The 57,671-nt window shown below is 66.6% G+C and carries 49 protein-coding genes and 1 pseudogene (2 of these 50 running past the window's edge); 15 read left to right on the forward strand and 35 right to left on the reverse strand.

What is annotated here, in order from left to right:
• The 20 genes from astA to ACTJLC_RS06850 all read right to left on the reverse strand — a co-directional run.
• On the reverse strand, nt 1-920 hold the 5' portion of the coding sequence (gene astA, locus ACTJLC_RS06755; RefSeq protein ID WP_073430057.1) for an arginine N-succinyltransferase. 118 nt of this gene lie to the left of the window's left edge; 920 of the gene's 1,038 nt are visible here — the first part of the coding sequence; its start codon is at nt 918-920; the stop codon falls past the left edge of the window.
• Nucleotides 917-1,972, reverse strand: coding sequence for an arginine/ornithine succinyltransferase subunit alpha (gene aruF / locus ACTJLC_RS06760; RefSeq protein WP_073430112.1), 1,056 nt, complete (start codon nt 1,970-1,972; stop codon nt 917-919). Before aruF ends, astA begins: the two co-directional genes overlap by 4 nt.
• Before the next feature lie 37 nt (nt 1,973-2,009).
• Nucleotides 2,010-3,245 carry an aspartate aminotransferase family protein gene (locus tag ACTJLC_RS06765; protein ID WP_073430058.1) on the reverse strand — a complete coding sequence of 412 codons (1,236 nt, stop codon included), beginning with the start codon at nt 3,243-3,245 and terminating at the stop codon, nt 2,010-2,012.
• Nucleotides 3,246-3,457: 212 nt separating this feature from the next.
• Entirely contained in the window at nt 3,458-4,498 is a 1,041-nt protein-coding gene (locus ACTJLC_RS06770) for a GlxA family transcriptional regulator (RefSeq protein WP_073430059.1), read from the reverse strand.
• Nucleotides 4,499-4,530: 32 nt separating this feature from the next.
• On the reverse strand, nt 4,531-5,322 hold the full coding sequence (locus ACTJLC_RS06775) for an ABC transporter ATP-binding protein (RefSeq protein ID WP_073430113.1): 792 nt from the start codon (nt 5,320-5,322) through the stop codon (nt 4,531-4,533).
• 79 nt (nt 5,323-5,401) lie between these two features.
• Nucleotides 5,402-6,115, reverse strand: coding sequence for an ABC transporter permease (locus ACTJLC_RS06780; protein ID WP_073430060.1), 714 nt, complete (start codon nt 6,113-6,115; stop codon nt 5,402-5,404).
• A 6-nt stretch (nt 6,116-6,121) separates the two neighbouring features.
• A complete protein-coding gene (locus ACTJLC_RS06785) occupies nt 6,122-6,811 on the reverse strand; it encodes an ABC transporter permease (protein ID WP_073430114.1) in 690 nt (229 codons plus the stop codon).
• Nucleotides 6,812-7,247: 436 nt separating this feature from the next.
• Nucleotides 7,248-8,201: a patatin-like phospholipase family protein gene (locus ACTJLC_RS06790; RefSeq protein ID WP_073430061.1), complete on the reverse strand. Its 954-nt coding sequence runs from the start codon at nt 8,199-8,201 to the stop codon at nt 7,248-7,250.
• A 36-nt stretch (nt 8,202-8,237) separates the two neighbouring features.
• A complete protein-coding gene (bamE, locus tag ACTJLC_RS06795; protein ID WP_073430062.1) occupies nt 8,238-8,789 on the reverse strand; it encodes an outer membrane protein assembly factor BamE domain-containing protein in 552 nt (183 codons plus the stop codon).
• 529 nt (nt 8,790-9,318) lie between these two features.
• Nucleotides 9,319-10,509 carry an acyl-CoA dehydrogenase family protein gene (locus ACTJLC_RS06800; protein WP_073430063.1) on the reverse strand — a complete coding sequence of 397 codons (1,191 nt, stop codon included), beginning with the start codon at nt 10,507-10,509 and terminating at the stop codon, nt 9,319-9,321.
• A gap of 85 nt (nt 10,510-10,594) precedes the next feature.
• Nucleotides 10,595-11,488, reverse strand: a complete 894-nt coding sequence (locus ACTJLC_RS06805; RefSeq protein ID WP_073430115.1) for an ABC transporter substrate-binding protein — start codon at nt 11,486-11,488, stop codon at nt 10,595-10,597.
• Between the two features lie 385 nt (nt 11,489-11,873).
• On the reverse strand, nt 11,874-13,481 hold the full coding sequence (locus ACTJLC_RS06810) for a rhodanese-related sulfurtransferase (RefSeq protein WP_440843333.1): 1,608 nt from the start codon (nt 13,479-13,481) through the stop codon (nt 11,874-11,876).
• Nucleotides 13,478-14,086: a cysteine dioxygenase gene (locus tag ACTJLC_RS06815; RefSeq protein WP_440843335.1), complete on the reverse strand. Its 609-nt coding sequence runs from the start codon at nt 14,084-14,086 to the stop codon at nt 13,478-13,480. Before ACTJLC_RS06815 ends, ACTJLC_RS06810 begins: the two co-directional genes overlap by 4 nt.
• A gap of 46 nt (nt 14,087-14,132) precedes the next feature.
• Nucleotides 14,133-15,206: an ABC transporter substrate-binding protein gene (locus ACTJLC_RS06820; RefSeq protein WP_440843337.1), complete on the reverse strand. Its 1,074-nt coding sequence runs from the start codon at nt 15,204-15,206 to the stop codon at nt 14,133-14,135.
• 13 nt (nt 15,207-15,219) lie between these two features.
• Entirely contained in the window at nt 15,220-16,047 is an 828-nt protein-coding gene (locus ACTJLC_RS06825; RefSeq protein WP_073430067.1) for a class II aldolase/adducin family protein, read from the reverse strand.
• Between the two features lie 11 nt (nt 16,048-16,058).
• Nucleotides 16,059-17,138 (reverse strand): LLM class flavin-dependent oxidoreductase, encoded by a 1,080-nt coding sequence (locus ACTJLC_RS06830; RefSeq protein ID WP_310122939.1) that lies wholly within the window; start codon nt 17,136-17,138, stop codon nt 16,059-16,061.
• A gap of 440 nt (nt 17,139-17,578) precedes the next feature.
• Complete coding sequence (locus ACTJLC_RS06835) at nt 17,579-19,066, reverse strand: glycosyltransferase family 9 protein (RefSeq protein WP_440843340.1); 1,488 nt, start codon at nt 19,064-19,066, stop codon at nt 17,579-17,581.
• A gap of 54 nt (nt 19,067-19,120) precedes the next feature.
• Complete coding sequence (gene aroC, locus ACTJLC_RS06840; RefSeq protein WP_440843342.1) at nt 19,121-20,221, reverse strand: chorismate synthase; 1,101 nt, start codon at nt 20,219-20,221, stop codon at nt 19,121-19,123.
• Between the two features lie 124 nt (nt 20,222-20,345).
• Nucleotides 20,346-22,283, reverse strand: coding sequence for an MFS transporter (locus ACTJLC_RS06845; RefSeq protein ID WP_440843344.1), 1,938 nt, complete (start codon nt 22,281-22,283; stop codon nt 20,346-20,348).
• Nucleotides 22,284-22,425: 142 nt separating this feature from the next.
• Entirely contained in the window at nt 22,426-22,887 is a 462-nt protein-coding gene (locus ACTJLC_RS06850) for a CBS domain-containing protein (protein ID WP_073430072.1), read from the reverse strand.
• A 239-nt stretch (nt 22,888-23,126) separates the two neighbouring features.
• Between ACTJLC_RS06850 and ACTJLC_RS06855 the strand changes: the two genes are divergently transcribed.
• The 3 genes from ACTJLC_RS06855 to ACTJLC_RS06865 all read left to right on the forward strand — a co-directional run bounded on the left by ACTJLC_RS06855 (nt 23,127) and on the right by ACTJLC_RS06865 (nt 25,919).
• Complete coding sequence (locus ACTJLC_RS06855) at nt 23,127-24,557, forward strand: O-acetylhomoserine aminocarboxypropyltransferase (protein ID WP_440843346.1); 1,431 nt, start codon at nt 23,127-23,129, stop codon at nt 24,555-24,557.
• Complete coding sequence (locus ACTJLC_RS06860) at nt 24,554-25,387, forward strand: alpha/beta fold hydrolase (protein WP_440843348.1); 834 nt, start codon at nt 24,554-24,556, stop codon at nt 25,385-25,387. Before ACTJLC_RS06855 ends, ACTJLC_RS06860 begins: the two co-directional genes overlap by 4 nt.
• A gap of 211 nt (nt 25,388-25,598) precedes the next feature.
• Nucleotides 25,599-25,919, forward strand: coding sequence for an Mpo1-like protein (locus tag ACTJLC_RS06865; protein WP_083084023.1), 321 nt, complete (start codon nt 25,599-25,601; stop codon nt 25,917-25,919).
• Nucleotides 25,920-25,953: 34 nt separating this feature from the next.
• Here the strand turns inward: ACTJLC_RS06865 and ACTJLC_RS06870 are convergent, their stop codons facing one another.
• Nucleotides 25,954-27,267 carry a YihY family inner membrane protein gene (locus ACTJLC_RS06870; RefSeq protein WP_193615253.1) on the reverse strand — a complete coding sequence of 438 codons (1,314 nt, stop codon included), beginning with the start codon at nt 27,265-27,267 and terminating at the stop codon, nt 25,954-25,956.
• Between the two features lie 119 nt (nt 27,268-27,386).
• Here ACTJLC_RS06870 and wrbA point away from each other — a divergent pair, with 119 nt between their 5' ends.
• The 5 genes and pseudogenes from wrbA to ACTJLC_RS06895 all read left to right on the forward strand — a co-directional run bounded on the left by wrbA (nt 27,387) and on the right by ACTJLC_RS06895 (nt 32,065).
• The gene (gene wrbA / locus ACTJLC_RS06875) at nt 27,387-27,989 is read left to right on the forward strand and encodes an NAD(P)H:quinone oxidoreductase (protein ID WP_073430076.1); all 603 of its coding nucleotides are present in this window, start codon (nt 27,387-27,389) and stop codon (nt 27,987-27,989) included.
• A gap of 230 nt (nt 27,990-28,219) precedes the next feature.
• Nucleotides 28,220-28,663: pseudogene (locus ACTJLC_RS06880) on the forward strand (DUF2069 domain-containing protein); the annotation flags it as partial.
• A 307-nt stretch (nt 28,664-28,970) separates the two neighbouring features.
• Complete coding sequence (locus ACTJLC_RS06885) at nt 28,971-30,389, forward strand: FAD-binding oxidoreductase (protein WP_440843351.1); 1,419 nt, start codon at nt 28,971-28,973, stop codon at nt 30,387-30,389.
• Between the two features lie 74 nt (nt 30,390-30,463).
• Nucleotides 30,464-31,270 carry a metallophosphoesterase gene (locus ACTJLC_RS06890; RefSeq protein WP_073430078.1) on the forward strand — a complete coding sequence of 269 codons (807 nt, stop codon included), beginning with the start codon at nt 30,464-30,466 and terminating at the stop codon, nt 31,268-31,270.
• A 72-nt stretch (nt 31,271-31,342) separates the two neighbouring features.
• Nucleotides 31,343-32,065: an SOS response-associated peptidase gene (locus tag ACTJLC_RS06895; protein WP_073430079.1), complete on the forward strand. Its 723-nt coding sequence runs from the start codon at nt 31,343-31,345 to the stop codon at nt 32,063-32,065.
• 74 nt (nt 32,066-32,139) lie between these two features.
• On the opposite strand, the gene ACTJLC_RS06900 is transcribed toward ACTJLC_RS06895, so the two are convergent.
• Both ACTJLC_RS06900 and ACTJLC_RS06905 read right to left on the reverse strand, forming a co-directional pair.
• On the reverse strand, nt 32,140-32,298 hold the full coding sequence (locus ACTJLC_RS06900) for a hypothetical protein (protein WP_167363289.1): 159 nt from the start codon (nt 32,296-32,298) through the stop codon (nt 32,140-32,142).
• Between the two features lie 186 nt (nt 32,299-32,484).
• On the reverse strand, nt 32,485-33,423 hold the full coding sequence (locus ACTJLC_RS06905; RefSeq protein ID WP_073430081.1) for a LysR family transcriptional regulator: 939 nt from the start codon (nt 33,421-33,423) through the stop codon (nt 32,485-32,487).
• Nucleotides 33,424-33,578: 155 nt separating this feature from the next.
• Here ACTJLC_RS06905 and ACTJLC_RS06910 point away from each other — a divergent pair, with 155 nt between their 5' ends.
• Genes ACTJLC_RS06910 through ACTJLC_RS06925 form a run of 4 tightly spaced genes read left to right on the forward strand, consistent with a single transcriptional unit; the run spans nt 33,579 to nt 38,649 of the window.
• Nucleotides 33,579-35,363 carry an efflux transporter outer membrane subunit gene (locus tag ACTJLC_RS06910; protein ID WP_073430082.1) on the forward strand — a complete coding sequence of 595 codons (1,785 nt, stop codon included), beginning with the start codon at nt 33,579-33,581 and terminating at the stop codon, nt 35,361-35,363.
• Nucleotides 35,364-35,371: 8 nt separating this feature from the next.
• A complete protein-coding gene (locus ACTJLC_RS06915; protein WP_073430083.1) occupies nt 35,372-37,585 on the forward strand; it encodes an FUSC family protein in 2,214 nt (737 codons plus the stop codon).
• Complete coding sequence (locus ACTJLC_RS06920; RefSeq protein ID WP_073430084.1) at nt 37,575-37,775, forward strand: DUF1656 domain-containing protein; 201 nt, start codon at nt 37,575-37,577, stop codon at nt 37,773-37,775. The genes ACTJLC_RS06915 and ACTJLC_RS06920 overlap by 11 nt, the downstream gene beginning before the upstream one ends.
• Before the next feature lie 13 nt (nt 37,776-37,788).
• A complete protein-coding gene (locus tag ACTJLC_RS06925) occupies nt 37,789-38,649 on the forward strand; it encodes an efflux RND transporter periplasmic adaptor subunit (RefSeq protein ID WP_073430085.1) in 861 nt (286 codons plus the stop codon).
• 41 nt (nt 38,650-38,690) lie between these two features.
• On the opposite strand, the gene ACTJLC_RS06930 is transcribed toward ACTJLC_RS06925, so the two are convergent.
• Nucleotides 38,691-39,584, reverse strand: coding sequence for a LysR family transcriptional regulator ArgP (locus ACTJLC_RS06930; RefSeq protein WP_073430086.1), 894 nt, complete (start codon nt 39,582-39,584; stop codon nt 38,691-38,693).
• A gap of 97 nt (nt 39,585-39,681) precedes the next feature.
• Between ACTJLC_RS06930 and ACTJLC_RS06935 the strand changes: the two genes are divergently transcribed.
• Entirely contained in the window at nt 39,682-40,308 is a 627-nt protein-coding gene (locus tag ACTJLC_RS06935; RefSeq protein ID WP_073430087.1) for a LysE/ArgO family amino acid transporter, read from the forward strand.
• A gap of 39 nt (nt 40,309-40,347) precedes the next feature.
• On the opposite strand, the gene ACTJLC_RS06940 is transcribed toward ACTJLC_RS06935, so the two are convergent.
• The 5 genes from ACTJLC_RS06940 to wecB all read right to left on the reverse strand — a co-directional run bounded on the left by ACTJLC_RS06940 (nt 40,348) and on the right by wecB (nt 50,292).
• The gene (locus ACTJLC_RS06940) at nt 40,348-41,262 is read right to left on the reverse strand and encodes a hypothetical protein (protein WP_073430117.1); all 915 of its coding nucleotides are present in this window, start codon (nt 41,260-41,262) and stop codon (nt 40,348-40,350) included.
• 111 nt (nt 41,263-41,373) lie between these two features.
• Nucleotides 41,374-44,091 (reverse strand): NfrA family protein, encoded by a 2,718-nt coding sequence (locus ACTJLC_RS06945; protein WP_440843357.1) that lies wholly within the window; start codon nt 44,089-44,091, stop codon nt 41,374-41,376.
• A 272-nt stretch (nt 44,092-44,363) separates the two neighbouring features.
• Entirely contained in the window at nt 44,364-46,556 is a 2,193-nt protein-coding gene (locus tag ACTJLC_RS06950) for a glycosyl transferase family protein (RefSeq protein ID WP_073430088.1), read from the reverse strand.
• On the reverse strand, nt 46,553-48,736 hold the full coding sequence (locus ACTJLC_RS06955; RefSeq protein ID WP_440843413.1) for a cellulose synthase: 2,184 nt from the start codon (nt 48,734-48,736) through the stop codon (nt 46,553-46,555). The genes ACTJLC_RS06950 and ACTJLC_RS06955 overlap by 4 nt, the downstream gene beginning before the upstream one ends.
• Before the next feature lie 359 nt (nt 48,737-49,095).
• The gene (wecB, locus tag ACTJLC_RS06960; protein ID WP_073430089.1) at nt 49,096-50,292 is read right to left on the reverse strand and encodes a non-hydrolyzing UDP-N-acetylglucosamine 2-epimerase; all 1,197 of its coding nucleotides are present in this window, start codon (nt 50,290-50,292) and stop codon (nt 49,096-49,098) included.
• Nucleotides 50,293-50,562: 270 nt separating this feature from the next.
• On the opposite strand from wecB, the gene ACTJLC_RS06965 reads away from it, so the two are divergent.
• Nucleotides 50,563-50,724 (forward strand): DUF1328 domain-containing protein, encoded by a 162-nt coding sequence (locus ACTJLC_RS06965; RefSeq protein WP_073430090.1) that lies wholly within the window; start codon nt 50,563-50,565, stop codon nt 50,722-50,724.
• A 252-nt stretch (nt 50,725-50,976) separates the two neighbouring features.
• On the opposite strand, the gene rfbC is transcribed toward ACTJLC_RS06965, so the two are convergent.
• Both rfbC and ACTJLC_RS06975 read right to left on the reverse strand, forming a co-directional pair.
• Nucleotides 50,977-51,528 (reverse strand): dTDP-4-dehydrorhamnose 3,5-epimerase, encoded by a 552-nt coding sequence (gene rfbC / locus ACTJLC_RS06970; protein WP_073430091.1) that lies wholly within the window; start codon nt 51,526-51,528, stop codon nt 50,977-50,979.
• A gap of 129 nt (nt 51,529-51,657) precedes the next feature.
• Nucleotides 51,658-52,644 (reverse strand): GlxA family transcriptional regulator, encoded by a 987-nt coding sequence (locus ACTJLC_RS06975; protein ID WP_073430092.1) that lies wholly within the window; start codon nt 52,642-52,644, stop codon nt 51,658-51,660.
• Nucleotides 52,645-52,940: 296 nt separating this feature from the next.
• Here ACTJLC_RS06975 and ACTJLC_RS06980 point away from each other — a divergent pair, with 296 nt between their 5' ends.
• Nucleotides 52,941-53,240: a hypothetical protein gene (locus ACTJLC_RS06980; protein ID WP_143031945.1), complete on the forward strand. Its 300-nt coding sequence runs from the start codon at nt 52,941-52,943 to the stop codon at nt 53,238-53,240.
• 60 nt (nt 53,241-53,300) lie between these two features.
• Here the strand turns inward: ACTJLC_RS06980 and ACTJLC_RS06985 are convergent, their stop codons facing one another.
• The 4 genes in view from ACTJLC_RS06985 to ACTJLC_RS07000 are tightly spaced (at most 4 nt apart) and all read right to left on the reverse strand, a layout consistent with a single transcriptional unit that may run on beyond the window.
• Complete coding sequence (locus tag ACTJLC_RS06985; protein WP_073430093.1) at nt 53,301-56,507, reverse strand: multidrug efflux RND transporter permease subunit; 3,207 nt, start codon at nt 56,505-56,507, stop codon at nt 53,301-53,303.
• On the reverse strand, nt 56,508-57,071 hold the full coding sequence (locus ACTJLC_RS06990) for a GNAT family N-acetyltransferase (RefSeq protein ID WP_073430094.1): 564 nt from the start codon (nt 57,069-57,071) through the stop codon (nt 56,508-56,510). It abuts the gene before it with no gap.
• A 4-nt stretch (nt 57,072-57,075) separates the two neighbouring features.
• Nucleotides 57,076-57,666, reverse strand: coding sequence for a GNAT family N-acetyltransferase (locus ACTJLC_RS06995; protein ID WP_073430095.1), 591 nt, complete (start codon nt 57,664-57,666; stop codon nt 57,076-57,078).
• Between the two features lie 4 nt (nt 57,667-57,670).
• Nucleotide 57,671, reverse strand: a 1-nt sliver of a protein-coding gene (locus ACTJLC_RS07000) for a TldD/PmbA family protein (protein ID WP_073430096.1). Its footprint extends 1,361 nt past the window's final position; only 1 of the gene's 1,362 nt is visible here; the start codon falls outside the window, past its right edge; the stop codon is cut by the window's right edge — 1 of its three bases falls inside, at nt 57,671.

Consider the following 57,671-nt stretch of genomic DNA (forward strand, 5'->3'; position numbering starts at 1 on the left):
GCGCCCACGCGAAAATCGCCCAGCGACGTATTCGATACCAGCGAACGCGGCGCATCCTGCGGCGCGCCCGCCGGCACGTCGGCGATCTCGACCGGCACCACCACGCTCTCGCGCACGGTGCGCAAGTCGGAGATGTGGCATTCGAGCACCGGGCCCGCGTCGAAGATATCGACGTGGTTTTCGTAGCGCAGCCCTTCCGATTCGAGCATGCGGCGCGCCGGAATCGTGTCGCTGTGCGTGAGGCCGACGCATTGCTGCGCTTCCTCCGGCAGCAGTTCCACGTACACCGGATAGCGCGGCATCAGTTCCGCGAGAAACGCCTTGCGGCCGTGCGAACTCAGGTAGTCCGCCGCGTTGAAATCGATCTGGTAGAAATGCGAGCCGACCGCGCGCCAGAACGGCGACGTGCCCTGCTCGTCGAAATGGCCGCGCAACTCCGCGCATAGACGCTGCGGAAAGCGTTCGCGAAACTGCGCGAGAAACATGAAGCGCGAGCGCGACAGCAAGCCGCCGACGCCGCTCGTGCGATAACGCGGGCTCAGGAACAGCGAGCACACTTCGGCGTAACCCGTGAGGTCGTGCGAGATGTTGAGCGCGCGCATGCGCGTCCAGATGCCGAGGTCCTGGCTCGCGTGCACCACGGTACTCACGCGATAGTTGTAGAACGGCTGCTGCAGACCCACCGCCGTTTCGATTCCGCAGACGCCGGCCACGTCGCCCGTATCGGTGTCTTCCATCACGAAGAAGTAGCCCGCCTCGTGCGGCGCGGCTTTGTCTTCCATCGTGCGGCGCGCGCGTTCGATGCGCGCGACAAGCGCCTCGCGATCCGGCTTGAACGTGGTGAGGCCCGGGCCGGTTTCCTGCGCGAGACGCATGAGCGCGTCCACATCGCCTCGTTGCACAACGCGAACGACGATCATCGTGCGTCTCCCGATTCTTGCTGATGCGGCTGGTGCAGCGGCACACAGCGCACGGTATCGCCCTCTTCGACGCCGAGCGCCGCGCGCGCCGCGTGAGACAACGACGCGCCGGCTTGCTTGTCCGCGGCGAGGTCGCCGAGTACGCAGCGAAATTCCCCGTCCGCGCCGTTGTGCGCGATCAGATACGTCGCGCCGTCGGGAGCGGCCGCGGCTTCATGGACCACGCGCGTTTCATTGCGCGCCACGCACGCACTGCGATCCACTTGCGCGGTCAGCACCGGGCCCGCATCGAAAATATCGACGTAGCGGTCCGTTTCGAAACCTTCTTCCAGGTGGATCTCGTAGGCGAGCAACGCCTTCGAGTCCGGTTCGCCGAGCACGCGTTGCGCCGCTTCCGGCAACAGCGGCACATAGATCGGATAGGTCGGCATCACTTCGGCGATGAACGTGCGGCTGCGGCCGCCCGATTCGATTTCGATGTCGGCGAAGTCGCGGCCGAAAAACTTGCGGCCCACGGCTTCCCAGAACGGCGAAACGCCCGCGTCGTCGGTGACGCCGAGCAGGAGCGAGAACACCTCGGACGTGAAGCGCTTGCGATTGGCGGCGATGTACATCATGCGCGCCCGCGACATCAGATGCGCGGCCGCGTCGCCGCGCAGCGACGGGTCGATGTAGTAGCCCGCGAGCCGGCTCTTGCCGGTCAGTTCATGCGACATGGTGAGCGCGTGAATCTTGCGGTTCACGTGCAATTCGCGCGACGCATGAATCAGCGCGTCGTTGCGAAACGCGTAGAACGGGTCCGAGTAACCGGCCGCGGCGACGATGCTCGCCGTGCCCATCAGCTTGCCGCTTGCCGAGTCTTCGAGCACGAACAGGTAGAACTCCTCGCCCGGAAAATCGACCTCCGCGCGAAACGAGTCTTCCGACAATGCGACGCGCGCTTCGAGCGCAGCCCGGTCGTGCGGCAGCGAATGCAGCACCGGTTGCGCGGTGCGCGCCATGTGTTCGAGCGCATCGAGATCGGCGAGGCGGCCGGGGCGTACGAAGAGCATCATCGTTCCTGTTGAATGTGACGCATGATGGCGTGGGTTATTTCAACGGCGCTTCGGCCTTCACGCCGACGATTTGCTCGATGGCCTTCGCGAGACGCGCGAAGCCTTCGTTCATGTCGTCGAGCGGCATGATCAGCGACGGCACGAAGCGCAGCACGTCCGGCCCCGCCATCAGCATGATCACGCCGTGCTGGCCCGCCGCGGTGACGAAGTCTTTCGCGCGGCCCCTGAACGCATCGGTCAATTCCGCGCCGATCAGAAGACCCTTGCCGCGCACCTCCTTGAACAAACCGAAGCGCTCGTTGAGTTTCGCGAGGTGAGCCTTCAGTGCATCGCTGCGCGCATGCACGCCTTCGAGCAGCCTGGGATCGCTGACCAGTTCGACCACCTTCTCGGCGATCGCCGAAGCCAGCGGATTGCCGCCATACGTCGTGCCGTGCACGCCGACCTTGAAATGCGCGGCCAGTTCGTTGGTGGTCAGCATCGCGCCGATCGGGAAACCGTTGCCGAGCGCCTTCGCGGTGGTGAGGATGTCGGGCGTGACGCCGGTTTCCTGGTACGCGTAGAAATAGCCGCTGCGGCCCACACCCGTTTGTACCTCGTCAAAAATCAGCAGTGCGCCGTGCTGATCGCAGGCCTCGCGCAGCGCCTTCAGGAACGCCGGATCGGCCGGGATCACGCCGCCCTCGCCCTGGATCGGCTCGACGATCACTGCGCAGGTTTTCGCGCCGATCGCTTTCCTCGCGGCTTCGATATCGTTGTACGGCAAATGGATGATGCCCTCGGGCACCGGGCCGAAGCCTTCCGAATACTTCGGCTGACCGCCGACGCTCACGGTGAAGAACGTGCGGCCATGAAAAGACTGCGTAAACGAGACGATTTCGAATTTATCCGCGCCGTGGCGCTCGAACGCGACGCGGCGCGCCAGCTTCAGCGCGGCTTCGTTCGCTTCGGCGCCCGAGTTGGCGAAGAACGCGCGGTCGGCGAACGTCAGATCTTCCAGACGCCTGGCAAGGCGCAGCACCGGCTCGTTGGTGTAGCCATTGCCGATGTGCCACAGCTTGCCGCCCTGCTCGTGCAGCACTTTCAGCAATTCGGGATGCGCATGACCGAGCGCGGTGACGGCGATGCCGCCGGCGAAGTCGATATAGTCGCGGCCTTGCGTATCCCAGACGCGCGAGCCGAGACCGCGATCCGGCACGAAGGGCGCGGGCGCAAACACCGGCACCATGACTTCGTCGAAGGTCTGTCGTGTCACAGTCAGGTCGTTCATGGCAAATCCTCGTTACAGGTGAGAGGTAATACCGTTAGTGTAGGAAACCGCAGGCGATACGTCTTGCGCATACGCGACGCTTTCTATGAGCTTCCACGCGCCGCACGCGATGCGTCACGCTCGATCGCGTCTTGCGCCGACTTATTGCGGCTCGTTGCGGCTCGTTGCGGCTCATTGCGGCTCATTGCGGCTTACTGCAACCCCATCGCGGCTTATTCCGGCCGCTCGATCAGCGCGCCCGCGCGCGGCTCGCTGGCCGCCACGCCGGTCGCGCCGGTCTGTTTGTCGATCCAGTTGCGACGATCCTCGCGCGGTGTGACACCAAAACGTTCGCGGTACGCATTCGAAAAGTGCGCCGCCGATGAAAACCCGCACGCGAGGCTGATCTGCACGACCGATTTGCTGGTGCGCTGCAATTGCGTGCGCGCTTTCGAAAGCCGCAGCCCCAGGTAGTATTTGGACGGCATCGAGCCGAGATACTGGCGAAACAGGCGCTCCAGTTGCCGCCGCGACACGCCGACGAGTCCCGCGATTTCGTCGGTGGTGAGCGGGTCTTCGATATTCGCTTCCATCAGCAGCAACGCGTCGTTCAAACGCGGATGGCGCTCGCCCGGCGCCGTCACGAACGGAATGCGCTGGCGCTCCTCGCCCGCGCGCAATACGCCGACGCCGAGCGTGTCCGCGATCCGGTCGGCCAGCTCGGGCCCATGATCGCGGCCGATCATCGCCAGCATGAAATCGACCGTGGCCTGGCCGCCCGCGCAGGTGGCGCGATCGCGGTCGATTTCGAAAATCTGTTGCGTGACGATCGAGCGTTCGAACTGCTCGGAGAACTGCTGATAGGTTTCCCAGTTGACGCTCACGCGATAGCCGGACAACTGCCCCGCCATCGCGAGCCACCAGACGCCGTGATGAATGCCGCTCACGAGCGGCGTGCGCTGCCCGACGCGCGACAGGCTCGCCAGAAACAGCCGGTAGTCGGCGAATTGCTGAAACCGTTCGCTGACGACGATCAGCCAGTCGCACGCAATCGCATCGCCGAACGCCGCATCGGCCGGCCAGTGCGCGCCGCCCGACAGCGGCACCGCGCGGCCGTCCCACGAACACACCTGGACGCGGTACAGCGCGCGGCCGTCGATTTCATTGGCGAGATTGAGCGCGTCGACAATCGGCCCGACGCCCGACATCGATACGGGCGGCAACGCGACGATTGCAACCTGCGTGGTGCGAGCCGGATTGGAGGGACGGGCCATCGCTCGATGAAACGCGCAGCGCGAGCCGCGCGTTACTTCAGGCTGCCGGAGAGGAACTGCTTGAGCCGTTCGCTGCGCGGCGTGGTGAGCACCTCGGCGGGCAGGCCCTCTTCCTCGGTGCGGCCTTGATGCAGGAACATCACATGATTCGACACGTTGCGCGCGAAGCCCATTTCATGCGTGACGACGATCATGGTGCGGCCTTCTTCCGCGAGCTTCTGCATGACCTTCAGCACTTCGCCGACCAGTTCGGGGTCGAGCGCGGAGGTGGGCTCGTCGAACAGCATCACGTCGGGGTTCATGGCGAGCGCGCGCGCAATCGCCACGCGCTGCTGCTGACCGCCCGACAGATGCGACGGATACTGCTTTTCCAGACGCGGCGCGAGACCGACCTTCTCGAGATATTCGCGCGCGCGATCTTCGGCCTCGCGACGCGGCAAACCGAGCACATGAATCGGCGCCTCGACGATGTTCTCGATCACGTTCATGTGCGCCCACAGGTTGAAGTGCTGGAACACCATTGCGAGCTTGGTGCGGATGCGTTGCAGTTGCTTGTGATCGGCCACTTCGAGATTGCCGTGGCGGTCGGCCTTGGTCTTGACCGTTTCGCCGTCGACGACGATCTGCCCGGCGTTCGGCCGCTCGAGAAAATTGATGCAGCGCAGGAAGGTGCTCTTGCCCGATCCGCTCGCGCCGATGATGCTGATCACGTCGCCCTTGTTCGCGTTCAGCGAGACGCCCTTGAGCACTTCGTTGTCGCCGTAGCGCTTGTGAATGTCCTGAACGGCGAGCTTGCAAGCTTCGGTTTGAGTCGTGTGGAGCAAGATGCTCTCCCTTGGAAAATACGGATCAATCTTGGTGACGGCGCGCATGCGTCGCGCCGCTCATGCGTACCCGGTTCGCTCAATGCGTGCGCACCGCCAGGTAACCCAGCCAGTGACGCTCGGCGCGGCGGAACAGCGCCACCAGCGCGAACGACACCACGAGGTAGATCAGCGCCGCGAGGCCGAACGCGTCGAACGACTGATAGGTGGCGGAATTCGCGTCGCGCGCCACCTTCAGGATGTCCGGCACCGTGGCCGTGAACGCGACCGTGGTGGCGTGCAGCATCAGGATCACTTCGTTACTGTACAACGGCAGTGCCCGGCGCAGCGCGGACGGTATCACAATACGGCGGTACATCGTGAACCCGCTCATGCCGTAGGCGCGCGCCGCTTCCACCTCGCCATGCGAGGTCGAACGGATCGCGCCGGCGAAAATCTCGGTGGTGTACGCGCAGGTGTTCAGCGCGAAGGCGAGAATCGCGCAGTGAAAACCGCTGCGGAAAAACGCGTCGAGCAGTTGATGCGAGCGCACGAATTCGAGGCTGTACATGCCGGTGTAGATCAGCAGCAATTGCACGTACAGCGGCGTGCCGCGAAACACATAGGTGTAGAGGCGCACGGGCGTGGACAGCCAGCGCTTTTTCGACACCCGCGCCACCGCCAACGGTATCGCCAACACGAAGCCGATACCGACGGACGCCACCAGCAGCCACAGCGTGACCGCGAGGCCCGAGATGCGCTGACCGTCCCAGTACAGGAACGCGCGCCAGAATTGATTGAGGATATCGATCATGGTGGCTCAGAGCTCCGCGTGCCGCACGCCGATCGAATAGCGCTTTTCCAGCCAGATCAGCGCGAGATTCGATACCGTGGTGATCGCCAGATAGATCAGCGCGGCGACCAGGATGAAGAAGAACATGTTGAACGTGCTTTTGCCGGCGTCCTGCGCGGCCTTGACCACGTCCGCGAGACCGATGATCGACACGAGCGCCGTGGCCTTCACCAGCACCTGCCAGTTGTTGCCGATGCCGGGCAGCGCGAAACGCATCATCTGCGGAAACAGGATGCGCGTGAACACGCGCGCGCCGCTCATGCCATAGGCGCTGCCCGCCTCCAGTTGGCCGCGCGGCACCGCGAGAAACGCGCCGCGAAAGGTCTCGGTGAAATACGCGCCGTAGATGAAACCGAGCGTCAGCACGCCGGCCACGAACGGATCGATGTCGAACTGCGGCAGTTCGAGCGCGTCGGTGAGATTGTTGACCGCGATCTGGATGCTATAGAACAGCAGCAGCATCAGCACGAGGTCGGGCACCGAGCGGATCAGCGTCGTATAGCCGGTGGCGAGCGCCCGCAGCGGGCGGTTGAACGAGAGTTTCGCCGCCGCGCCCGCGAGGCCGAGCAGCACGGCGGCCGCCAGCGAGAGGACGGACAGCTCGATCGTCTGGATCGTGCCGGCGAGCAGCACCGGGCCAAAGCCGTAAAGGAACACGCGTGTCTCCATCCAGGTTCGTTGGGATGTCATGGACGACGCCGGCTTGCCTTGGCCGCTCGTCGTAGCATGCCGCGGAGTCTCGCAAGCGAAAATTAAATGCTCAAAGGCGGGCGCGCGGTTTGTTGCGGCGCATCAAGGCGGGCGTTGAGGACGCGGGAGGCTTGCAGCGCTTGGTGCTGCGGGCCGCGGGGATCGGCGGGCCCCCACGCGCCTCGCGCGCGCCGAGGCGATTTAGCAAGTTTCGGGTCGCTTTTTCGATAGATGGGAACGGTTGGATACAGCGCGGAGACTGGCCGAAAAATACCCGTATGGTTCGTAGATGAGTCGCGAAGCCCTTTCGTGACTCATCGATGAACGGCTTCTTGAGGTCGACTTCCCTGCGAACGGCCGACACGACACAACGCTCGCGACCCCGGGCGGTCCGAAAAAAAACCTACTCGAGCCCCAGCCGCGACCGGATCGCCGGCAGCATATGCTCCACGGCCGCGCGTCCCTCTTCGATCGCCGGCGCCGCGCGGTGAAAGTCGAAAATCCCCATGCCGCCCAGCCGCGGCTGAATCAGAATGTCGGCCGGTTCGCCCGCCAGGCGGCTGCGCGTGATCCGCACCTGCATGATGTCGATGCTCTGCGCGATCGAACTCAGCATGGACGGCACGCGCGCGCTCGGCGCGGGCGGCACGCGTACGTCGGTGGTGAAGCGCGCGTCGGCCGGCGCGAGCCAGCGCGGCCACGGCTTGCCGTTGCGGCGCAATGCGACCGGCGGCGGCGCATTCGGATCGATGGCGGGCGTGTCGACCACCGCGCCGCCGAAGTCCCGGCCGTTCAGAATGTCGTTGTTCAGATCGATGGCGATCACGCAGTCCGCCCGCATGCCGCGCGCCACCGAAACCGGCACCGGATTGCTCAGGCCGCCATCCACGAGCCAGACGCCGTTGTGCCACACCGGCGTGAAGATGCCCGGAATCGCAATCGACGCGCGCACCGCGTCCACCACGCTGCCGTCCTGCAACCAGCTTTCGCGGCCCGAATCGAGTTCGGTGGCGACCGCCGCGAACGGCATGTTCAACTGCGCGATCGAGCGGCCGGCGAATTTGTCGGCGAATAGTTGAATCACCTTGCGCCCGCCGAGCAAGCCGCCCGACAGGCGCAGATCGAGCAGCCGCACCACCGTCTGCCACGTGAGGCGCGACACCCACTCCTCGAGCCAGTCCAGGTCGCCGTTCGCGTAGACCGCGCCCACCAGCGCGCCGATCGACGTGCCGCACACCACGTCGGGCTTGATGCCCGCATCGTGCAGCGCGCGAATCGCGCCGATATGCGCCCAGCCGCGCGCGGCGCCGCCCCCCAATACCAGCCCGATGCGGCTGTACCGACGTCGACGTATCATGCTTGCCCCCGTCTTCTGTCCTGCGTCTTTTCTCGTCTATCGACCACGCATCACGTCCGAACGCGATGTGGTGTACACCTTCTGATACTGGTCGAAGTGCACGTTGAAAATGCCTTCTTCCGTCACGCCGCCCTCGCGCCACTTCCAGCTCCACACGGTTTCCGGCTTCAACGGAAACACCGCGACCTCGCCCGGCTTGCCGAGCAGGCGGCGCACTTCGTCCTCGCTCATGCCGATGCGGATCTTCGCGAAGTTGGCGGCGGTCAGCACCTGCGTGATCGCCTGCAATTTGCCGTCGCGGTCGATGTCGACCATGTAGGTGTTCAGCCCTTGCGGGCCACGTGGATATTCGAAGCGTTTTGAACCGTCGGTGTATGTGCGCTCGGTCTCCGGTTTACCCATTTGATCGCGAATCTGCGCCTCGGTCGTGACGCCCGGCGTCATGTTCTTGAGGAGGAGCGCGTCGGGTTTGACGGCGTTGAACAAGTCCTTGAGTTTTTGCACGGCGCGGTCGCTCTGTTGTTGGTCGCAGCCGCTCAGCGCGACGGATCCCGCCAGCATGGCGACGATAAGCAGTTTGAGGCTCACAGCGAGTTTCCTGTAGTGATGCGGGTCGGGCCACGCCCGTCCGCATCTCGTTGTGTAGTGTCTGCTACAGGATAACCGCGCAAGGAAAAAACCGCGAGCGAGAGCCGCGAGCCAGCGCGTGCAGTCGCGCGAGCCGGCTCGACATGAAAGAGGATGAAAGGCGGGATGAAAAGCGCGTGGCCTGAAAAGCAAAAAGGCGACGCTGTGCAAGCGTCGCCAGGTCGGTCGATACGGTCAACCGGAAGTGACAGCGGCCAGGTGGCCGCCTGAGACGAAGCACCGCGGACGACGCGCAGCGGTCAGGTTCCGGACGAAGCGGTGAGAGACCTTGGCCTCTGACCTTGCGCCATCGCCGGAATGAACGGACCGCTGCTGGTTTGGCCGCCCTGGTCCCTCGAAAAGCCTTCCAAGTGCAGCTAATCTAAACGGATTGGACACTTTAGACGAGAGCGCGTTTACACCGAATTGGCAGAGGATTTGCGTTCCGTGACAACCTCGGCCGCGCCGCGAGCGGCAACGCGCGCGTTCCTTATCCGCGCATGAAGGCGGCGAAGCCCGCGCGACCCGCGCCTTGCAGCACCGAATCGTTTTGCGGCGTGTGAATCCGCGCGCACAGCACGTCGCGGTAATGGCGTTCGAGCGGATTGTCGCGGCTCAAGCCCGGATTGCCGCTCGCCTCCACCGCCAGTTGCACAGCCTCGATCGACTGATTCGTCACCGTGTATTTGACCAGCGGCGCTTCGTCGAGCGTCATGTGCCGCGCGTGCGCGGCGGCGTCGAGCACGACGCGGTTGTTGAACAGCAGCGCGTCGATGCGGCCGAGCGTTTGCTCGAATGCGGGCAGGCTCGCGAGCGGCGCGCCGAGATTGCCAGGCTTGCGCTCGACGGCCCAGCGCGCGAACCAGTCGCGCGCGGCCCGCGCGACGCCGTCATAAACGGCCGGCAGCAGCACGCTCATCCACGCCAAACCCAGCGCATCCAACCCGGCGCCCGGCTCGCCTGGCGGATGGACATCCACTGCGTGCGCGGCGGGTACGGACACGCTGTCGAACACCAGTTCGTGACTGCCGGTCGCGCGCATGCCGAGATGGTTCCATTCGCTGCCGACGCGCACGCCGGGCGCATCGCGCGGCACGAGCCAGACGCCGACGCGCGGCGGCGTCTCGTCGCTGCGCGCCCACACCGCGAGCCAGGCGAGGCCGGGACTGCCGGTCGAATACAGCTTGCTGCCGTCGATGATCCAGCCGTCAGCGCCGCGCCTCGCGATCGTCGACGGCAAGCCGCCGCGCGCCGGCGTGCCGAGTTCGGGTTCGACGCGCAGCGAGTTGATCAGCGCGCCGTCGCGCACCGCTTCGCGCGCGACGCGTTCGCGCAGTTCGACCGGCCAATGCGGATTGCCCTGCAAGCGATGATGAAACAGATACTGCATCACCAGCACGAGCGCCGTGGACGGCTCGCCGCGCGCCACCGCGCGCACCACCTTCAACGCGTGCGGCAAGCTCGCGCCCGCGCCGCCGAGCGCAACGGGCACCGTCAGCGAGAGCAGATCGAATTCGTGCAGGCGCGCGAGGTTCGCATGCGGAAATTCGGCCGTGCGATCGTAGTGCGCGGCGCTCGCGGCGAACTCGCTCGCGAGTTGCGCGAGCAATGCGTCGAAGGCATCGCTGTCAAGCGGCGGATGACGGCGGGTCACTGCGGGATCGGCAAGCGGGGCATTCATGCGTGGGCTCTACAAGGTGATGACGGCGGCGGCAAAAGCATCGGAAAGTTCACGGCCTTCATGGCCTTCATGGCCTTCATGGCCTTCACGGCAAGGGAAAGCTGCGATCGAAGCTCGCGCGCACGTCCAGATGCGCGCGGATCACGTTGGCGGCTTCGTAGGTATCGGCGGTGCGCTGCTGCGCGGCGACCACGCTGTCGTCGATCGCCACGGGATGCACCTGGCCGCGTCGATAGACCGTTTTCAATACGTCCGTCGGCAAACCCGTGACGCGCGATTGCATCGCCGCGACTTCGTCGGGATGCGAGAGCGCCCAGCGCTGGCCGATCGCCACACGCTTCAGGAAGTCGGCGAGTTGCGCGCGCTTCTCCGCAATCGCGCGCTCGGTCGCCACCTGATAGCTGAGTCCTTCCGACAGGCCGACGCCGTTGGCGATGATGCGGTCGCGATCGCGCGCTTCGCCGAGCGCGGTGTACGGGTCCCACACGGACCACGCGTCCACGCTGCCGGACGCGAGCGCCGCCTTGGCGTCGGCGGGCGCGAGGAAGACGAAGGTGACGTCGGTCAGCGGCACGTTGGCTCTTTTCAATGCGGCAAGCGCGAGATAGTGGCCGATCGAGCCGCGCGTCGTCGCAATGCGTTTGCCCTTGAGGCTCGCGGCGTCGGTCAACGGCGAATGTTCGCGGACCACGATCGCCAGATCGAGCGGCGTCGAACGGGTGGCCGCGACCGCGCGCACTCGCGCGCCGGCGGCGAGCGCGAACACGAGCGGCGCGTCGCCGAGGCCGCCGACATCGACGGCGCCCGCGTTCAACGCTTCACCGAGCGGCTGCGCGGCGGGGAAATTGAACCACTCGATCTTGTACGGCAGGTCTTTCAGTTGACCGGAAGCTTCGAGAATGCCGCGCGTTTGCAACGACTGGTCGCCCACTTTGAGCACCGGCAGATCAGCCGCATGGGAAGGCGCCGCGCACAGCATCGCGCCGATCGCGAGCGTCGCGACGACGAATGGTTTGGCCAACAGGGATTGCGGGAATCGCGCAACGGATGAGAGCGAAAACGAAGAACGGGAAGTCGTCATAGCGGCGCTTACGTCATGGCATCGAGATGATGGGTCATTGACGATAAGGGACGCGTCCGCATAAGACAAACGCCTTATTCTTCTAAGCAAATACGCGGATTTTTATCGAACGGCGAGGCTCTACGTGAAGCGATTTCGCGCACGCGGCGCAGCGCGGGCGCGCGGCTTGAACCGCGCACCGTGCGTGCCCGCTTCGCCGCTTTCCCGCGCCCTGCCCCGCATCGCTCGCTTCACCCGCCCGGCTCGCGCGAGCATGCGCGAACGAACACCAACACGCGCCAAATCAGACCACATGAAAACCATGCGTGCCGTCGCGGCCGAGTTGCTCGACGAGGCCATACTCCCACTCCAGATAGGCGTTCATCGCTTCGCGCGCGTTATCGGTTCCCTCGTAAGGACGCCGGTAACGGTCGATACGCGGCGACGCCAGCCGCGTCTCACCGCTCTCGACCGGCAAGCCCGCCTCGATCCACGCGCTCGTGCCGCCGCTCAGCACCTGCACCGGTTTGCCGGTCGACGCCGCCAGTTCGGGCGCCGCGAAACGCGCGAGCAGGCTGCTGCCGCAGGTCACCACATAACGTCGCGCGTCGGGCAGCTTGTCGTGCAGGGCCGTCTCGAGCTGGCTGCGAATCACGAACCACGCGCCGGGAATGTGCCGCTTCACATAGTTCGCGCTGGTCGTGAAATCCAGCACGACGGTGCCGGGCGATTGCAGCAGCGTGACCAGTTCGGCCGGCGTGATTTCGTCGACGGCGGGCGGCGTGGGCGCATGGCGAGCCGCGGGCGGCGCCGCGCCTTTTTCGCTGAAGTCCGCGGCGGTCAAACCGTCCACCACGTACACCTCGATGTTCATCTGCGCGAGCCACGACGCGGTCATGTTCGCGCGCACGCCGTCGCTGTCCGCGAGAATCACGCGCGCGCCGCGCACCGGCGCGACCATGTCGGTTTCCTGCACCAACTGGCCGCCCGGCACACTGCGAAAGCCGGGCACGTGGCCCGCTTCGTACTCTTCCGGCGTGCGCACGTCGAAGCGATAGACGGTGCGCACCGCCTCGTCGGCCCAGCGGCGCGCTTCGTCACGCGACGTGCGGCCCACTCGCGCGCGCTCGGCCACCTCGCGCGCGGCGTCGGCGGCGGCCAGCCGAAGCGTGTCGTCGAGCACCGGATCGAAGCGGCGCAAGCTGCCATGCGCGAGCGGCTGACCGGCAAGGGTCCAGCCGATCGTGCCGTTGCGCAGCGCCGCGACCGGATTCGGCACGCCCGCGTTGATCAGCGTCTGCGCGCCGATGATGCTGCGCGTGCGCCCCGCGCAATTGACGATGATCCGCGTGGCCGGGTCCGGCGCGAGCTGCCGCGCGCGCAACGCCAGTTCGGCGCCCGGCACGCTGATGCTGCCGGGAATGTTCATGGTCTGGTACTCGTCAAAGCGGCGCGCGTCCAGCACCACCACGTCGGCTTCGCGATCGAGCAGCGCCTGAACCTCGGGCGCGGTCAGCGACGGCGTGTGACGCTTGCTTTCCACCAGTTCGCCGAAGGCCTTGCTCGGCGCGTTGACGTCCTTGAACAACTCGCCGCCGGCGGCGCGCCAGCCTCGCAAACCGCCTTCGAGCAGCGTGACATCGGTATAACCCAACTCATCCAGACGGCGCGCGGCGCGCTCGGCGAGGCCCTCGCCGTCGTCCAGCACGACGATCGGCACGGCGAGGCGCGGCAAGCGCACGGGCGCGTCCAGTTCGAGGCGCGACAGCGGCAGATTGGCGGCAAACAGCGGATGACCGCGTGCGTGCGGATCTTCCTCGCGCACGTCGACGAGCGCGATTTCCTCGCGTTCGAACAGTGCGCGGCGCACGTCTTCGAATGACCGGGTACGGAACTCTTTAACGAAACTCATGGGATCACGGACTCCTTCGAAACATTCCAGATATTCGGCAGCACGTCGTTCGAGTAGCCGGAGACAAACGCCTTGCGGCCACCGCCGGCGGGATACACCGAGCGCGTCACCGCGCCGATGTTTCCACCGTACACGTGAATGCTGATCGACGTACGGTCACCAAAAGCGTTGCTCACGCGATGGATATCGCCGAGGCGCGGCGACACCGCGTCCACCGTGCCGGCCGCGAGGCGTTTCGCCGCCCCCGTTTCCACCAGCGCGCCGTCCGCGGCGATGCGGTATGCCTGCGCAATTTCCGCGCCACGCAGCACGCCGATCAAACCCCATACGGTGTGATCGTGGACCGGCGTCGACTGCCCCGGCCCCCACACGAAACTGACGACCGAAAAACGCTGCCGCGCATCCGCGTGCAACAGGTACTGCCGATAGCGCTCGGGATCGGGTTGCGCGAACGCGTCGGGCAGCCAGTCGTCGTGTGCGATCAGTTCACGCAGCGCGGCGCCGCCGGCTTCGAGCAGATGCGCTTCGGGCGCCGCTTCGTCGACGAGCGACGCAATCCGGCCGACGAACGCGCGCAAGCGGTCGGGCCTCGAAATTCGGGTCATCGGTGGTTAGAAAGAATAGGTCAGAAGATAAGGCGCGGCGAACTATTCACGCACCGCGAGCGAGCGCCGCATTGAAAGTGTCGGTCCACATCGGTGCAACATCGACATGCCGCTCGATCACGGCGGCGCGCGCGAACGTGTCGGCCACCTGCTGTTCGCTCGCGATGTCCGCCGCCGTGACGCCGGTGACGCGGCGCGCCTGGCTCTGGTTGCGGTACAACGAGAGGATCGCCGCTTCCGGCACGCGCAATTCGGCGGACAGGACTTTGGCATACGCGTCCTGATGCCGGGCGAACCACTGGCACGCACGCTGCAGCCGCACCAGCAGATCCGCGGACGCCGCCCGCCGCGGCGGATCGGCAAGCGCCGCCGGATGCCCGTAATACAGGTAGTTGCCGGACAGGTAGCCGTTGGCGTTTTTCAGCACGCGCGCGCCCGCTTGCGAGATCGCGAGCGGCACGTTGTAGCCGTAGATCGCCCAGGCGTCGAGCGAACCGGCGTTGAAGGCCGCGAAGCCGTCGCGCGGCGCGAGCGAGGCCGCCTGGATATCGTTGAACGACAGCCCCGCTTCCTCGAGCATGCGCAGCAGGTAGTAATGCGTGGTGGTCGCGCGCAGATAGCCGACGCGCTTGCCCTTGAGATCGGCGATCGAACGGATCGCCGAGCCTTTCGGCACCAGCACGACCTGGTTGTTGACGTCGTCCTTGTAGACCGCGATCACGCGGATCTGCGCGTTTTGCAGCCGCGCGAAAATCGGTGGAATCTCGCTGCCCGAGGCGATGTCGAGCGAGCCGCCGTTCATCGCCTCGATCATCGCGTTGCCGGACTGGAACTCGGACCAGTCGATCGTGTACGGCGTGTCGGCGAGGCCCGCGGTTTTCAGCAGCGTGGCGTCGCCGCCTTTGTAGGTCGCGACGCGCAAGCGGACCTGGCTCAGGTCGAGGTGGGGATCGGTTTTGTCGTTTGGCTCGGCGTTTGGCGCGGCGTTTGTGGTGGCGTTTGCGGCGGAGGCCGCGTCGGAGATCAGGCCCGTGCTGGCGGTGAGCCACGGGGCGGCCGGCAACGCGGCCACGAGCCGGCGGCGCCGGAGCGACGCCGGCGAATCGGTAGATTGGGTCATCGTGGGGGAAGGTTCAGGTGAGGACGTCGGGCTCGGCTTCGACCAACCCTTCCAGCAGGCTCTGGAATGCGAATAGCGCGCCGCCCGCGCGGCCTACCTGCTCGTGCGTGAGCGTGGCGACGTCGTGCGCAATCGGCTGCGGCGTGCCGGCGGCTTCGGCAAGCAGTTGCGCGTGGCAGGCATTGTCGAGCGCGATGTACCACCAGGCCGCGGCCTCGACGCTCGGGCCCGCCGTGAGAATGCCGTGATTCTTCAGGATCACCGCGCGGCGTTGGCCGAGCGCCGCCGCGATGCGCGCGCCTTCGTCGGTATCGAGCACGACGCCGCGGAAGTCGTCGAACAACGCGTGGTCCTGATAGAACGCGCACGAGTCCTGGGTGAGCGGATCGAGCGTGCGGCCGAGCGTCGACCACGCCTTGCCGTACAGCGAATGCGTGTGCGCCGCCGCGATCACGTCGGGACGCGCTTCGTGAATCGCCGCGTGAATCGCGAAGGCCGCCTGATTCACCGGACCCTCGCCGACCACGATGTCCCCTTGCGCATTCACCAGCAGCAGATCGGACACGCGAATGCGGCTGAAATGCTTGCCGAACGGATTGACCCAGAAGTGATCGGGCCACTCGGGATCGCGCGCGGTGATATGCCCGGCGAGCCCCTGATCGAAGCCGTGGCGCGCGAACAGACGAAACGCGACCGCAAGCCGTTCCTGCCGGTAGCGGCGTTCGTCCGCGATGCTTTCGCGCGGCGGGACGTCGTCGAACCAGAACTTGCGCCGCGGCGCGTGTCGTTCGAGCGTGGACGAATCACGGGTGCGTCGCGGGGCTAGTGAGAGATCGGTCATCGCGCCTCCGTTCACGCCGCCACGCGCTCGACGCGCGCGATCCGCTCGCGGGTCGCCGGAATCAGTTCGCGGCCGTAGTCGATCGCGTCTTCGAGCGGATCGAAGCCGCGCACGAGGAAGGTCGAGACGCCGAGCGCGTAATACTCGGCGAGCGTCTCGGCGACCTGGTCCGGCGTGCCGACCAGCGCCGTCGAATTCGAGCGGCCGCCGATTTCCTTCGCAATGCCGGTCCAGAGGCGCTCGTCGACGCGGTCCGATTCACCGGATGCCGCGAGCAGCCGGCGCGCGCCCTCGCTCTGCGCCGGCCCGCCGACCCCGAGTCCTTGCGCCGCGCGCAGCCGTCGGGTCTCTTCGAGAATATGGTCCGCGCGCTCCCACGCGGCGGCTTCGGTGGCGGCGAGAATCGGCCGGAACGACACGGAGAAGCGCACGCTGCGGCCGTGTTTGGCGGCTTCGGCGCGCACGCGGGCGACTTGCTCGCGCACTTGCGCTTTCGATTCGCCCCACAGCGCGTAGACATCCGCGTGACGGCCGGCGATTGCGAGCGCGGGCGCCGACGCGCCGCCGAAGTACACGGGGATGTGCGGCTGCTGCACCGGCTTTACTTCGGAGAAAGCCTGTTCGAAGCGGTAGTACTGGCCGTCGTGGTCGAACGGTTCGGCTTCGGTCCAGACACGGCGCAGGATGTGCAGGTATTCGTCGGTGCGGGCATAGCGTTCGTCGTGCGAGAGGAAGTCGCCGTCGCGGCGTTGTTCGGCGTCGTCGCCACCGGAGATGATGTGCACGGCGAGGCGGCCGCCCGAGTAATGGTCGAGCGTTGCGAGCTGACGCGCGGCGAGCGTCGGCGCGACGAAGCCGGGGCGATGCGCGAGCATGAAATGCACCTTGCTCGTGACGCTGGCCGCGTGCGCGACGGTCAGGAGCGCGTCGGGGCTCGTGGAATGATGCGGCACGAGGATACGGTTGAAACCCGCGGCTTCGTGAGCACGGGCGAATTGCCCAATGTACTCGATGTCGATCGCCGGACCTTGCGGCGCGTGCGTTTCAGACACCTTGCGGGTCTGGATCATGCCGATGAATTCGATGGACACGATGGGGGTCTCCCGGAATGGATGGGTGTGCGCCCGGCGTGGATAGGCTCGGCTGGGCGGCGGCGGTTCTTGTTCGACGCATTTGCTGTTTGCTCAGGGGAGTTAAGGTAGCAGCGCTGAATGCGCTTGTTAAATATTGATCGGCGATATGTTTATCGGGTTTGGGTGGAATGAGGCTTGGCGTTTCGGCCCCGCAGCGCGTGGTAGCTCGGCGGCCCGGATGTATTCCAGGCGGAGAGAGCCAACGGGTTGTTGCGCGGGGCGATCTGTTTGCGAAGTTCGCAAAACCGCGCAACCCGAGGCGGCGGAACGCCGAATGGATGGCGCGCGGAGCATGGCTGACCGCGAAAGTAGCCGTGCGCGCGAGGCACAGGCGATCGCGCTAAAAACCGAGCGCGAGATATTGAAGTGAAGAAGTCACGCAAGGCGCGGCTTGCCCGTCAGCCGCGCCCCAACCCATCAATCCGCCCCCTGACTTGCGCGATCACCGGCACCCAGTCACCGACCCGCGGCTGTCGAAACAACGCGATGGAATCGTACCAGGCCGTGACCGGCGAGGCATCGCCCCAGAACCATGCGGATACGTGGTCGATCATCAGGCAGGTCGGCACGCCGAGCGCACCGGCCAGATGCGCGGGCCCGCTGTCGATCGTGACCACCAGATCCAGATTCGCCAGCAACGCCGCTACATCGTCGAATCCGGATCGAAAATGATGCGTCAGGTCGACGACTTCCAGCCCCTTGGCTCGCCACTGCGCGACCGTCTCGCCGCGTCCCGGCGACAACGCGAAATAGCTCACGCCCGGCACATTCAATAGCGCTTCGAATTGCCCGGCGGGCACCGAGCGCCGCATGTCGCGGATATGCTCGGGATTGCCGTTCCACACCAGCCCGACCGTGCGATTGCGCTTGTTACCGGCGACGCGCGCGTCGACATGGGCGTCGATCCGCTTGCGCCATGCCTGAACGAGCGACGGCTCGGCGCTCAGGTACGGCGCGCCCCATCCGGCAGCCTCGAAAACGCCGAGCCGCAGCGGCAGGCTCATCAGCCCGCAGTGGAAATCGGGCCGTGTTTCGAGGCTCGTTTCGAGCGGTAAATCGGCGGGCAATATCCGCTCGAACAAATGCCGCAACGGCCCGTCGTGACCGAAGATGACCCGGCCGCCTTCGCGTCGCGCCCGCTGCGCCAAAAGCGGCAGAAAGCGCACCGCCCAAAGGCAGTCGCCATTGCCTTGTTCGCCATAGACAACCAGCGTCTTGCCGGCCAGCGATTCGCCCCGCCAATGCGCGCTGATTGCCGCGAGCGCATGCTGCGCGTTGTTGAGATCGTCGGCGAACGCGACGCGTGCTTCGTAATGCGCCCAGCCCTCGGCGAAACGCCCGGAACGAAGTTCGAGTTCCGAGAGGTCGAACAGCGCATGCGCGTTGTTCGGCGCGAGCACCAGCACGTGCCTGAGCAACGCCTCGGCTTCGGCAAAACGCGCCTGCTCCTTCACGCACAGCGCGAGCTTGTGTAGCGCCACCGGGTTGCCGGGTACGACGCGCACCGCTTCGCGCAGCAGCCGCTCGGCCGTGGCGAAGTCGTCGCGCTGCTGGATGGCCGCGGCGCGCCAGATCAGCGCGTCGGCGTTTTCGACGTTTTGCGAGAGCAGCAGTCCGGTGGCGGACTCGACCAGCGCCCAATCGCGCACGACGAACGCCGTCTGCGCAATCGTGTGAAGGAGCGTGGCTTCGTGGGAAGGATCGAGTCGATAGGCGCGCACCAGCGCGGCAAGCGCCTCGCGTTGGCCCGCTTTGTCACTGCCTGCGTGCTGCAGCAGCATCTGGCCCAACGCGAGCCACTCGGCGGCGCCCGCATTGGGCGCGGCAGCACGCGCGCGCAAGTCCGCCAGTGGTCTACTGGGGGGCAGGGTATTCAGGTCGTTCATCGGAAAGGCGCCACGCCGCGTGGCATGAAAACGAAGGCGCGCGGGAAACGCCCGTTACGGCGCACTCGCCGCGATCTTCGGCGTGCTGACCGCGACATCGCCGCACTGTGCGCGGTGGCGCAGCGCGTGGTCGACCAGCACGAGCGCGAGCATCGATTCAGCGATCGGCGTGGCGCGAATGCCGACACACGGATCATGCCGCCCGAACGTTTCGACGATGGCCGGCTGCCCCGCCTTGTCGATCGAACGGCGCGGCGTGCGAATGCTCGACGTGGGCTTGATCGCGATCGACACCGTGATGTCCTGCCCGGTGGAAATGCCGCCGAGCACGCCGCCCGCGTGATTGCCGACGAAGCCCTCCGGCGTCAGTTCGTCGCCATGCACCGAACCGCGTTGCGCGACGCTGGCGAAGCCCGCGCCGATCTCGACGCCCTTGACGGCGTTGATGCCCATCATCGCGTGCGCGATGTCCGCGTCGAGACGGTCGAACAGCGGCTCGCCAAGGCCGACCGGCACGCCGGAAGCCACCACGTTGATGCGCGCGCCGATCGAGTCGCCCTCCTTGCGCAGCGCGTCCATGTACGCTTCCAATTGCGGCACGATCTCGGCGTTCGGCGCGAAGAACGGATTTTCACGCACTTGCGCCCAGTCGACGAAAGGCACGTCGATCTCGCCGAGCGCGGCCATGTAGCCGCGAATCTCGACGCCGAACTTCTCGCGCAGCCACTTCTTCGCGACCGCGCCCGCCGCCACCGTGGGCGCCGTCAGACGCGCCGACGAACGGCCGCCGCCGCGATAGTCGCGAATGCCGTATTTCTGCCAGTAGGTGTAGTCCGCATGACCTGGGCGGAACGTCTCGGCGATGTTGCCGTAGTCCTTGCTGCGCTGGTCCGTGTTGCGGATCAGCAGCGCGATCGGTGCGCCGGTGGTCTCACCTTCGAACACGCCGGACAGGATCTCGACCTTGTCTTCTTCCTGACGCTGCGTGACGTGGCGCGACGTGCCGGGTTTGCGGCGGTCGAGTTCGAGCTGGATGTCGGCTTCGTTGAGCGCCATGCCCGGCGGGCAGCCGTCGATCACGCAGCCGATAGCGGGACCGTGCGATTCGCCGAAGGTCGTGACAGTGAAAAGCGTACCGAGCGTGTTGCCGGACATGGGCGTCGTCCAAAAGAAATGCGGGGGAAGCGTTATTATGCCAGCCCGCATGGCGCGAGGGCGGGCCGCCCGCGTGCTTATGACTTGAGGACAAGCCGCGAGCCGCCGCGACGCCGGCGCGGCCTTACTTGCGCGCCCCACGCAATTCGGTGACGATCCGCTGCAGCATCTCCGGCGTCGCGAGCGCCGGATCGATCGGCTCGCCCACCGCCAGGGTCAGCCGGCTCATCACGCCCTTCTGTATCGGCCGCGGCCAGCGCGCATCGTCGGCGCGCGAAAACACGCTGCCCCACAGGCCGCGCAGCGCCATCGGTATCACCGGCGCGGGCGTGCGCCGGATGATTTCGGTCACGCCGTGGCGAAACGGATTCATTTCACCGGTTCTCGTGAGCTTGCCTTCCGGGAAAATACAGACCAGTTCGCCCTCGGCGAGCGCCTGCGCGCATCGCTCATAAGCTTGCGTGAGCAGCTGGGCGTCCTGATGCGCCGGCGCGATAGGAATCGCCTTCGCATGACGGAACACCCAGCCGGCGAACGGCGACCTGAAGATCTGATGGTCCATCACGAAACGGATCGGCCGCGGGCTCTCCGCCATGATCACGATCGCGTCGACAAAGCTCACGTGGTTGCACACCAGCACCGCGGCGCCTTCCTCGGGAATGCGCTCGGCATGCACGAGACGCATCCGGTAAAACGTATGCACGAGCACCCATGCGATGAAGCGCAGCAGAAACTCGGGCACCAGCGAATAGATGTAGGTCGCGACGACGATGTTCAGCAACGCCGTAACCAGAAAAATCGCCGGAATGCCGAAGCCCGCCGCGGTCAACGCCATCGCCATCAGCGCCGAGACGATCATGAACAACGAATTCAGAATATTGTTCGCGGCGATGATGCGCGCGCGGTAGCTCGGCTGGCTGCGGCTCTGGATCAGCGCGTAGAGCGGCACGCTGTAGAACCCGCCGAACATGGCGAGCAGGAACAGGTCGGCCAGCACGCGCCAATGGGCGGGCCGCACGAGAAATTCGCCGACGGCGAGCAGATGTCCCGCGGGCGGCAGCGCGCGGCTCGCGAAAAACAGGTCGATTGCGAACACGCTCATGCCGATCGAGCCGAGCGGCACCAGGCCGATTTCGATGCGCCGCTTCGAGAGCTTTTCGCACAACAGCGAACCGATGCCGATGCCGATCGAGAACGTGCCGAGCAGCACCGTCACCACGTCCGGGTCGGCGGACAGCACGTTTTTCGCAAAGCTGAAAAACGACGACAGAAAAGTCGCGCCGACGAACCACAGCCACGATATGCCGAGCAGGCTCAGAAACACGGTGCGGTTTTCGCGCGCCAGCTTCAGGTTGCGCCACGTCTCGCTAACCGGATTCCAGTTGATGCGCAGGTCCGGCTGCGGCGCCGCCGTGACCGGCACGAAGCTCGACACGAAGCGCCCCGCCAGCGCAACCGCGACACAGGCGCAAGCCAGCACGATCGCGCCATGTTCGACGAACCCCGCGCCGGCGCCGCCGACGATCGTGCCGATCAAGATCGCGACGAACGTGCCCATCTCGACCATGCCGTTGCCGCCCACCAGTTCCGCCTTCGACAGATGCTGCGGCAGGTACGAGTATTTGACCGGTCCGAACACGGTCGAATGGACGCCCATCAGAAACGTGCATGCATACAGCAACGGTGCGTTATGCAGCAGAAAACCCGCGCCGCCGATCAGCATCACGACGATCTCGAAGCTCTTGACGAAGCGCGTGAGCATCGCCTTGTCGTACTTGTCGGCGATCTGGCCGGAGGTGGCGGACAGCAGCACGAACGGCAAGATGAAGATCGCCGAAATCAGAAACGCCGCCGTTTTCGGATCGACGCCGGAAAAGCGCGCCGCCTGATACGTGACGAGCGACGTGAAGCCGATCTTGAAGACGTTGTCGTTCATCGCGCCGAGGAACTGGGTCCAGAAAAAAGGCGCGAAGCGGCGCTGCCGCAGTAGCCGGAACTGCGATTCGTGCGCCTCGTGCGGGCGCGCGGCACGACGGCCGGCAGGTATCGGACGATCGCTCATGAAGGTCGGGGAACGGGTTGAACGAGCAACGAGAGGGAAGAGACGCGGGCCCGGAGACAAAAAAAGCGCGCGCTTTCGCGCGCGCCTTGACTGCATTTTCGCGCTCACGGCAACGCCGAACGCCGCGGCGAGCCACCGCGCATCAACGCGCCGGCTGCTGCTCCTGTTGCTCTTCCGGCCAGTCGCGGATGTATGCCTTGAGCATGCGATTTTCGAAGCCCTGTTCTTCGACCACCGCCTTCGCGACGTCGTAGAACGAGATCACGCCCATCAGCGTGCGGGCTTCCATGACGGGCAGATAGCGCACGTGGTGCTCGAGCATCATGCGGCGCACTTCGTTGACGTCCGTTTCGGGCGTGCAGGTGAGCGGATGGTCGTCCATGACCTTACGGATCGTTGACGTGCCGACGCTGCCGCCATGCTTGCTCAGCGTGAGAATGATTTCACGGAAGGTGAGCATGCCGACCAGGTCGCCGTATTCCATCACGACGAGCGAGCCGATATCGTGCTCGGCCATGGTGTTGACTGCGTCGTGCAGCGTGGTATCCGGCGTAACCGTGAAAAGGGTGTTGCCCTTGACTTTAAGAATGTCGCTGACTCGCATGATCGTCTCCCGTGATACCCGCTAAGCTCGTAATGCATGAATGACTTTCGATCCTAGCGGAAAGGCCCATAAAAGGAAAGCGGCCCGCCCGCCAAGGCGCGGCGGGCGTTCGCCTGCCCGAACCCGCATGAGCGCTCGCGCGCGCATCGGGAAAACCGCGCTTGATGCGGTTCGTGCCGGTGATAGGATGGCCGCCACTTTCACCTTTCGCGAGGCCGTCCGTGGCCCCGCCGCCCAGGATGTCCGCCAACCGTTTCGATACGCTTGCGCTGCACGCCGGCGCCGCTCCCGACCCCGCCACCGGCGCGCGCGCCACACCCATTTACCAGACTACCTCCTTTTCGTTCCGCGATTCGGACCACGCCGCGGCGCTCTTCAATATGGAGCGCGCCGGCCATGTCTACTCGCGCATCTCCAACCCGACCGTGGCCGTGTTCGAGGAGCGCGTCGCCGCACTGGAGAACGGCGCGGGCGCGATCGGCACGGCGAGCGGCCAGGCCGCGCTGCATCTGGCGATCGCCACGCTGATGGGCGCGGGCTCGCATATCGTCGCCTCCAGCGCGCTGTACGGCGGCTCGCACAATCTGCTGCATTACACGTTGCGGCGCTTCGGCATCGAGACGACCTTCGTCAAACCCGGCGATCTCGACGCATGGCGCGCCGCGCTGCGCCCGAACACGCGCCTGCTGTTCGGCGAGACGCTCGGCAATCCCGGCCTCGACGTGCTCGACATCGCCGCGCTCGCGCAGATCGCGCACCAACACCGCGTGCCGCTGCTGGTCGACTCCACCTTCACCACGCCCTACCTGCTCAAACCGTTCGAGCACGGCGCCGACTTCGTTTATCACTCGGCCACCAAGTTTCTCGGCGGGCACGGCACGACGATCGGCGGCGTGCTGGTGGACGGCGGCACCTTCGACTTCGACGCCTCGGGGCGCTTCCCCGAATTCACCGAGCCCTACGAGGGCTTTCACGGCATGGTCTTCAGCGAGGAAAGCACCGTCGCGCCGTTCCTGCTGCGCGCGCGCCGCGAGGGTTTGCGCGACTTCGGCGCGTGCCTGCATCCGCAAGCCGCCTGGCAACTGCTGCAAGGCATCGAAACGCTGCCGCTGCGCATGGAACGGCACGTCGCCAACACGCGCCGGGTGGTCGAATTCCTCGCCGCTCACGCAGCGGTCGAAACGGTCGCCTATCCGGAACTGCCGACGCATCCCGACCATGCGCTCGCCAAGCGTCTGCTGCCGCGCGGCGCGGGCGCGGTGTTCAGCTTCAACTTGCGCGGCGACCGCGCCGCCGGACGCGCGTTCATCGAAGCGCTCTCGCTGTTCTCGCACCTCGCGAACGTGGGAGACGCGCGCTCGCTGGTGATCCACCCCGCATCGACCACGCACTTTCGCATGGATGCCGCCGCGCTCGCCGCGGCGGGGATCGCCGAAGGCACGATCCGCCTGTCGATCGGTCTCGAAGACCCCGACGATCTGATCGACGACCTCAAGCGCGCGCTGAAGGCCGCGCAGAAGGCGAGCGGGTCGGGCGCATCCGCAGGAGGCGCATCGGGCCCAGCGCATAGGGATGCCAAAACCGGCGCATCCGGCCAAGGCGCGATTGAAGCCAGGACCGATGCCTCCCCGTCCGCCCCTGCCGCCAAACCCCGCCCGGAGTCCGCATGATCCTCACCGTCCAAGGCAAACCGGCTTACGTGTACACCGGCGGCAAGCCGTTCGATGCGAGCCTGCCGAGCGCCGTGTTCATCCACGGCGCCGAGCACGACCATAGCGTCTGGGCGCTGCAAACGCGCTACTTCGCGCATCACGGCTTCGGCGTGCTGGCGGTGGACTTGCCGGGACATTGCCGCAGCGCCGGGCCCGCGTTGACCACCGTGACGGCGACGGCTGACTGGCTGGCCGCGCTGCTCGATGCCGCCGGCGTGCAACGCGCGTTCGTGGCAGGCCACAGCATGGGCTCGCTGATCGCGCTCGACTTCGCGGGCCGCTATCCCGAGCGCGCCACGCATCTCGCCCTACTCGCCACCGCCATGCCGATGGCCGTCTCCGACACGCTGCTCGAAGCCGCGCTGCATCGCGAGCCCGATGCCATCGCCATGGTCAACGACTGGTCGCACTCGACGCTCGCGGCCAAGCCCTCCTGCCCCGGCCCCGGCTTCTGGTTGCACGGCATGAACCAGCGGCTGATGGAGCGCGTCGCGGCAACCGGCGAACCGCACCTGTTCCATACCGACTTCACGGCTTGCAATACCTACGCGGACGGCCTCGCCCGCGCCGCCCAAGTGCGTTGCGCGGTGCGCCTGATCGTCGGCCGGCGCGATGCGATGACCCCGCCGCGCGCCGCCAGGGCGCTCGCCGATGCGCTCGCGCAAAGAGGCGTGGCGATCGACACCGTGATGCTCGAAGCCGGCCATGCGCTGATGACCGAGCAGCCCGACGCCACGCTCGACGCCCTTTTCAGCTTCGCTTGCAGCCCGCCTCGCGTCGCCTCATAACGACCGGCAAACGAGAGCGGAGCCAGCACGATAGCCGCGGCGAAACATGCGCGCCATCGGCCGAACGGCCAGGTTGCGCGCATGCGCCGATAGCCGCACAATGGATCGAGCCTGTCCTGTTTGCCGTGCGCTTTCGGGCATTCCGGCACGCGGCGAAGCCATTCGAAGCGACGGGCACGGAATCGGGAAGCATGGAAATTCGGAGGCCGTGATGGGTCATACCGCACACACCGATCACTTCGCGAGTTTCGCGGAGTTCTATCCGTTCTATCTGAGCGAGCATCGCAACACGGTCTCGCGGCGGCTGCATTTCGTGGGTTCGCTCGGCGTGATCGGCTGTCTCGCCATGGCGCTCGCCACCGGCCACTGGCTGTGGCTGCCGGTGGCCGTGGTCTGCGGATACGGCTTTGCCTGGGTCGGGCATTTCTTCTTCGAGAAGAACCGGCCGGCCACCTTCCGTCATCCGCTCTATAGCCTGATGGGCGACTGGGTGATGTTCAAGGACATCTGCGTCGGCAAGATCTCGCTGTAGTTTTCATGCCGCCGACGCATTGCCCGCCGGGCCGCTACGCCGCCTGATGCGGCATGGACGAAGCGCCCTGCACGCTCTCCTGCGCACGCGCCGCGCGCGAGGCCGCGCGTGCGGCCAGCAAGGCCGCGAGCGTCACCTTCAGCTTGTCGTTTTGCAGCGCGGCCAGAAGCGTTGCGCCGTCCACCCGCGTGGAGTTGAGTTCAAGCTGATATTGGAGTTCGGCGCGGTCGATGATGAACAGGTCGAACAATCGCTCAACCGTGATCTGCGCCGGATTCGCCAGCAGAAGGAAATGCGGGCGCACGCCGTCTTCCTGCAATTGCGCGATCCATTCGATTTCCTCGAGCTTTTGCAGCAGGTTGATCGTGGTGTCCAGATCGCGGCGAAGCATTCGCGACAGGTCGGGCACGGTGTAGCCGCGCTCGCCGGCGTCGCGCGCCTCGGCGAGCCGCGCAAGCAGTTCGAGCGAATCGAACAGATTGCTGCCCTCGAACGTGGGCCGGTGAAACTGCCCGATGCGAATCGCCGGCAAGGCGGAGGCGATCATCGCGCCCGCCAGGGTGATGAACCAGCACAGGTACATCCACAGCAGAAACAGCGGCACCGCCGCGAATGCGCCGTACACGGCCGTGTAGGTGGGAATGCGGCGCACGTAGTAGCCGAAGCCGCGCTTGGCGAGTTCGAAGGCGATCGCGGCGGTCACGCCGCCGATCACCGCATCGCGCCATTCCACGCGGCAGTTCGGCAGATAGACGTAGAGAATCGTGAAGGCGAGCGCCGTCAACGGCAGCGCCGCGCCCGTGAGCGCCCATTCGATGACCGGCGTCATGCGCTGGGCCGCCGTGAAGGTCATGGATTGCGTGAACAGGTAGGAGGAAATCGACAGGCTCACGCCGATCAGGATCGGGCCGAGCGTGATGATCGCCCAGTAGACGAGTATGCGCTGCGCGATCGGCCGCGCCTTGCGCACACGCCAGATCACGTTGAACGCGGATTCGACGGTCATCATGGTCATCACCGCCGTGACGAACAGCACGATCATGCCGATCGTGGTCAGCCCCTTGGCCTTTGCGGCGAACTGGTTCAGATACTTGAAGATCTGACTGTTCAGTTGCGCGGGCATCAGGTGGTCGGCGAGAAAAAACTGCAGCGATTCCTGAAACGAGGCAAAGAGCGGAAACGCGGTGAACAGCGCGAACGCCACCGTGGCGAGCGGCACCAGCGCGAGCATGGTGGTGAACGTGAGGCTGCCGGCCACCTGCGGTATGCGGTCTTCGCCACTGCGCTTCGCGGCAAACTGCGCGAGCCGTTTGAGCGTGTCGAGATCGAAACGCACCCTGGACAACAAACCTGCCTCCTTGCTTCGTGAACCGGTGTTTCAGGAGAGGACGAAGACCTGGCCGAACGGCCATGCATGGCCTCTCCAGCGGACCCAGCCCCTATAATACCCGTTCACCGATGAGGCTTATGAAAGACATTCTCGTGCTCTATTACAGCCGTCACGGCGCCACGCGCGAGCTTGCGCTGGCGATCGCGCACGGCGTGGACAGCGTTCCCGGCATGCAGGCGCGCGTGCGCACGGTGCCGGCGGTGTCCACCGTCTGCGAGGCGTCGCAGCCGGACATTCCCGCCGAAGGTCCGCCCTACGTCGAACTGCGCGACCTGGAGGAATGCGCGGGTCTCGCGCTCGGCTCGCCCACCCGCTTCGGCAACATGGCCGCGTCGCTCAAATACTTTCTCGACGGCACCACGCCGCAGTGGCTCTCCGGTGCGCTCGCCGGCAAGCCGGCCTGCGTGTTCACGTCCACCGGCAGTTTGCACGGCGGCCAGGAATCCACGCTGCTCTCCATGATGCTGCCGCTTCTGCATCACGGCATGCTGATCGTCGGCATTCCGTACACCGAGAGCGCGCTCACCACCACGCAAAGCGGCGGCACGCCATACGGCGCGTCGCATTTCGCGCGCGCGGGCACCGCCGAACAAGGCATCTCCGCCGACGAGAAAACACTCGCCGTCGCGCTCGGCGCACGCGTCGCGCGCACGGCGGCTTGCATGAGCGAACGGCCGTGAACGAGCCGGATGCCGGAACGCAGCGGCGTGAACCCGGTACGCCCGATGCGCCCGATGCGCCCGCGGCCGTCGACGCTGTCGATGCGCGAACGGTCGCGAGCGCGCCGCTTGCACGGCCCACCGCCAACGAGCCGCCCATGCGCATCGCAGCCAATGCTCCGAACGCGAAACCGTCCGATCGCGACCACGATGCCGAAACGGTCGGCACCTCGGCCACGGACACCTCGCCCATGCCCGCAACCGCCGCGCACGTGCGGCAAGGCAATGCCGGGGCACGCGGCGCCACAACCGCCCTGCCCGTGCGGCAAAAAACCGCCGCCGCGCTCGGCGCTACCACCGCCTTGCTCGCGCTGATCGTACTGTGCGCCGCCTGGGAAGGGTGGCTCGCGCCGCTGCGCCCCGGCGGCTCGGCGCTGCTGCTCAAGGCCGTGCCGCTGCTGCTCGCGCTGCCGGGCGTGTGGCGGCGCCGGCTGTACACGCTGCAATGGGCGTCGATGCTGATCCTGCTGTACTTTGCCGAAGGCGTCGTCCGCGGCTGGAGCGAGCGCGGTTTGAGCGCGCGCCTCGGCTGGCTGGAAGCCGTACTCGCCGTCGTCTTTTTCGTCTGCGCGATCGCCCATGTCGCGCCGTTCAAGCGCGCGGCCAAGGTGGCCGCGAAGCTGGCCGGCCAGCAGGCCGCCGAAGTAGGCGGCGAAGTAGGCGGCGAAGCGGGTGGCGAAGTCGGCGGCGACATGGACAGCGAAGTGGCCGGCGAAGCGGGCGCCAAAGTGCGCGGCGAAGTCGACGGCAAAGCACGCGCCAAGGTGCACACCAAAGCCCAGGCGGCTGCCGAACCAGCCGCTGAACCGCCCGCCGAAGTAACCGCGAAGCCAGCCGCCGAACAAGTCACGGAACCATCCGCCACGCAGGCCAAAACCCTCACCTGACGAAAACCGCGCGCCACGCCTTGATTTCTTCGTCCGAACACACCGACCGACCCACATGACTCAAGCCGCTTTCCTCTCCGCCTGCCGCGACGCCATCGGCCCCACCCAGGTGCTCACCGATCCGCACGACACCGCGCCCTACCTCACCGACTGGCGCCGCCGCTACACCGGCGCGGCCTGTGCGGTGCTCTGCCCGGCCACGGCCGCCGAAGTCGCGGCGCTCGTCAAACTCGCCGGCGAACATCGCGTCGCGCTGGTGCCGCAAGGCGGCAACACCGGTCTCGCCGGCGGCGCCACGCCCGATGAAAGCGGCGCGCAGGCGGTCATCAGCTTGCGGCGTCTGAATCGCGTGCGCGACATCGATCCGCACAACAACACGATCACCGTCGAAGCCGGCGTCGTCCTCGCCGAAGTGCAAAGACATGCCGAGGAAGCCGGCCGCCTGTTCCCCTTGAGCCTCGCCGCCGAAGGCAGTTGCACGATCGGCGGCAATCTCGCCACCAACGCGGGCGGCACCGCCGTGCTGCGCTACGGCAACACGCGCGAGCTATGCCTCGGCCTGGAAGTGGTCACGCCGCAAGGCGAACTGTGGGACGGCCTGCGCGGACTGCGCAAGGACAACACCGGCTACGACTTGCGCGATCTGTTCATCGGCGCGGAGGGCACGCTCGGCATCATCACGGCGGCGGTGCTCAAGCTGCATCCGCAACCGGCCGCGCGCGTCACGGCGCTCGCCGGGCTGGCTTCGCCCGATGCGGCGCTCGACTTTCTCGCGCTCACGCAACGCGTCGCCGGGCCGCTTCTGACCGGCTTCGAACTGATGTCGGATTTCTGTCTGCGGCTGGTGGGCGGGCACTTCGAACAGATGCGCTATCCGTTTGCCGAATCGCACGCGCAAATCGTGCTGCTGGAATTGTCGGACAGCGAAAGCGAGGAACACGCCCGCGCGCTGTTCGAGCGTCTGATGGAAACGGCGCTCGAAGAAGGTCTCGTGCAAGACGCGGTGGTCGCCGAAAACCTCGCACAGTCGCGCGCTTTCTGGAATCTGCGCGAACACATTCCGCTCGCGCAAGCCGAGGAAGGTCTGAACATCAAGCACGACATCGCGGTGCCGATCTCGCGCATCGGCCGCTTCATCGAGGAAACCGACGCCGCGATCGCCCAGGCGGTGCCGGGCGCGCGCATGGTGACGTTCGGCCATCTCGGCGACGGCAACCTGCACTACAACGTGCAGGCGCCCGAAGGCGGCGACGCGATGGCGTTTCTCGACCAATACCAGAGCGCGATCAACCAGATCGTCTACGACAGCGTGCATCGGCATCGCGGCAGCATCAGCGCGGAACACGGGCTCGGCCAGTTGAAGATCGACGAAGCGATGCAGTACAAGCAGGACGTCGAGGTGCGGTTGATGCGCGCCGTCAAGCTCGCGCTCGATCCGCTGAACCTGATGAACCCCGGCAAGGTGCTACGCTAAGGTTTGAAGCCGCCGCGTTTCTGAACGCGTCGGAATGCGTCGTCTGAACGCTATAAATCGCAGGAGCCGTAGCCGTGAAGATTCGAGTGTTGTCCGATCTGCATCTGGAGAACGACGAGCCCGATCTGATCCCGCATGCGCAGGCGGATCTGATCGTGCTGGCGGGCGACATTCACAATCACGCGGCCGGTCCGCGCTGGGCCGCCCAGATCTTCGACGGCGCCGCGCCGGTGGTCTACGTGCCCGGCAATCACGAATACTACGACGGCGAATTCGGCGCGCTCGAAGCCGCCCTGTACGACGCGGCCGCGCAAGTCGACAACGTGCACGTGCTGAACAACGCCGCGCTGGTCGACCGCCAGGGCGGCTGGCGCATCCTCGGCACCACCTTGTGGACCGACTTCGAACTCTACGGCGCGGACCCCGACACGCTCGCCGGGTCGATCGACGCGTCGCGCCGGGTGATGCTCGACTTCCGCGGCCCGATCCAGATGAATTGGCCGCACGACCCCCACGACTCCCCGCGCGACTTCACGCCCGACGACTCGCTCGCGCTGCACCGCCGCGCGCGCGCCTGGCTCGAAAGCGAGCTTGCCAGGCCGTTCGCCGGCAAGACGATCGTCGTCACGCATCACGCGCCGCATCGGCTGAGTCTCGCCGAGCATTACGCGCAAGACCGCGCGTCGGCGGGCTTCGTCAATCATTTGCCGGAACTGGTGCGCTCGCCCGTCGCGTTGTGGATTCATGGGCACACGCACACGTCTTTCGATTACACCGTGAACGGCACACGCGTGGTCTGCAATCCGCGCGGCTACTTCGACCGGCGCAGCGGACAGTGGGAGAACCCACAGTTCGCATGGGATAAGGTCGTCGAGGTGTAGCGCCGCCGCACTCGCGGCACTACGCTGTTGAGATCACCGTGCCGGCGAGGCGCTGGTCCGTGGAGGTCGCTCATGTGTGGTCGAATCAGCCAGTACCGCGATCCGCATCTGTACGCCCGGCATCTCGGCCTCGCCGATCCGCTGATGCTATTCGACGCCGCCGACCGCCGTCCCGGCTATAGCCTCGCGCCGGGCACGCATCCGCTCACGATCTACCCGGACCAGACGCTGCGCGCGATCCATTGGGGCTATTGCCCGGACTGGGCGCGCGAGCAGCATCTGCCGCAGACGATCAACGCGCGCGCCGCCACCGCGCCGAACGCGCGTTACTTCGAGCAACTGTGGAAAACCGGACGCGTGCTGGTGCCCGCGGACGGCTGGTTCGAATGGCACGCGGAAACGGCGCCCGAAAGCAGTGACAGCGCGGGCCCCGCCGCGGAGGTTGCCGCCATGGTCCGCCAGCCCTACTACGTCCACCTGAAGAGCGACGCGCCGATGTATCTGGCGGCATTGTCGAGCGTGCGCGGCACGGAACCGCAAACCGAAGGCATGGGACTGGTGATCGTGACGGCCAACGCCGACGCGGGTCTCGTCGACGTGCACGACCGGCGGCCGCTGGTATTCGGGCCCGAGGCGGCGCGCCGCTGGCTGGACCCCGCATTGCCGGCCGATGAACTCGAACATCTGACGCGCAGCGCCTGCCTCGCGGCCGGGCGGTTCCGCTGGCACCGGGTGGGTCCCGGCGTCGATCGCGTGCTCAACGACGAGCCGGGCCTGATCGAAGCGCTGGACTAAAAGCGGAAGGCGCACAGGCGCCGCTCAAGAAAAACACCTCTGCAGGCCCGCAATATCCAACGCGATAACGACGTTCAACGGTCGCGCCGTTGTCCCCGCGCATCGGGGCGCGCGATCTTGATCGGCACGAGTTGCGGCTGCTGTTCGCGCAGGCGGCGCAGCAAATCGCGCGATGCGGCGATTCCGATCAGTCCAAGCATGACGGCCACGCCGATCATCAGATGCGTATCCATGAATCCCTCGTCCTTCCAGTTGTTGCGATTTGCCGAGCGGCGGTGAATGGAGCGCGTGCGGCCGAAGCGGCAGCGCGTGAACCACACGTTAGCAAATCGACTTGAGCATGAAAGTAAGGAAATGTTGCGGCGCGGCGGTTGTGTAACAGCCTGTCACCGCGCGGCGCGCCACCCCGTCCGCCAGGCTCAGCCGCGCGCGAACTGGCGCAATTCCGCCTGATCGGCGGCCAGCGTGGCGGGCAGTTCGTCGCGCAGAAACTCCACCCACGTGCGGATTTTCGCGTCCAGGTACTGTCGCGACGGATACAGCGCATACAGATTCATTTCCTGCGACGTGTATTGCGGCAGCAACCACACGAACGCGCCGCTACGCAAACCGCTGATCGCCGAATAGATGGGAATCAGGCCGATGCCCATGCCATTACTCACCGCCACCGCCATCGCCTCGGCGACGTTCACCTGGAACGGGGTCGGCCCGAGTGTGATCGTTTCGTCGCCGTTCGGGCCGTCGAAGGTCCATTTGTCGGACGGAAACACCGGCGCCACCATTTGCAGGCAGGTGTGATGCGCGAGATCGGCGGGCGTCTGCGGCACGCCGTGCCGTTCCAGATAAGCGGGCGACGCGCAGGCGATGCTGAAGGCGCTGCCGAGACGCTGCGACACCAGTCCCGAATCGGGCAGGCTGGTGGCCAGCGTCAGCGAGACGTCGAAGCCCTCGTCGAGCAGATCAGGGATGCGCTGCGCCAGCGTCAGTTCGACGTGCACGTCCGGATAGCGCTGCTGATAGCGGCCGACCGCCGGGACCACGTAATGCTGGCCGAAACTCGTCATCGCGTGAATTTTCAGCTTGCCTGCGGGGCGGGCGTGGGCATCGCCCGCCTCGGCTTCGGCCTGATCCACATAGGCGAGGATCTGTTCGCAGCGCTGCAGGTAACGTTCGCCCGCCTCGGTCAGCGCGATGCGGCGCGTCGTGCGGTTCAACAGGCGCGTGCGCAGATGCGCTTCCAGATCGGACACCGCGCGTGACGCGTACGCCGTGGTCGTGTTCAGGTGCTGCGCGGCACCCGTAAAACTGCCCGCTTCGACGACGCGGACAAATACGCGCATGTTTTGAAGCGTATCCATGCCTTTCCTTGGTAATCCGGACCGATTGTTTCACGATTCGTAACGGCGATTATCTCAAATTCCGTAAAAATGCCTTGCACCGTTACGGGTTATTCCGCAATCGATCAAAAAATATAATGGCGCACAAGCTTCTATAGCCAATTTTTGGAGGAATCGTGCAGTCTCCGGTGCCAAAACGGATCGCCGCAACCGCTGTTCTTACGATCCTATTAACAATCGCGGGATGTGCAAGCACCGGAGGCATCGCGCCGCAGGCGAGCGGCATCGAGCCCGCCGCGCTCGACGCGGGCAACGCCATCCGGGCCGCCAATGCCGACGCGCAATGGCCGGCCGCCGACTGGTGGCGCGCCTTTAACGATCCGCAACTCGACGCGTGGATCGAGGCCGCGCAGGCCGGCAATCCGAGCCTCGCGGCCGCTCAGGCGCGCGTGCGCGAAGCGGCGTCGATGGCGGGCGTCGCCCGCGCGGCGCTGTCGCCGCAAGTCAACGGCAATCTGTCGATCCAGCGCCAGAAGTGGGCCGACAACCTGTACTACGGGCCGGGGCCGCTCGCCGGCGAGCAATCGTGGAACAACACGGGCACGCTGGAACTGTCGTATCACCTCGACCTGTGGGGCAAGGACAGCAACGCCGCCGAGCGCGCGCTCGACGCCGCCCACGCGAGCGCCGCCGACGCCCGCGCCGCGCAGCTCGAACTGCAAGGCAATGTGGTGCGCACGTACATCGAGATGTCGATGAACTACGCGCTGCTCGACATCGCCCAAGCGACCTTGCGGCAACAGCAGCAAATCGTCGACCTGGCGAACCGGCGCTTGAAAGGCGGCCTTGGCACGCAACTGGAAGTGAGCCAGGCCGAAACGCCGATGCCGGAGTACGAACGCCAGATCGACGCGCTCGAGGAAAAGATCGCGCTCGGCCGCAATCAGATGGCGGCGCTGGCCGGCAAGGGCCCCGGCGCGGGCGACTCGATCCAGCGCCCGGCGCTGTCGCTCGCCACGCCCGCCGGCCTGCCGAGCGCGTTGCCCGCCGATCTGATCGGCCATCGGCCGGACGTGGTCGCCGCGCGCTGGACGGTGGCGGCGCAGGCGCGCGGCATCGACGTCGCCAAGGCCGGCTTTTACCCCGACATCGACCTGCTGGCGTCGATCGGCGGTTATGCGGCGATGGGCCCGCTGTTCCAGTTCCTGAAGAGTCCGTCGCATAGCTGGACGGCCGGTCCCGCGCTGTCGCTGCCGATCCTCGACGGCGGGCGCCTGCGCTCGCAGCTCGGCGCGGCGTCGGCCGGATACGACGAGGCCGTCGAGCGCTATAACCAGGCGATCGTCGGCGCGTTGAAGGACATCTCCGACCAGGTGATCCGCATCCGCTCGCTCGCGACCCAGGCCGCTGACGCCGAGCGGTCGGTCGCGGCGGCGCGCAGGAACTACGACCTGTCGCGCGAAGGTTATCGGCGCGGCCTGACGGACTACCTGAACGTGCTGATCGCGCAAAACCAGTTGCTGCACGCCCAGGAAGGCGTCGCGAAGATTCAGGCCGAGCGCCTCGGCGCGCACGCGTCGCTCGTCACCGCGTTGGGCGGCGGGCTCGACGAGCCGGCCAACGGTCCGCAGGCGAATGAGACGCTGCCGGGGCATGGCAAGGGCAAGGGCCAGGCGAACAGCCAGGCGGCGGCGGGTTCGAACGCTGCGGCCGCGGTCACGCCGTCGCAAGCGGGTTCAACCGGCCGCACGAAAAACAACGCGCCCGCCACGCGTGATGCGGTCCACATGCGAAGCCTCGCTATCACGCCGAAGAAGCCGTCATCGGCCGCGGTCAACGCGCAACCCGTAAGCGCCGCGGCAGACACGCCGTCACCGGCCACGGCCAACGCGCAACCCATAAACGCCGCGGCAGCCACACGGCCGCGATCCGCCAACGCGGCTGCGCCCGCGGCCGAGTGAGGACCATCATGCCCCTCTCTCCGTCAACCGCGCCACGCCCGATGCCGTTCGCCCCGCTCCGCTCTGCCGCCGCCGACTGGGCGCGCACCGACGGCCTCACCTGGATCTATCTGTTCAAGGCGCTCGCCGCGTGCTTCCTCGCGCTCGGCATCGCGATGAAACTCGACCTGCCGCAGCCGCGCACCGCGATGACCACCGTGTTCATCGTGATGCAGCCGCAAAGCGGCATGGTGTTCGCCAAAAGCTTCTACCGGATTTGCGGCACGCTGGTCGGCCTCGTCGTGATGCTCGCGCTGCTCGGCCTGTTCGCGCAGCAACCGGAAATGTTCATCGTCTCGACCGCGATCTGGGTCGGCATCTGCACCGCGGGCGCGGCGCGCAACCGCAACTTCCGCTCGTATGGCTTCGTGCTGGCCGGCTACACCGCGGCGCTGATCGGCATCCCGGCCTCGCAGCATCCGGACGGCGCGTTTCTGAGCGCGCTCACGCGGGTCGCCGAAGTGGTGCTCGGCATCGTCTGCGCGGGCGCGGTGAGCGGCCTCGTGTTCCCGCAGTACGCCGGCTTGCAGATGCGCGGCACCGTGCGCGCGCGTTTCTCGGCCTTCGTCGAGTATGTGTCGGCGTCGCTCGCCGGCCGCAACGATCGCGCGCAAATCGAGGCGACCAACGCGCGCTTCGTCGCCGACATCGTCGGTTTCGAGGCGGCGCGCAGCGTGGCCGTGTTCGAGGGACCGGACTCGCGCATGCGCGGCGGCCGGCTCGCGCGGCTGAACAGCGAGTTCATGACGGCGTCGACGCGCTTTCACGCGCTGCATCAGTTGATGAACCGATTGCGCGATGCGGACACGAGCGGCGCGGCCGTCGCGATCGATGCGCTCGAACCGTACTTCAAGGAAATCGCGCCGCTGCTCGCGAAGTCCGGCGAGCCCGTGCTGAGCGCGGCCGATGCCGCTCACGCCGCCGCGCAACTCGAGGCCTACAAGGCCGAGTTGCCGAAACGCGTGCGAGCGACGCGCGCGCAGCTCGACGTGTACCCCGACGCGCCGCTGCTCGACTTCGACACCGGCGCGGAGCTGCTGTACCGCTTCATCGACGATCTGCATGCCTACGCGGCCACCTATGCGTCGCTCGCCGTCGACAGCCACGAGCGCGAGCGCTGGATCGAGCGTTACGAGCCCAAAACCAACGCGATCGCGGCGGGCGTGTCGGGCCTGCGCGCCGCCATCGTGATGCTGGTGCTCGGCGCGTTCTGGATCGCCACCGCCTGGCCGAGCGGCTCGACCTTGACGTTGAACGCGGCCGCCGTGTGCGCGCTGGCCTCGTCGTCGCCGGACCCGAAGCGCACCGTGTTCCAGATGGCCGGCGGCACGCTCGCCGCTGCGGTCATGGGCATGATCGCGGTGTACGGCGTGTTTCCGCATATCGACGGATTCCCGCTGCTGTGCGCCGCGCTTACGCCGTTCCTGCTGCTCGGCGTGTTCATGACGACGCGGCCGGCGCTGGCGGGCTACGGCGTCGGCTACTGCATCTTCTTCTGCTTCCTGGCCGGCCCGGACAACGTGATTCACTACGACCCGAGCGGCTTCATGAACGACGCGCTCGCGCTCGTGCTGTCGATGCTGGTGTCGTCGGTGGCGTTCGCCGTGTTGCTGCCGCCGTCGACGCCGTGGCTGCGCAACCGCCTGCTCGTCGATCTGCGCCGTCAAGTGGCGCTGGCGAGCCGCGCGAGCCTCGGTCGCGTGCGTTCGCGCTTCGAGAGCGGCGCGCGCGATCTGATGTTCCAGATCAACTCGCTCGCGCCGAACGAACCCGAACTCAAGCGCGACACGTTGCGCTGGCTCTTCTCGGTGCTGGAAGTCGGCAACGCAGTGATCGACCTGCGCCGCGAAGTGGCGGCGCTGCCCGCCGACGCGCGCTACGCCAGGTCGATGCCGTGGCGCGTCTCGCTGCGCGCGATGCGCGGCGCGCTGACCGCGCTGTTCGACGCGCCGCGCGCGGACCGTTTCGACCGCGCGCTCGCGGCGACCGCCGATGCGATCGCCGCCGTTCAGCAGACGCTGGCCGCCTTCACGCCGCCGCGTGAGGAGCGGCATCGGTTGCAGCGCATTTTGAGTCACCTGCATTTCATTCGTACCGCGCTGCTCGATCCGCAATCGCCGCTTGAAGCGTTGATGAGCGGAACTGCCGGCGCGTCGTCAGAAGGAGTTCGCCATGCCGCGTGATATCGCCGTTTTCGACGCCTACGTGCCGGCCATCGTGCTGCTGTTCATCGCGGGCGCGCTGCTCACCTGGATGCTGGATCGCGCGATCGCCTATACGGGCCTGTATCGCGTGGTGTGGCACCCGTCCCTGTTCCGGGCCAGCTTGCTCGTGTGTGTGTGCGGCGTGCTCGGTCTCGCCGTTTATCGTTGATCAGAGTCGAAACATGACCATCCGAAATATCGTGGGCTTCATCGCGACAGCCGTTATTTTTGTCGTCGCAATTTTGATTGGACGCGTGTTGTGGGTTCATTACATGGATGAACCCTGGACGCGCGACGGACGCGTGCGCGCCGAGATCGTCAACGTGGCGCCGGACGTCTCGGGCGCCGTGGTCGATCTGCCCGTGAAGGACAATCAACTGGTGAAGAAAGGCGATCTGTTGATGCAGATCGATCCGTCGCACTACCAGATCGCCGTGGAGCAGGCACAGGCCGCCGTGGCGGCACGCAAGGCCGAATTGCAGATGAAGCGCGACGACGCCCGCAGGCGCGCCGACATGGATGCGCTCGTCGTCTCGCGCGAGAGCCGCGAGAATGCGACGCATACGGCGTCCGCGGCCGAGGCTTCGTATCAGCAGGCGCTCGCCGCGCTCGATGCGGCTAGGCTGAATCTGGCGCGCACGCGGGTCGTCTCGCCGGTCGACGGTTACGTCACCAACCTGAACGTGTTCCGCGGGGACTATGCGACAGCGGGCATCGCCAAGCTGGCGATCGTCGATAGCCACTCGTTCTGGGTGTATGGCTACTTCGAGGAAACCAAGCTGCCGCGCGTGCGGGTCGGCGATAAAGCCGAGGTTCGGCTGATGAGCGGCGGCACGATTCAGGGGCACGTCGAGAGTATTTCGCGCGGCATTTATGATCGCGATAATCCGCAAAGCCGCGAGTTGCTGGCGGACGTGAATCCGACCTTCAACTGGGTACGCCTCGCGCAGCGCGTGCCGGTGCGCGTGAAGATCGACTCGGTGCCGGAGGGGATCGTGCTGGCGGCGGGGATTACCTGCACGGTTGTCGTTAAACCGGGCTAATGATTGTTCCCGCTTTTCCCCACGGTCGTTCCCGCGCGGCGTCAATCCAGACACTCCGCCGCCCGCTTGCGCAGCCCCGCGCCAAAATCGTCGAGCCAGCCGATCGACAGACGCCAGCTCTGCCAGTACAAATCCACGTCGATGTGCTTGCCGGGCGCCATCTCCACCAGTTCGCCGCTCGCCAGATGCGCGGCGATCATCCGTTCGGGGCACATGCCCCAGCCTAGCCCCGTCACGCACGCGCGCAAGAAACCGGCGACGTGCGGAATCCAGTGCAGCGGCGGATCGATTTCCGCGCGCGTGATGCGGCGCATGAAGCGCTTTTGCAACTGGTCCTTCGGATTGAAATCGATGCACGGTGCGCGCCGCAAACTCTCGCGCGTGACGCCGTCGGCAAAATGGCGCGCAAGAAAAACCGGCGAGCAGACCGCCAGATAGCGCATGCGCCCCAGACGCGTGGACCGGCAGCCCTGCACCGGCTCGGCTTGCGTGGTCACCGCGCCTTGCACGCTGCCGTCGCGAATCCGCTGCGCGGTGTGGTCCTGATCGTCGATCACGAGATCGAGCCGCATTTCCCGTTCGACGCAGAACTGCGCGACCGCGTCGATGAACCAGGTGCCGACGCTGTCGTCGTTGACCGCGACGCGCAACGCCGGCCACGGCTCCACCAGCGCGCCGGGCAGCGCCGGCAAGCGCCCCGTCAACTCCGCTTCGAGCAATTGCACGCGTTCGGTGTGGCGGCACAGCAGCGCGCCCGAGGTGGTCGCGACACACGGCTGGCCGCGCTTGACGAGCACGCTGCCGACCCGCTCCTCGAGCAGCTTGACGCGCTGTGAGACCGCCGACGGCGTCACGTTCAGTTCGCCGGCCGCACGCTCGAACGAACCGTGCCGCACCACGGCGGCCAGCGCGTCGAGCAACGCATAGTCGAGCATTAGCGTTCCTTAGTCTGCGTTAAGTAAATTAGCTTCTCTTATGGAAGCCGAAACCGCAGACTAGCCCCGTTCGCTTCACTCGTCTACTGGATCCATTATGAACTGGCTGTCTTTTTCTCACGGCGCCGCCCTGTGCGCATCGCTGATCGTCACGATCGGCGCGCAGAACGCCTTCGTCCTGCGCCAGGGCATCATGCGCTCGCATGTCGGCAAGATCGTGCTGCTGTGCGCGCTGTCGGATTGCATTCTGATCGGCGCGGGCGTGGGCGGCGCGTCGGTTCTGGTGGAGCGCTACCCGCTGTTCGTGCACACCATGCTGTACGTCGGGCTCGCTTATCTGGCGTGGTTCGGCATCAGTGCGCTGCGGCGCGCGGTGCGTCCCGGCCATGCGGTGCTGGATGCCGATGCAAACGGTGCGGCCTCCGGCGCACAGGCGCAGCGCGCCGTGCCGGTCATGCTGATGACGCTGGCTCTCACATGGCTCAATCCGCACGTCTATCTCGACACCTTCCTGCTGATCGGTACAGCCGGCGCGCGCGAACCGGCCGACGCGCGGATGGTCTTCGCCCTCGGCGCGATGGCGGTGAGCGGCGTCTGGTTCGTCGGCCTGGGTTACGGCGCGCGCGCGTTGGCGCCGCTGTTTCGCCGCGCAACGGCATGGCGCATTCTGGACGGCGCGATCGGCAGCATGGTGTTGCTGCTCGCGGTGACGCAGTTGCGCTAGGCGCGGGCACGGGTGCGGGTGCGCCCTCTCACTGCCCTGTTACTTCCGCGCTTCCTGCATGTCCAGCAATTCCCGCACGAGTTGCGCCGACACGTAATGCGGGCCATCGAACAGATAGGTCCGATAGCCGCGATACGCGAGCAGTTGTGGCGTCAATTCCTCGGCGCGCGCCGGACGAAACGCGCCGCCCCCGGCGGGACGAAAAGCCTCGGCGATGATCCGCACGCGATGCTTGCCGAGCCGCGCGGCCAGCGCATCCGCATAGCCGCGCGCGGCGGCCGGGCCGCGTGCATAAACACCGCAACCGTCCTGTAAAAACACGCCGACGTCGCGCGGCAGCCAGCCGTCGAGCCACGCGGCGAGCGCCGCTCCGCCGATGTTCGAGTTGTCGTAGACGCTGATCCACAGAGGCCGCGGCAGTTGATCGAGCAAGGGCGCGAGCGATGCGGCGTCTTGCCAGGTCGGATCGACTTCCACCGGAAAGTAATACCCGTCGATGCGAACCGGCGGCCGCGCCGCCGCCAGTTTCTTCGAGCGCTCGACCAGTTGCGCCGCTTGCGCGCGCGCCTGTTTCTCGTCGAAACGACCCGCGAGACCGACGATCACGTTGCGCGCCCACGGCTCGCCGGCGATCCGCGTCCAGTCCGGCAGACGGCGGGCCGTGCGCAACGCGGTGCCCTGCGGATTGCCGAGCGGCAGAAACGACGTGTCGTCCACGGCCGTCCACTGCACCAGCAGATCGGTCACGCCGAGGCGATCCCAATCGCCGCGCGGATCCACGTGGTCCTCGTCGAGCTGCCAGACGACGCCTTGCGCCAATGCGCCGGTGTCGCCGGATGCGGGCGTCGCGCAACCATGGACGAACGCCGCGCACGCGCTCGCCGCGAGCAGCGTGCGCCGCCGCGGCGATGCCGGTTCGCCGGCTTGCGTCTGAAGGCCGGGCGAATTACGCATCGAGTTGCCGCTGCCGTCTGGAATGAAAGCCACCATGTTCTCCGCGCCAGCCGCGCAGGGTCGAGACATCTGGATTATCCACGCACATCGCCGGCATTGAAGGCATTCGGCTCAATACGAGTAGATCATCCCGAAGAACACGCCGCGCGCGCGTTCGTCGCCGGCGATCTTCAGGCGGTACTGCACGGACAGATCGACATACGAACGCGGCGCGTCGTACTGGCTGTCGCGGAACCAGTAACGCGTCGAAATCCCCACGCCCGCGCCGAACGGAATGCTGTGATTGACGCTGGAATCGTAGTCGGCGCCGATCACCGCGTACGGGAACACCGTCCACTTCGGGCTGTAGCTGTCCATGCGGAAGGTGCGGCCCAGTTGCAGATTGGTGGTCGCGTAGACCGAGCCGGTGTTCAGATAGGCGCCCGTTTCGGCATAGAGTTTCGCGGTCCACCATGACGGCACGTCCACGCGGCGCTCGATGCCGAAGCCGCCCGAATACGCGAGCCGCGCGAGCCAGTCCGGGTTGACGCGCGAGCCGATCGGAATGATCCGTTCGAAGGCGACGATCGCGTCGATCTGCGAGAACGGCTTGGCGCGCGCGCCGACGGTGGCCTGCAAGGTCTCCACGCCGCTCGCGCCGCCGTTCTTCACGCCGAAGCTTTCGTAGCCGCGCGCGTACAGTTCGAGCATCCGCTCGCCGAGACTGCCGAACGGACGCCAGTACGCTTCCACGCCGGCTTGCCAGTTGTTCGAGGTGCCGGGCGTCGGCGACGACGCATAGCCCGGCTGCATGCCCGCGCCGCGATAATTGAGCGACGTATTGAAGCCCCAGTCGCGCGTCACTTCGGCGTGCGCGCTGCGCATGTCGTTCAGTTGCACGGGCGTCGGGGACGGCGTGTCGCCGGCGGGGCTCGCGCTCGCGTCGATCGCTTGCTCGAAGTAGCGCGCGGCCTCGCGATTGCGATGCGCGTGGAGCGCCGCATAACCCGCGTCGGCGTGGGCGGCGGCCGGCAGCGTGCCGGCCTCGTCGGCCATGCTGAAGCGCCGGTAGGCGACGCGGTTGTTGCCGGCGCGCTGCGCGATGTACGCGGCGCTCATGTCGGGCAGCGCGTCGAGCATGCCGGCCGCGAGCATCTGTTGGGCTTCGTGCGTCGCGCCGCGTTGATCGCCGGCCGCGCTCAGTGCGTTGATCAACTGCACGCGATGCTGCGGATCGTCGGGCGCGGCCTTCACCGCGTCGCGTGCGTGGGCTACCGCAGCGCTTTTGTCCTTTGCGGCGGCGGCCAACGTCGCGGCGCGCGCCGCCGCGAAGCCGGGATCGGCGGCGTAGACGTCGCAGCTCGCGCCGAACCGGTCGACGACGCAGTCGATCACCGGGCGACGGGCGGGGTCGAGGGAAAGTTGTGGGGGGTTTGGTGCGCTCGAAGCGTTCGATGCGTTCGATGCGTTCGATGCGTTCGATGCGTTCGATGCGTTCGATGCGTTCGATGCGTTCGATGCGTTCGATGCGTTCGGTGCGTTCGGTGCGTTCGGTGCGTTCGGTGCGTTCGAGGCATTCGGTGCGTTCGAGGCATTCGGTGCGTTCGATGCGTTCGATGCGTTCGATGCGTTCGGTGCGTTCGATCCATTCGACCCAACAAAGCCGCTCGCTGCGCGAGCACCGCCCGCCGCCTCGCCACCCGCGCCCACCCCACCCAACGCTTGCCGCGCCCGCTGGCGACGCAGCGCAATCGCCGCATCCGTGTCGTCACCGCCCGCCTTCAGCGGCGCGAGCAGATCGAGCGCGCGCCGCGGTTGCCCTTGCGCGATCCACACATCGGCGATGATCGCGCGCGCCACGCGCTGATCGCGCTGCGTGGCGCCAGTGAGATGCAATGCCTTGTCGAAGTCCGTCTCCGCCTCGACCGTCCTGCCTTGCGCGGCCAACGCGTAGCCGCGCAGCGTGAGCGGCATGATCGCCGTATCGTTGGCCGCGACCGCCGCGCTTGCCGCGGCCTGCGCACCCGGCAGATCGTTCGCGGCAAACAGCGCGTCGATCAGTTGCAGACGATAGCCGAGGTGGTCCGGCGCATAAGCGACGGCTTCGCGCGCGCGCGCCACGGCCTCCGCGTCGTCGCCCTGCTGTCGCGCCGCTTGCGACGCCGCGGACGGCCTCGGCGCAAGCCGGCTGCCGATAAAGCCGCGGCGCAAGCGCAACTCGTCGCTGTCGCCGAAGCGCTTGACGGCATCCTGATCGGCGTTCCACGCGTCGCTGTCCTGACCCGCCGCGCTCGCCGCGTCGATGAGAAGCAGGCGCAGCCGCAGCAGATCGGGGCGCAGCGCGATCGCCTGATTCGCATACTTGACGGTCCCCGCGAAGTCCTTCGCCGCATACGCTTTATAAGCCTGCTGCGCGGCGTTGAGCGCGGCCCCGCTCAACGCGTTCGGATCGCCCGGTTGCCGACGGGCCGGACGGGCGACCGCGCGCGTCGACACGTTGAGCGCGTCGATCTGCTTGCGGCGCGCCACCAGCGCCGGATCGCCGCCGAGCTGCGCGATGGCGTCGCCGAGCGAGCGGCTCGCCTCGCCATAACGGCGTTGCGCGGCCAGCGCGTTGGCGAGCAGCATCCGCAGCGATACGACGTCGGGCCGCTGACGAATCGCCTCGCGCGAGCGCGCGACGGCGCCCGCGTAGTCGCCGCGACCGTAGGCGTCGTACGCTTCCTGGGCGACGCGGTAAGCGGCGCCGGTCAACGGCAGCGTGTCCTGCCCGGATGCAGCCGGGCGCGGCGCGTTCGCCGCGCCTTGCGCGCAGACCGGGCCGCTCACGCACAAAGCGCCGGTCAGCATCGCGGCAGCGACGGCACGCAGGGTGAAGGCCGGAGCTTGAGCTTGAGCTTGAGCTTGAGCTTGAGCCGATGCCGGAGCCGGAACCGATACCGAAACCGGAGCCGATGCGCCATAAGCCGCCGCCAAGGACTCGCTCAAAGACCGACCCAAAGACCGGCTCAAAGACCGACCCAAAGAATCAGCCAAAGCCCCCGCCAAAACCACCGAACCTGAAGCCGAAAACGACGACGAAACCCGTGCCATCCCCGCACGCCGGTTGAAAAATGAATCGATCATTCGGAGGCCGCCAGAGCGCCCTGCAGGCGGCGCTGTTGCTGGATTACGTTGTCGAGCGCGTCGGGCGAGATCACGCCGCGCGCCACCATGTAGTCGCCGATCCGGCCGTGCCGGTCCGGGCGGTAGTCCTGCATCGCCGCTTCGAACGCCTCGCGGCGCACGTGGCCGTGCTCGATCAGCAGATCGCCGATCAACGGCACGCTGCGCGCCGGCACGGGCATGGCCGCGGACTCGCCCGCGGCGCCGCGTGCCGCCGCGCCCTCGCCTTCCGGCCAGCCGATCGCGACGCCGCGCAACAGACGCAGCCCCGCGGCGATCTCGCCTTCGCGGACGATCTCCTGCTGCACCGGCCCGCCCGCCAGCGCGCCCAATTCCGCGACCACCGGCTCCGCCAGCGGACTCGCGGTCAGCAAGATCGTGCGCCCGCCCGCCTCGTCGGCCTGCGGCAACACGCGATGCCGCACGATCGCCTCGAGCGGCAGCCGCGCGGCGTCCGCCTGAACGCGTTCGACGTCCAGCCGGCCACGCGGCAGATCGGACTGGAAGGCGATCGCTTCGGCGAGCGTTTCCTCGTCGAGCCAGCCCTTGGCCATCAGCACGCGGCCGAGCGGCGCCTCGCGCGCATGGCTTTCGCCGAGCGCCTGTTCGAGCTTGTCCGGGTCGATCGCCTGCCACGACAGCAGCAATTCGCCCAGGCGCTGGCGTCGATTATTGAAGCCCTCCGCGGACGGAAAGTCGTGCATGGTCTTGTCCCATGCGAGCCGCTTGCCCGTCACCAGATGCGTGATGAACATCTTCCATGCGCGCGAGACGGCCATGAAATTGACGAAGTTGCCCACCACCATGCGCGGCACCGACAGCACGCCATGCTCCCAGCCGTACAGCCGGGTCACGAAGTAGATCCGCTGCACGACGCGCAACACGAGCGCACAGCCGTTGGCCCACAACAAGCCTTGCAGCCAGGCCGAATCGGCGAACGGCGAAGCGATCAGTTCCGGCATCCAGCCGAGCAGACCCGCGCCGGCGAACAGCAGGAACTGCGCGACCAGCACATACGCGAGAATGCCGACGAAGGCCGTGACGATCCCCTTGCGGTCACGGAACAGCAGATAGCGATTGGTGAGCGAGCCGGTCCAGCCGGTCTGCTTCCACCCTTGCAAACCGATGCCGAGCGTCCAGCGCGCGCGTTGCCGGTAAGCGGTGCGGAACGTATCGGGAAAGAATTCGCGCACGCACAGCGGCATCGTCACGGTGATGTCGCGTTCCTTGCCGAAGCCGAACCACGCCTTGCGGCGCGTCGCGAACTGCACCGGAAAGCGCGCGAAAATCGACTGCATGCCCATCTTGCCCAGACGCGCGCCGACGTCGTAGTCCTCGGTCAGGCTCTCCGTGTTGAACGGCTGGTTGTCGGTCTCGGCGATCAGCCCGAGCAGCGCGCGCCGCGAAAAACAGGTGCCCACGCCCGCCGAGGGCACCGAGCCCACCAGGCTCTCGCGCACCACGAGATCTTTCGCGTGCCATTCGGCGAACTCGTCCATATAGGTGCCGGCCACGAGTTCGAACCAGTTGCGCTCGAGCGACGCCACCGGCAACTGGATCATGTCCTTGCGCGGCAGCAGGTAGTTGAAAAAGCGCAATTCCACCGGATGCAGCACGTCCTCGCTGTCGTGCAGCACCACGCCCGCGAACTCGATGCCGGCTTCCTTCTCGTACTTGAAGATCGCCTGGATTACCCAGTTCAGGCAGTCGGCCTTGCAGGTCGGACCGTCGTGCGGCACTTCCACGCGGCGCAATTGCTTGTAGCGGCGGCGCATGCGTTCCACTTCGGCGATGGTCTGCGGATCGTTCTGATAGGTGCCGACGAACACCACATAGTTGCGGTAATCCATCACCCGCACCATGTCCTCGATCATGGCCGCGACCACGTCGTACTCGTGCCACGCGGGCACCATGATCGCGATCGGCTGCTCGTCGCGCTGATACAACTGCGCGGCGGTGAGCGGCTTATAGGCGCGCTGCACCGTCAGGCGGCGATAAAGCAGCCGGGTCCAGTACCAGAGATCGATGAACAGATCGTCGAGACTCGACAGCAGGATGATGAACGCCACCGCCGCCGCGGCGTATTCGAGCCCGTGGTAGTAATGGGCGACCGCATAGCCGCCATACCATTCGATCAGCGCGAGGCTCACGACTTGTCCTGATGCCTGCGGCGCGCCACGTTGGCGATCAGCAGCAGGACGAGCAGCAACGCGACGAGCGCGGCCGGCACGCCCCAGCGCACCCAGCCCTGCATGAACCACGGACCGTGCACGTCGCTCGCGTCGACCACCTCGCCCGGATGGCGCGTGTCGAACTGGCGCAGCGTGCCGCTCGCGTCGACGATCGCGAGGTCGCCGCGCGAGAGCCGCAGCGAGGCCGGCAGGATCGCCGCCGTGTCGCCCACCGTGCGATACGCGATGCCCGACACGTTGCCCGACCTGACCGCCTCGATCACGCCGACGCGGTTCAGACCCGACACGTCGGCGAGCATCTTGCCGGACGCGTCGGTGAGCGACAGGCGGTCTTTCGACAGACGCGCGACGCTCTTCTCGTCGGCGAGCGCGACGTCGGCGGCGAGGAAGGCGCCCTTCGGGCTCACCGCCTCGCCCTCGCGCGCGACGGTGAAGCTCGCGCGCGTCGGCGCGATGCCGCTCGCGTTCGCAAGGCGCGCGAGACGCGACAGCACCAGGGTCGCGTCGTCGAGATACGAGGCCGGCACGATCACGTTCGCCTCCGACGCGAAGCGCGCCACCATGCCGGTGAAGTCGTCGTCGACCTTGGCGGCGGCGAGCGTCAGATGACTGCTCGGCAACACCGCGACCGGATGGCTCAGGCCGCGCTGGCAGCCGGCTTCCGGCTGGCGCTGGAACACCACGCGCAGCAGGTTGTTCGGCGCGAGCGCGTAATGCGGCACGCGCGCCTCGATGCGCTGAGGCTTGCCGTCGGCGCTGAGCAGTTGCGAGCCGATCAGCACGTCGTTGAAATACACCGAGGCGGTCTGCGCGCTGTTGCCGGGCGTGGGCGACGCGGCCACGTCGAGCACCACCGTCGACGGCAGCTTGCCGTTGCCGGACGCGGCGCCGAGGTCGAAATTCGCGTCCCAGGTGGCGCGGCCTTGCACGTCGAGCGTGCGCGGCTGGCCGCCGAGCAGCGACAGCGCGATTTCATCGCCGTGCGAATTCGGCGCGGTGTCGATCTGATGGACCACGAGACGGCTCGCCACGTCGATCGGACGCCACGTGCGCGCGAGCAGCGCCACCGCGTCCTTGTCGCCGAGCACGATCGCGGTTTGTCCGCCGAGGTGCGCGACCCGCACTTCGCCCGGCGAGAGCGGCTTGGCAACGGCGTCGAGCGCGCGGGCACGCCATGCGTCGAATGCTTCGGCCGCGCCGGGGGCCGCGCTCGCCACCTGCTCGCGCAACGCGTCGAGCGTGCTCTTCAGCGTGCCGCGCAGCGCATCGTCGACGACGATCACGTCCGGCGCGAACGCCGCGCGCGGCGTGAGCGCGACCAGCGCGCCGGCTTCCGCCGCATTCGCCAGCTTGTGCGAGCCGCCCGCGGCCAGCGCGGCAAACGCCGGAATCGCGCGCAGCGGCGCGGGCACGTCGATGTCGCTCAAATCGACGGTGTCGCCCACGGCGGGCCAGGCGCGCGTCAGCGGCGCGCGGCCTTCGCGTTGCAGCAGCGCTTCGACGCGCCAGCCGGCATCGAACGCCGGCGCGCCCAGCGTGCGCGCGCCGAGCATCACGACCGGCTTCTGCGGCAATGCGCTCCACGCGCCGCGCAGATCGACGATCGCGTTCGGATCGTAGCGATAGGTCAGGCGCGAGGTCGGCGCGATGCGCCAGAGGTTGCCGATCGCGGTCTGGTCGGTGCACACGTCGTCGCTCAACACCGACGACCAGTCGAGCCCCACGCGCACGAAACCGCTCGGCCGCGCCGCGCCGTCCACGCCGAGGCTCGCCGAGGCGTCGCCCTGCTCCTGGGTCGGACTGCGCGACAGCACCGGCGAGCCGTCGAGCGACACCAGCAGGGTGGTACGCCCGCCGTTGCCGCGCAGATAGCCGCCGTCGATCTGCAACGACGCATCGCTCAAGGGCACGCCGGCCGGCACCGGCAGATACAGTTCCTGACGCGCGTCCGGCGCATGCAGCACGACCGGATCGCGCATGCCGAGATCGGCCAGCGATACGGTGCGTGTCGCGAGACGTCCGCTGCCGAGTTGCGCGAAACTGCCCGCGACGTCGGCCGGCTGTTGGGCGTGCGCGGCGGCGGCCAGCAACAGCAGCGCGGCGAGCGCGTTCGGGCGGGCGCGCGTGAAGCGGCGCATGGGCGTATCGGAGGTCACGTCGGAGATCACCTGGTTTTGTCTCTTGATTGGCGCGCAAGCGGCGAAACCGGATTGCGCGGCATGGATAGTCTGGAACTGGTCTGGAACGGTCGGCCCGGCGCTGCGCCAGTCTTTGCGTTGGATGTCCTCGCTCGCGGCGCTAGTGGGACGGCGAGCGAATCCCTGCAATAACGGCACCGCGGGGCGTTTCCTGAACCCCGCCGCGCATTCCGCGCGTATCTTTGCCTTCGCGAGATGCGCCGCGTTCGGCATATACGCCGGCAAATGCACACGCACAACGAACACCAACCGCCATTCTCGCGCCTCGCGCTCGGACAGCGGCGTCCCGCTTCTCTTCTCTACTGCACAACGCCAGGCAGCGGCACGCGCGGCACATAAGGCATTTCGCCGATGCCGCCGCTCGCGAATTCCTCGAACGGACGTCCGCTCAGCGCCGCGACGATCCGCTCGGAGGCATGGCCGTCGCCGTATGGGTTGACGCGATGCGCGAACTCGTCGCGCTCGCTCGCGTCTTCGAGCAAGCCCGTCACCGCGCGCACGATCGCCTCGCGCGCCGTGCCGACGAGGCGCACCGTACCCGCCGCCACCGCTTCCGGCCGCTCGGTCACGTCGCGCATCACGAGCACCGGCTTGCCGAGCGCGGGCGCTTCTTCCTGCACGCCGCCCGAGTCGGTCAGGATGATCGTGGCGCGCTGCATCAGGCGCACGAAGCCGAGGTAATCGAGCGGCTCGATCAGATGAACGTTGCGCGCGGCGCCCAGCGTTTCCTGCACGGGACCGCGCACGTTCGGATTCAGATGGACCGGATAGACGATCTGCACCGCATTGGTTCGGGCGAGATCGGCGAGCGCCGCGCAAATGTTGGCGAAGCCCGCGCCGAAGCTCTCGCGCCGATGGCCGGTGACCAGCAGCAACGGCAGCGCGCCGTCGAGGAACGGCAGGCGCGCGTCGAGTTCGGCGCGCAACGCCGGGTTCGCGGCGATACGCGCGGTGGTGAGATTGAGCGCGTCGATCACGGTATTGCCGGTTACGATCACCTTACCGTGCAGCGCTTCGTGCGCGATGTTCGCCTTCGAGCTCGCGGTGGGCGCGAACATCAGATCGCTCACGAGGTCGACCACGCGGCGATTCATCTCTTCGGGCCAGGGCTGCACGAGGTTGCCGGTGCGCAGCCCCGCCTCGACGTGGCCGATCGGAATGCGGCGATGAAACGAGGCAAGCGCCGCCGCCGACGCCGTGGTCGTGTCGCCGTGCACCAGCACGCGATCCGGCTTGACCGTGGCGAGCACCTCGTCGAGCGAGGCGATCAGACGCGACGCGAGGCCGTTGAGCGTCTGGTTGCCGGTCATGAGGGCGAGATTGTGATGCGGCACGATCTCGAACAGATCGAGCACCTGATCGAGCATCTGCTGATGTTGCCCGGTGACGCAGACCACCGATTCGAGGTCGGCGCTCGCTTCCAGTTGCTTGACGAGCGGCGCCATTTTGATGGCTTCCGGCCGCGTGCCGAAAATCGACAGAATTCGCGTTGGCATGGGTCCTCGTTCTTCTTGAACTCGGTGGATGGAGGGCGATGCACCAGGCGCGATGCATGGATACCGCAGGCGTACTGCGGAAGAATTCTATCGCGTATTTCCGCCGTTTCCGTGGCGGATTTTCACTGGATTCGCGAATCGCGCAGCGGGCCGTGGCACAGCCATTGCTGCTCTTCGTTCGCCGGCAAACAACCCGTCGAGGCACACGATGCCGAGGACGAGTCGCCGTTTTCCAGTCTCAATCCAGCACATCCACCGGTGGGAGGCCCCATGCTTCGATACGCTGCAATCTTCTTCGTGATCGCGATCATCGCCGCTGTATTCGGCTTTGGCGGCGTCGCCGCGGGCGCGGCGGAAATCGCGAAGGTTCTGTTCTTCATCTTCGTGGTGATCTTCCTCGTCACCTTGTTGATGGGCTTGATCCGACGCTGACCACCGCGTCGGCCGCGCGGGCGCGAAGCGCTTGCGCCGGCGCGGCTCGCGGCGGCCGCATTGCAATATTTGCCACACGGTCTTGCAATAGCTGCCGCCCGCGCCGGGTTTTACCGTTTCGCGCCCGCGATGCGAGCGGGAAATGGCGGTATTCCGATGAGTGCGGAGCGTGTGGAGTGGCGAGGAGTGCGAGCGCGGCGACGCTGAATCTCACGCCGCAGTACGGCTCGGGCCGCTGACCCGACGCCGGATTCAGGAGAAGTTTTCCGCTTCGTAAATGCGCCGCCCCGCGGCATCTTTCGCGCCGAGGATCGGCTCGAAATCGATCGGCCATTCGATGCCGATGTCGGGATCGCTCCACAGGATGCAGCGCTCCAGTTCCGGGAACCAGTATTCGGTGGTCTTCCACAGGCATTCGGCGACGTCGGAGAGCACCACGAAACCGTGTGCGAAGCCCGGCGGCACCCACACCTGCCGATAATTGGCCGCGCTCAGATACGTGCCGGACCATTTGCCGAAGTTCGGCGAATTGAGCCGCACGTCCACCGCGACATCGAACACTTCGCCGATCACCACGCGCACGAGGCGGCCTTGCGGACGCTGCACCTGATAGTGCAAGCCGCGCAGCACGCCGTGCACCGCGCGCGAATGACGGTCCTGCACGAAGTTGAAATCAGGCGCGACGTCCTCGATAAACTCGTCCGCGCTGAAGCTCTCGAAGCAGAAGCCGAATTCGTCGCAAAACACCTCGGGCTCGATGAGCTTGACCTCGGGCAACGCCGTCGACATTACGTTGTTGCCCATTGCCACTGTGCTCGTAAGAAGCCTGCCCGGCGAACAATGCGGCCCCGGGGGGGCCGCGTGCAAACAGTCATGAAGCAGTCAGGAAGCGCGCCGCCGACGCGGCGCCTGCCTCGCGAATTACACCTTGGTCTACACCTCGGTCGCCACGCGGCTGCGCGCCCGATACTCGGTGGGCGAGAGCGCCATGCGCTTGCGAAAGATCTTCGCGAGACGATCGCCGTTGCCCGTGCCGCTGCGGCGCGCGATTTTATCGACCGGCAATTCGGTTTCCGTCAGGAAGTTGCAAGCAATGCGCAGCCGCACCTGCAGCAGATAGTCCGAGGGTGTGACGTGCATTTCGTGCTTGAAGCGCCGCAGGAAATTGCGCTCGCTCATCGCCGCCACCTGCGCGGCGTCGGCAACAGACACCTGACGGTCGCAGTTCGCCTCCATCCAGCGCGCGGCCGCACGAATTTTTTCGGCCACGCTGAGCGTGCCGCCTTCCGCCTGCAGCGGCACCCATGTCGCCGCCATGCCGGGCATCACGCGGTCGGCGACCCGGCGGGCCAACTCCGCGCCGAGATCGCGCTTGATGAACATCAGCGCGCTGCGGGCGCACTCGTCGCGATCGCTGGACGCGGCCTCGGCCGCGACGCCGCCCAGATAGCGGGCCGCTTGCAGCGCGTCGTGGTCGGTGGGGCCGGCGGCTTCCAGCACGAGCCGGCCCTCGCCGATCGTTTCGATCGCGCGGGTGCGCATTTGCACCGAGCGCAGCCAGCCCAGCAAGCGCTCGTCGCGCGCCGCCGCATGTGCGCCGTAGCCGCCCGCGATGAACAGCACGTCGAAGCCGCTGCCGTAGCGCGTGTCGATCCGGTCGGTCCAGATTCGCGCCAACGAGGAACTGGCGACGCTGCCGCCTTCCATCGACAGAAACTGCACGTCGTAGGGCGGTTCTTCGCCGGCATGCGAGTCCGCCAGTTCGTTGGCGGTCTGGAACATCTCGACGACGGTGCCCGGCCCGAGCAGCCAGAAACCGTCGAACAGCAACACGCCGATTCGCCGCGCCACACTCCGCAAATTCGGAGCCGGCGTATGTAACCAGGTAACCCTCGCAGTATCAAGGTGCATATGCGGCATGATGTTTCCTCAAACTGTCGTTCGTTGTGGACCCATTGCTCCGCCGCCGGCTTATACGTCCAAATGAATTAGACGGCTTAAACCGCGGGCAAAGCCGATTAGCGGATTATGCGTGATGTTAGCGGAACGAATGGCTATAGTAAAACTTAAAATCAAATCACCATCGGCAAACGCAATGTATGAAGAAAACCTTGATCCGGCGTTTGATATAGCCGGCCGGGGCTGATGGCGCGACAGCGGCCGTTGGTCTTGCGTTGGTTTCGGACAACACCCGGAGAGCCGCATGGCGCCTGGCTTTGCGCCATCGTCCGGGCGGCTTGCACGACGCCGAAGCACGTGAGGCGCGACAGTGCCGGCTCACCGGGCCCATCGAAAAGTGTTTCACATCTGAACTCCGGAATCCGGCGATTAATAGCGATTCAATCCGGCGCTTATTCGCAAATCAGGAATTTATCGGCATTATCATCGCCCTCGCTCCGCTTATTACCGAATCACCGGAATCGGGCATATTCGGAAATATTTTCAGAGCGATCAAAAACGTTTCTAAAATGAAACATCCGGCGTTTTCAAGTCTGATTAATCGGCGGCGCAAATAAGGTCAGACGAAAATCCGGGCGCGGCGGTGATCGACAAAACCCTGCGCCCGCATGCCGCCGTCACGTCATGCGCGATTCGTCGAGCGCCGCGCCTTCCGCCGCCGCGTGGCGTGCGCGCCGCTCGCCGCGCTTGCGGCGCAGTTGCGCGAGACGCTGCCGGCCGTGCGTCAGCGAGGCGACCGCATGAAACGCGAGCGGCGCGAACACCAGCCCGAACAGCGTGGCGGCCAGCACGCCGCCGAACACGCCGGTGCCGATCGAGCGGCGGCTCTCGGCGCCCGCGCCGCTCGACACGACCAGCGGCACGACGCCGAGCAGAAACGCCGCCGAGGTCATCACGATCGGACGGAAACGCGCGCCGGCGGCGTCCGTCACGGCACGCGCCAACGGCACGCCGCGCCGATGCAGATCGCGGGCGAACTGCACGATCAGGATCGCGTTTTTCGCCGCGAGGCCGATCACGGTGATCATGCCGACCTTGAAGTACACGTCGTTGGGCAGGCCGCGCAGCAGCACCGCGGCGACGGCGCCGATCACGCCGAGCGGCACGACCATCAGCACCGCGAGCGGGATCGTCCAGCTTTCGTAGAGCGCGGCCAGCGCCATGAACACCGCCAGCAGCGACAAGCCGATCAGCAACGGCGTGAGCCGCGCGGCCACGGTTTCCTCGCGGGCCGCGTCGACCCAGTCGTAGCCGATGCCGACCGGCAACGCGGCGGCGAGCCGCTCCATCTCCGCCATCGCGGCGCCGGAACTGTAGCCGGACGCGGCGTGGCCGCTCACGTCGAGCGACGGATAACCGTTAAAGCGCGTCAGCATCACCGGACCGATGGTCCATCGGCGCGCCGCGATCGCCGAGAGCGGCACCATGCCGCCCGTCGCGTTGGGCACGGCGAGCGCCAGCAGATCGTCGTCGCTCATGCGCGCGGCGGCGTCGGCGGCGATCATCACGCGGCGCATCCGGCCGCCTGCCGGGAAGTCGTCGATATAAGTTGAGCCGAAGGTGCTGCCCAGCACCTCGGCGATGCGGTCGAACGACACGCCGAGCGCATACGCCTTCGCGCGGTCGACGACGAGTTCCACACGCGGCGCGTCCGGCAGCGCCTCCGAGTGCACCGAGGCCAGCACGGGACTCGCCCTGGCCTGCGCGAACAGTTGCTCGCGCGCGGCCTTCAGCGCGTCGAGCCCGACTCCGCCGCGATCTTCCAGGCGGAAAACGAAACCGTCCGAATGCCCGAGGCCCGGCACCGAAGGCGGCAGTTGCGCCTGCACATCGCCATCCATGATCTTGTCGAACTTTTCGTTGAGGCTGTCGCGCAGCGCGAGCGCGCCGGTGCCGCGCCTGTCCCAGTCCTTCAGTTCGACGAAGGCCATCGCCACGTTCTGCCCGCTGCCGGAGAAGCTCCAGCCGATCACGCTCGTGACGTTCGCGATGCCCGGCTCGCCGTGCAGGATGTTTTCCATGCGCTGCACGACGGCCAGCGTGCGTGCCTGCGTCGCGCCCGCGGGCAACTGCACCAACACCTGTAGCTGGCCTTGATCCTCGCTCGGCAGGAAACCGCCCGGCATCCGCGCATAAAGCACGCCGCAGACGCCGACCAGCACGACGTAAATCGCGAGCATCGGTCCGATACGGCGCAGCGTGCGCGCGGTGAGGCCGCGATAGGCGTTCGCGGCGCGATCGAAGCCCGCCGTGAAGCGGCTCGCCGCGCGCGCGGCCAGGCCCGCCACACCACGCCGCGCGTCGCGCTGACGAACCGCTTGCCGCTGCGGCTTCAGCAGATTCGCGCACAACGCGGGCGTCAGCGACAACGCCATGAACGACGACACCAGCATCGACGCGATCATCGCCACCGCGAACTGCCGGTAAATGCCGCCGACGCCGCCCGGAAAGAACGCCATCGGCACGAACACCGCCGTCAACACCGCGGTCACGCCGACAATCGCGCCGCCGATCTGCGACATGGCTTTGCGCGTGGCCTCGCGCGGCGGCAGGTGCTCTTCCTCCATCACGCGATGCACGCTCTCGACCACCACGATCGCGTCGTCGACGAGAATGCCGATCGCGAGCACGAGGCCGAACATCGTGAACACGTTGATCGACAGGCCGCACGCGTACATCGCGAGAAACGCGCCCATCAGCGTGACCGGAATCACCACGGTCGGCACGAGCGTGTAGCGCAGATCGCGCAGGAACAGCCACATCACGAAGAACACCAGCGCCACGGCTTGCGCGAGCGTGACGAGCACTTCATGAATCGCGATCTGCACGAAATGCGCGTTGTCGAAAGGGATTTCGACGGCGACGCCGGGCGGCAAGCCTTTGGATAGTTCGGCAAGACGCGCGCGAATCGCGTTCGACGTTTCGAGCGCGTTGCCGCGCGGCCCGAGTTGAATGCCGACCGTTGCCGCGGCCTTGCCGTTCAGCCGCGACCAGAACGCGTAGTTGTCGCGCCCGAGTTCGACCCGCGCGATGTCGCGCAGGCGCACCGCCGAGCCGTCGGGCCGCGCCTTGATGACGATCTGGCCGAATTCGGCCGGCGAGATCAGTTGCCCTTTCACGCTCACCGAGGCCGTCAATTGCTGGCCCGGCACGAACGGCGCGTCGCCCAGCGTGCCCGCCGTCACGGCCGCGTTTTGCGCGGCGATCGCGGCGTTGACTTCGGCGGCGCCGAGGCCGTACTCGCGCAGCTTCATCGGATCGAGCCAGATGCGCAGCGCTTCGTCGGCGTCCCAGAGTTGCGCGGAGCCCACGCCCGGCGCGCGCTTGAGTTCGCGCAACACATAGCGGCTCAGATAGTCGCTCAGTTGCACGGAGTCGCGCGTGCCGTCCGTGGAGGTGAGCGCGACCAGCATCAGGAACGTGTTGGCCGACTTGAACACGGTGATGCCCTGCTGCACGACCTGCTGCGGCAAACGCGGCTCGACCTGCTTGAGGCGGTTCTGGATGTCGACGAGCGCGAGGTCGGGATTGGTGCCGGGCGCGAAGGTCGCGTCGATTTCGAGCTCGCCGAGGTTGTCGCTGGTTGTCTGGTAGTACAGCATGTTGTCGGCGCCATCGAGGCTTTCCTCGATGATGCTGCCGACGTTGGCGTCCACCACTTCGGTCGACGCGCCCGGATACGTCGCGGCAATGACGATGCGCGGCGGCGCAAGACGCGGATACTGCGCGACCGGCAGCAGCGGAACGGCCAGCGCGCCCGCCACGACGATGGCGAGCGCGACGATCCACGCGAAGACCGGGCGGTCGATGAAGAAGAAAGGCACTTAGCGGTCCGGGGTGGGCGGCTCGAAGCGCGGGGCGTCGACGAGGCGAGCCATATGCAGCGCGTCGGCCAACACTCCGTCGCGCAGGGCATAGGCGCGCGAGCGGCCTTCTTCGACAAAGCCGAACTTGCGATACAGCGCGATCGCCGGTGCGTTGTCGACGAACACCCTCAGTTCGATGCGCCGCAATCCGAACGAGCCGTCGGCGGCTTCCGTCAGCGCCCGCAGCAGCGCGGTGCCGACGCCGCGCCCGTGGAACGCATCGTGCACGACGAGACCCAGTTCAGCGCTGTGCGCTCGGCTCGGCCTGTAAATGTGGAGTCCCGCTTGCCCGACCATGCGGCCGTCCAGCCACGCGCCGACATTCAGCGTGTCTTTCAGCCGGCGCTCGTGCCAGGCGCGCAGGTTTTCAGCGCTGCGATAGCCGATGGTCAAAGTGCCGCGCCGCACCTCGGGTTGACTCATGACCTCGGCAAATTCGTCGATATCGGACGGTTCGAGCGCTCGCACCGTGATGCGGTTCTCCACCGCTGCATGAGTGGCTTGCAACGTTTCTTCTTGCATGGCTTTATTCCGCTGCGATGGGGGTCGCCGATTGCGTCGCCCTGTGCATCGACATCAGCGGCGCGGCGTCGCGCAACCGCGCCATGAAATAGCAGTCGATCAGCACGCCGCGGCGCAACACCGCGCCGCGCTGCCGCGCCTCGATCTCGAAGCCGAACTTGCGGTACAGCGCGAGCGCCGCGTGGTTGTCGGCGAATACGTGCAACTCGACGCGGCGCAGGCCGAGCCAGTTGTCAGCCAGATCGAGCAGTTCAGTCATCAGCGCATTGCCGATGCCGCGCCGATGCCATGCGTCGTGCACGCCGATGCCGATCGAACCGGCATGCGAGCGGCGTCCCTTCAAAGGCGTCAATTCCGCTTCACCAACCAGCGTGTCGCCGATGATCGCCGCGATCGCGATCTCCGTGGGCTCCAGTTTTTCGAGGTACTCGCGGGTACTGGCGAGCGTTCGAAATGGCGCGTGCGGATTGCCGTTGACCACCGCCGGCAACTGCTGCATGGCGTGGAACTGCTCGGCGTCGGCGGGGCGCAGTGCGCGCAGCGTCAAGCCCTCGGGTGTGCTCTCGGGTTTTTCTGTTTCGAGGTGTTGATCCATACGCT

The sequence above is a fragment of the Paraburkholderia sp. 22099 genome (assembly GCF_052045835.1).
GTDB lineage: Bacteria > Pseudomonadota > Gammaproteobacteria > Burkholderiales > Burkholderiaceae > Paraburkholderia > Paraburkholderia terricola.

Excerpts from the sequence above, each read along its gene's own strand:
- aruF (WP_073430112.1), bottom strand. The coding sequence starts at position 1,972 with ATGCTCTTCGTACGCCCCGGCCGCCTCGCCGATCTCGATGCGCTCGAA.
- ACTJLC_RS06765 (WP_073430058.1), bottom strand. The coding sequence starts at position 3,245 with ATGAACGACCTGACTGTGACACGACAGACCTTCGACGAAGTCATGGTG.
- ACTJLC_RS06770 (WP_073430059.1), bottom strand. The coding sequence starts at position 4,498 with ATGGCCCGTCCCTCCAATCCGGCTCGCACCACGCAGGTTGCAATCGTC.
- ACTJLC_RS06780 (WP_073430060.1), bottom strand. The coding sequence starts at position 6,115 with ATGATCGATATCCTCAATCAATTCTGGCGCGCGTTCCTGTACTGGGAC.
- ACTJLC_RS06790 (WP_073430061.1), bottom strand. The coding sequence starts at position 8,201 with ATGATACGTCGACGTCGGTACAGCCGCATCGGGCTGGTATTGGGGGGC.
- ACTJLC_RS06800 (WP_073430063.1), bottom strand. The coding sequence starts at position 10,509 with ATGAATGCCCCGCTTGCCGATCCCGCAGTGACCCGCCGTCATCCGCCG.
- ACTJLC_RS06805 (WP_073430115.1), bottom strand. The coding sequence starts at position 11,488 with ATGCTGTGCGCGGCGCCTTCCCATGCGGCTGATCTGCCGGTGCTCAAA.
- ACTJLC_RS06810 (WP_440843333.1), bottom strand. The coding sequence starts at position 13,481 with ATGAGTTTCGTTAAAGAGTTCCGTACCCGGTCATTCGAAGACGTGCGC.
- ACTJLC_RS06815 (WP_440843335.1), bottom strand. The coding sequence starts at position 14,086 with ATGACCCGAATTTCGAGGCCCGACCGCTTGCGCGCGTTCGTCGGCCGG.
- ACTJLC_RS06820 (WP_440843337.1), bottom strand. The coding sequence starts at position 15,206 with ATGACCCAATCTACCGATTCGCCGGCGTCGCTCCGGCGCCGCCGGCTC.
- ACTJLC_RS06825 (WP_073430067.1), bottom strand. The coding sequence starts at position 16,047 with ATGACCGATCTCTCACTAGCCCCGCGACGCACCCGTGATTCGTCCACG.
- ACTJLC_RS06835 (WP_440843340.1), bottom strand. The coding sequence starts at position 19,066 with ATGAACGACCTGAATACCCTGCCCCCCAGTAGACCACTGGCGGACTTG.
- aroC (WP_440843342.1), bottom strand. The coding sequence starts at position 20,221 with ATGTCCGGCAACACGCTCGGTACGCTTTTCACTGTCACGACCTTCGGC.
- ACTJLC_RS06845 (WP_440843344.1), bottom strand. The coding sequence starts at position 22,283 with ATGAGCGATCGTCCGATACCTGCCGGCCGTCGTGCCGCGCGCCCGCAC.
- ACTJLC_RS06850 (WP_073430072.1), bottom strand. The coding sequence starts at position 22,887 with ATGCGAGTCAGCGACATTCTTAAAGTCAAGGGCAACACCCTTTTCACG.
- ACTJLC_RS06855 (WP_440843346.1), top strand. The coding sequence starts at position 23,127 with ATGTCCGCCAACCGTTTCGATACGCTTGCGCTGCACGCCGGCGCCGCT.
- ACTJLC_RS06860 (WP_440843348.1), top strand. The coding sequence starts at position 24,554 with ATGATCCTCACCGTCCAAGGCAAACCGGCTTACGTGTACACCGGCGGC.
- ACTJLC_RS06865 (WP_083084023.1), top strand. The coding sequence starts at position 25,599 with ATGGGTCATACCGCACACACCGATCACTTCGCGAGTTTCGCGGAGTTC.
- wrbA (WP_073430076.1), top strand. The coding sequence starts at position 27,387 with ATGAAAGACATTCTCGTGCTCTATTACAGCCGTCACGGCGCCACGCGC.
- ACTJLC_RS06885 (WP_440843351.1), top strand. The coding sequence starts at position 28,971 with ATGACTCAAGCCGCTTTCCTCTCCGCCTGCCGCGACGCCATCGGCCCC.
- ACTJLC_RS06895 (WP_073430079.1), top strand. The coding sequence starts at position 31,343 with ATGTGTGGTCGAATCAGCCAGTACCGCGATCCGCATCTGTACGCCCGG.
- ACTJLC_RS06900 (WP_167363289.1), bottom strand. The coding sequence starts at position 32,298 with ATGGATACGCATCTGATGATCGGCGTGGCCGTCATGCTTGGACTGATC.
- ACTJLC_RS06905 (WP_073430081.1), bottom strand. The coding sequence starts at position 33,423 with ATGGATACGCTTCAAAACATGCGCGTATTTGTCCGCGTCGTCGAAGCG.
- ACTJLC_RS06915 (WP_073430083.1), top strand. The coding sequence starts at position 35,372 with ATGCCCCTCTCTCCGTCAACCGCGCCACGCCCGATGCCGTTCGCCCCG.
- ACTJLC_RS06920 (WP_073430084.1), top strand. The coding sequence starts at position 37,575 with ATGCCGCGTGATATCGCCGTTTTCGACGCCTACGTGCCGGCCATCGTG.
- ACTJLC_RS06925 (WP_073430085.1), top strand. The coding sequence starts at position 37,789 with ATGACCATCCGAAATATCGTGGGCTTCATCGCGACAGCCGTTATTTTT.
- ACTJLC_RS06930 (WP_073430086.1), bottom strand. The coding sequence starts at position 39,584 with ATGCTCGACTATGCGTTGCTCGACGCGCTGGCCGCCGTGGTGCGGCAC.
- ACTJLC_RS06935 (WP_073430087.1), top strand. The coding sequence starts at position 39,682 with ATGAACTGGCTGTCTTTTTCTCACGGCGCCGCCCTGTGCGCATCGCTG.
- ACTJLC_RS06940 (WP_073430117.1), bottom strand. The coding sequence starts at position 41,262 with ATGCGTAATTCGCCCGGCCTTCAGACGCAAGCCGGCGAACCGGCATCG.
- ACTJLC_RS06945 (WP_440843357.1), bottom strand. The coding sequence starts at position 44,091 with ATGCTGACCGGCGCTTTGTGCGTGAGCGGCCCGGTCTGCGCGCAAGGC.
- ACTJLC_RS06955 (WP_440843413.1), bottom strand. The coding sequence starts at position 48,736 with ATGCGCCGCTTCACGCGCGCCCGCCCGAACGCGCTCGCCGCGCTGCTG.
- wecB (WP_073430089.1), bottom strand. The coding sequence starts at position 50,292 with ATGCCAACGCGAATTCTGTCGATTTTCGGCACGCGGCCGGAAGCCATC.
- ACTJLC_RS06965 (WP_073430090.1), top strand. The coding sequence starts at position 50,563 with ATGCTTCGATACGCTGCAATCTTCTTCGTGATCGCGATCATCGCCGCT.
- rfbC (WP_073430091.1), bottom strand. The coding sequence starts at position 51,528 with ATGGGCAACAACGTAATGTCGACGGCGTTGCCCGAGGTCAAGCTCATC.
- ACTJLC_RS06975 (WP_073430092.1), bottom strand. The coding sequence starts at position 52,644 with ATGCCGCATATGCACCTTGATACTGCGAGGGTTACCTGGTTACATACG.
- ACTJLC_RS06990 (WP_073430094.1), bottom strand. The coding sequence starts at position 57,071 with ATGCAAGAAGAAACGTTGCAAGCCACTCATGCAGCGGTGGAGAACCGC.
- ACTJLC_RS06995 (WP_073430095.1), bottom strand. The coding sequence starts at position 57,666 with ATGGATCAACACCTCGAAACAGAAAAACCCGAGAGCACACCCGAGGGC.